The sequence below is a fragment of the Staphylococcus caseorum genome (assembly GCF_049943195.1).
Classification (GTDB): domain Bacteria; phylum Bacillota; class Bacilli; order Staphylococcales; family Staphylococcaceae; genus Staphylococcus; species Staphylococcus equorum_A.
Genome location: NZ_JBNFUA010000001.1, coordinates 1 through 57,671, shown reverse-complemented (window position 1 = coordinate 57,671; position 57,671 = coordinate 1). Strand labels below are relative to the sequence as shown.

At 32.6% G+C, this 57,671-nt stretch carries 60 protein-coding genes and 1 pseudogene (1 of these 61 running past the window's edge); 22 read left to right on the top strand and 39 right to left on the bottom strand.

Annotation, left to right across the window (positions count from 1 at the left end; translation table 11 throughout):
• A protein-coding gene (locus ACP3TL_RS00305; protein WP_285326418.1) for a magnesium transporter CorA family protein crosses the window boundary here: on the top strand, positions 1-420 show its 3' end. 519 nt of this gene lie to the left of the window's left edge; only the last 420 of its 939 coding nucleotides appear in the window; the start codon falls outside the window, past its left edge; the stop codon is at positions 418-420.
• A 135-nt stretch (positions 421-555) separates the two neighbouring features.
• Positions 556-1,697, top strand: a protein-coding gene (locus ACP3TL_RS00300; protein WP_141714439.1) for an IS3 family transposase whose coding sequence is annotated in 2 segments (ribosomal slippage) — positions 556-826 and positions 826-1,697 — 1,143 coding nt in all. Because the reading frame shifts where the segments join, the coding sequence is not laid out codon by codon here.
• Positions 1,698-1,807: 110 nt separating this feature from the next.
• Here the strand turns inward: ACP3TL_RS00300 and ACP3TL_RS00295 are convergent.
• Positions 1,808-3,250, bottom strand: coding sequence for a sucrose-specific PTS transporter subunit IIBC (locus ACP3TL_RS00295; RefSeq protein ID WP_069832943.1), 1,443 nt, complete (start codon positions 3,248-3,250; stop codon positions 1,808-1,810).
• A 141-nt stretch (positions 3,251-3,391) separates the two neighbouring features.
• Positions 3,392-3,967 (bottom strand): peptidoglycan recognition protein family protein, encoded by a 576-nt coding sequence (locus ACP3TL_RS00290; RefSeq protein ID WP_069832942.1) that lies wholly within the window; start codon positions 3,965-3,967, stop codon positions 3,392-3,394.
• A gap of 225 nt (positions 3,968-4,192) precedes the next feature.
• Here ACP3TL_RS00290 and rsp point away from each other — a divergent pair, with 225 nt between their 5' ends.
• Both rsp and ACP3TL_RS00280 read left to right on the top strand, forming a co-directional pair.
• Entirely contained in the window at positions 4,193-6,295 is a 2,103-nt protein-coding gene (rsp, locus tag ACP3TL_RS00285) for an AraC family transcriptional regulator Rsp (protein ID WP_069832941.1), read from the top strand.
• Positions 6,296-6,451: 156 nt separating this feature from the next.
• Entirely contained in the window at positions 6,452-6,799 is a 348-nt protein-coding gene (locus ACP3TL_RS00280; RefSeq protein ID WP_285326421.1) for a DUF4889 domain-containing protein, read from the top strand.
• Between the two features lie 223 nt (positions 6,800-7,022).
• Here ACP3TL_RS00280 and ACP3TL_RS00275 read toward each other — a convergent pair whose 3' ends face one another.
• A complete protein-coding gene (locus tag ACP3TL_RS00275; RefSeq protein ID WP_069817516.1) occupies positions 7,023-7,379 on the bottom strand; it encodes a DUF3139 domain-containing protein in 357 nt (118 codons plus the stop codon).
• Between the two features lie 457 nt (positions 7,380-7,836).
• Here ACP3TL_RS00275 and ACP3TL_RS00270 point away from each other — a divergent pair, with 457 nt between their 5' ends.
• Entirely contained in the window at positions 7,837-8,277 is a 441-nt protein-coding gene (locus tag ACP3TL_RS00270; protein ID WP_065338657.1) for a MarR family winged helix-turn-helix transcriptional regulator, read from the top strand.
• A gap of 379 nt (positions 8,278-8,656) precedes the next feature.
• Positions 8,657-9,091 carry an Hsp20/alpha crystallin family protein gene (locus tag ACP3TL_RS00265; protein ID WP_069817514.1) on the top strand — a complete coding sequence of 145 codons (435 nt, stop codon included), beginning with the start codon at positions 8,657-8,659 and terminating at the stop codon, positions 9,089-9,091.
• Positions 9,092-9,177: 86 nt separating this feature from the next.
• On the opposite strand, the gene ACP3TL_RS00260 is transcribed toward ACP3TL_RS00265, so the two are convergent.
• The 16 genes from ACP3TL_RS00260 to ACP3TL_RS00185 form a co-directional block, all read right to left on the bottom strand.
• Positions 9,178-10,344 carry a nitrate/nitrite transporter gene (locus ACP3TL_RS00260; RefSeq protein WP_069832939.1) on the bottom strand — a complete coding sequence of 389 codons (1,167 nt, stop codon included), beginning with the start codon at positions 10,342-10,344 and terminating at the stop codon, positions 9,178-9,180.
• A 386-nt stretch (positions 10,345-10,730) separates the two neighbouring features.
• Positions 10,731-11,384 (bottom strand): nitrate respiration regulation response regulator NreC, encoded by a 654-nt coding sequence (gene nreC, locus ACP3TL_RS00255; protein ID WP_069817654.1) that lies wholly within the window; start codon positions 11,382-11,384, stop codon positions 10,731-10,733.
• A gap of 21 nt (positions 11,385-11,405) precedes the next feature.
• Positions 11,406-12,440, bottom strand: coding sequence for a sensor histidine kinase (locus ACP3TL_RS00250; protein WP_069832938.1), 1,035 nt, complete (start codon positions 12,438-12,440; stop codon positions 11,406-11,408).
• Between the two features lie 9 nt (positions 12,441-12,449).
• Positions 12,450-12,902 (bottom strand): nitrate respiration regulation accessory nitrate sensor NreA, encoded by a 453-nt coding sequence (gene nreA, locus ACP3TL_RS00245; RefSeq protein WP_069817505.1) that lies wholly within the window; start codon positions 12,900-12,902, stop codon positions 12,450-12,452.
• 14 nt (positions 12,903-12,916) lie between these two features.
• Complete coding sequence (gene narI / locus ACP3TL_RS00240) at positions 12,917-13,594, bottom strand: respiratory nitrate reductase subunit gamma (protein ID WP_069817503.1); 678 nt, start codon at positions 13,592-13,594, stop codon at positions 12,917-12,919.
• On the bottom strand, positions 13,587-14,162 hold the full coding sequence (gene narJ, locus ACP3TL_RS00235) for a nitrate reductase molybdenum cofactor assembly chaperone (protein ID WP_069817500.1): 576 nt from the start codon (positions 14,160-14,162) through the stop codon (positions 13,587-13,589). The genes narI and narJ overlap by 8 nt, the downstream gene beginning before the upstream one ends.
• On the bottom strand, positions 14,155-15,723 hold the full coding sequence (gene narH, locus ACP3TL_RS00230) for a nitrate reductase subunit beta (protein ID WP_069817498.1): 1,569 nt from the start codon (positions 15,721-15,723) through the stop codon (positions 14,155-14,157). Before narH ends, narJ begins: the two co-directional genes overlap by 8 nt.
• Positions 15,713-19,396 (bottom strand): nitrate reductase subunit alpha, encoded by a 3,684-nt coding sequence (locus tag ACP3TL_RS00225; RefSeq protein ID WP_069832937.1) that lies wholly within the window; start codon positions 19,394-19,396, stop codon positions 15,713-15,715. Before ACP3TL_RS00225 ends, narH begins: the two co-directional genes overlap by 11 nt.
• A gap of 280 nt (positions 19,397-19,676) precedes the next feature.
• Positions 19,677-20,624 (bottom strand): uroporphyrinogen-III C-methyltransferase, encoded by a 948-nt coding sequence (gene cobA / locus ACP3TL_RS00220; protein WP_277575630.1) that lies wholly within the window; start codon positions 20,622-20,624, stop codon positions 19,677-19,679.
• Complete coding sequence (locus tag ACP3TL_RS00215; RefSeq protein WP_069832935.1) at positions 20,615-20,929, bottom strand: nitrite reductase (NAD(P)H) small subunit; 315 nt, start codon at positions 20,927-20,929, stop codon at positions 20,615-20,617. Before ACP3TL_RS00215 ends, cobA begins: the two co-directional genes overlap by 10 nt.
• 2 nt (positions 20,930-20,931) lie before the next feature.
• On the bottom strand, positions 20,932-23,337 hold the full coding sequence (gene nirB, locus ACP3TL_RS00210; RefSeq protein WP_069832934.1) for a nitrite reductase large subunit NirB: 2,406 nt from the start codon (positions 23,335-23,337) through the stop codon (positions 20,932-20,934).
• Entirely contained in the window at positions 23,330-23,794 is a 465-nt protein-coding gene (locus ACP3TL_RS00205) for a precorrin-2 dehydrogenase/sirohydrochlorin ferrochelatase family protein (protein WP_069817488.1), read from the bottom strand. The genes nirB and ACP3TL_RS00205 overlap by 8 nt, the downstream gene beginning before the upstream one ends.
• On the bottom strand, positions 23,763-24,197 hold the full coding sequence (locus tag ACP3TL_RS00200; RefSeq protein ID WP_285326431.1) for a hypothetical protein: 435 nt from the start codon (positions 24,195-24,197) through the stop codon (positions 23,763-23,765). Before ACP3TL_RS00200 ends, ACP3TL_RS00205 begins: the two co-directional genes overlap by 32 nt.
• Positions 24,198-24,255: 58 nt before the next feature.
• The gene (locus ACP3TL_RS00195; RefSeq protein ID WP_256092669.1) at positions 24,256-24,516 is read right to left on the bottom strand and encodes a CbiX/SirB N-terminal domain-containing protein; all 261 of its coding nucleotides are present in this window, start codon (positions 24,514-24,516) and stop codon (positions 24,256-24,258) included.
• Positions 24,517-24,654: 138 nt separating this feature from the next.
• Positions 24,655-25,191 carry a GNAT family N-acetyltransferase gene (locus tag ACP3TL_RS00190; RefSeq protein WP_069817484.1) on the bottom strand — a complete coding sequence of 179 codons (537 nt, stop codon included), beginning with the start codon at positions 25,189-25,191 and terminating at the stop codon, positions 24,655-24,657.
• Between the two features lie 189 nt (positions 25,192-25,380).
• Positions 25,381-26,199: a formate/nitrite transporter family protein gene (locus tag ACP3TL_RS00185; RefSeq protein ID WP_069832933.1), complete on the bottom strand. Its 819-nt coding sequence runs from the start codon at positions 26,197-26,199 to the stop codon at positions 25,381-25,383.
• A 201-nt stretch (positions 26,200-26,400) separates the two neighbouring features.
• Between ACP3TL_RS00185 and ACP3TL_RS00180 the strand changes: the two genes are divergently transcribed.
• Positions 26,401-26,802 carry an Rrf2 family transcriptional regulator gene (locus ACP3TL_RS00180; RefSeq protein WP_069817479.1) on the top strand — a complete coding sequence of 134 codons (402 nt, stop codon included), beginning with the start codon at positions 26,401-26,403 and terminating at the stop codon, positions 26,800-26,802.
• 68 nt (positions 26,803-26,870) lie between these two features.
• Here ACP3TL_RS00180 and ACP3TL_RS00175 read toward each other — a convergent pair whose 3' ends face one another.
• Positions 26,871-27,572 (bottom strand): GntR family transcriptional regulator, encoded by a 702-nt coding sequence (locus tag ACP3TL_RS00175; protein WP_069817477.1) that lies wholly within the window; start codon positions 27,570-27,572, stop codon positions 26,871-26,873.
• Positions 27,573-27,740: 168 nt separating this feature from the next.
• Between ACP3TL_RS00175 and ACP3TL_RS00170 the strand changes: the two genes are divergently transcribed.
• Complete coding sequence (locus tag ACP3TL_RS00170; protein WP_069832932.1) at positions 27,741-29,636, top strand: beta-glucoside-specific PTS transporter subunit IIABC; 1,896 nt, start codon at positions 27,741-27,743, stop codon at positions 29,634-29,636.
• Between the two features lie 23 nt (positions 29,637-29,659).
• Positions 29,660-31,102: a 6-phospho-beta-glucosidase gene (locus tag ACP3TL_RS00165; RefSeq protein ID WP_277575633.1), complete on the top strand. Its 1,443-nt coding sequence runs from the start codon at positions 29,660-29,662 to the stop codon at positions 31,100-31,102.
• A 227-nt stretch (positions 31,103-31,329) separates the two neighbouring features.
• On the opposite strand, the gene ACP3TL_RS00160 is transcribed toward ACP3TL_RS00165, so the two are convergent.
• From ACP3TL_RS00160 to ACP3TL_RS00150, 3 genes are all read right to left on the bottom strand, one after another.
• Complete coding sequence (locus ACP3TL_RS00160) at positions 31,330-31,506, bottom strand: hypothetical protein (RefSeq protein WP_285326440.1); 177 nt, start codon at positions 31,504-31,506, stop codon at positions 31,330-31,332.
• Between the two features lie 83 nt (positions 31,507-31,589).
• Positions 31,590-32,063, bottom strand: coding sequence for an SRPBCC family protein (locus ACP3TL_RS00155; RefSeq protein WP_069817463.1), 474 nt, complete (start codon positions 32,061-32,063; stop codon positions 31,590-31,592).
• Positions 32,064-32,657, bottom strand: coding sequence for a helix-hairpin-helix domain-containing protein (locus ACP3TL_RS00150; protein ID WP_069832930.1), 594 nt, complete (start codon positions 32,655-32,657; stop codon positions 32,064-32,066).
• Positions 32,658-32,816: 159 nt separating this feature from the next.
• Between ACP3TL_RS00150 and ACP3TL_RS00145 the strand changes: the two genes are divergently transcribed.
• A complete protein-coding gene (locus ACP3TL_RS00145; RefSeq protein WP_002506789.1) occupies positions 32,817-33,155 on the top strand; it encodes a PadR family transcriptional regulator in 339 nt (112 codons plus the stop codon).
• Complete coding sequence (locus ACP3TL_RS00140; protein WP_081325321.1) at positions 33,136-33,915, top strand: hypothetical protein; 780 nt, start codon at positions 33,136-33,138, stop codon at positions 33,913-33,915. The genes ACP3TL_RS00145 and ACP3TL_RS00140 overlap by 20 nt, the downstream gene beginning before the upstream one ends.
• Positions 33,916-34,007: 92 nt before the next feature.
• Here the strand turns inward: ACP3TL_RS00140 and ACP3TL_RS00135 are convergent, their stop codons facing one another.
• The 6 genes from ACP3TL_RS00135 to ACP3TL_RS00110 form a co-directional block, all read right to left on the bottom strand.
• Positions 34,008-34,523 (bottom strand): YceI family protein, encoded by a 516-nt coding sequence (locus ACP3TL_RS00135; protein ID WP_069817455.1) that lies wholly within the window; start codon positions 34,521-34,523, stop codon positions 34,008-34,010.
• A 177-nt stretch (positions 34,524-34,700) separates the two neighbouring features.
• Complete coding sequence (gene adcA, locus ACP3TL_RS00130) at positions 34,701-36,239, bottom strand: zinc ABC transporter substrate-binding lipoprotein AdcA (protein WP_069832928.1); 1,539 nt, start codon at positions 36,237-36,239, stop codon at positions 34,701-34,703.
• Between the two features lie 171 nt (positions 36,240-36,410).
• A complete protein-coding gene (locus ACP3TL_RS00125; RefSeq protein ID WP_069832927.1) occupies positions 36,411-37,022 on the bottom strand; it encodes a DsbA family protein in 612 nt (203 codons plus the stop codon).
• Between the two features lie 43 nt (positions 37,023-37,065).
• Positions 37,066-37,434 (bottom strand): cystatin-like fold lipoprotein, encoded by a 369-nt coding sequence (locus ACP3TL_RS00120; protein ID WP_002511500.1) that lies wholly within the window; start codon positions 37,432-37,434, stop codon positions 37,066-37,068.
• 189 nt (positions 37,435-37,623) lie between these two features.
• On the bottom strand, positions 37,624-37,956 hold the full coding sequence (locus ACP3TL_RS00115; RefSeq protein ID WP_081325320.1) for an ASCH domain-containing protein: 333 nt from the start codon (positions 37,954-37,956) through the stop codon (positions 37,624-37,626).
• A gap of 119 nt (positions 37,957-38,075) precedes the next feature.
• Positions 38,076-39,521: an MDR family MFS transporter gene (locus ACP3TL_RS00110; RefSeq protein WP_069817448.1), complete on the bottom strand. Its 1,446-nt coding sequence runs from the start codon at positions 39,519-39,521 to the stop codon at positions 38,076-38,078.
• Between the two features lie 210 nt (positions 39,522-39,731).
• Here ACP3TL_RS00110 and ACP3TL_RS00105 point away from each other — a divergent pair, with 210 nt between their 5' ends.
• From ACP3TL_RS00105 to ACP3TL_RS00095, 3 genes are all read left to right on the top strand, one after another.
• Entirely contained in the window at positions 39,732-39,836 is a 105-nt protein-coding gene (locus ACP3TL_RS00105; protein ID WP_002511503.1) for a putative metal homeostasis protein, read from the top strand.
• Between the two features lie 490 nt (positions 39,837-40,326).
• Positions 40,327-41,022 carry an ABC transporter ATP-binding protein gene (locus tag ACP3TL_RS00100; RefSeq protein ID WP_285326447.1) on the top strand — a complete coding sequence of 232 codons (696 nt, stop codon included), beginning with the start codon at positions 40,327-40,329 and terminating at the stop codon, positions 41,020-41,022.
• Positions 41,022-41,795, top strand: a complete 774-nt coding sequence (locus ACP3TL_RS00095) for a DUF2705 family protein (protein WP_069832925.1) — start codon at positions 41,022-41,024, stop codon at positions 41,793-41,795. Before ACP3TL_RS00100 ends, ACP3TL_RS00095 begins: the two co-directional genes overlap by 1 nt.
• Before the next feature lie 232 nt (positions 41,796-42,027).
• Here the strand turns inward: ACP3TL_RS00095 and ACP3TL_RS00090 are convergent, their stop codons facing one another.
• A complete protein-coding gene (locus ACP3TL_RS00090) occupies positions 42,028-42,714 on the bottom strand; it encodes a 2,3-diphosphoglycerate-dependent phosphoglycerate mutase (RefSeq protein ID WP_069832924.1) in 687 nt (228 codons plus the stop codon).
• Positions 42,715-43,092: 378 nt separating this feature from the next.
• On the opposite strand from ACP3TL_RS00090, the gene ACP3TL_RS00085 reads away from it, so the two are divergent.
• The gene (locus ACP3TL_RS00085; RefSeq protein ID WP_069817445.1) at positions 43,093-43,470 is read left to right on the top strand and encodes an aggregation-promoting factor C-terminal-like domain-containing protein; all 378 of its coding nucleotides are present in this window, start codon (positions 43,093-43,095) and stop codon (positions 43,468-43,470) included.
• 300 nt (positions 43,471-43,770) lie between these two features.
• Here the strand turns inward: ACP3TL_RS00085 and ACP3TL_RS00080 are convergent, their stop codons facing one another.
• On the bottom strand, positions 43,771-44,640 hold the full coding sequence (locus ACP3TL_RS00080; RefSeq protein WP_069817443.1) for a cation diffusion facilitator family transporter: 870 nt from the start codon (positions 44,638-44,640) through the stop codon (positions 43,771-43,773).
• Between the two features lie 194 nt (positions 44,641-44,834).
• A complete protein-coding gene (locus tag ACP3TL_RS00075) occupies positions 44,835-45,215 on the bottom strand; it encodes a GtrA family protein (protein WP_069832923.1) in 381 nt (126 codons plus the stop codon).
• Between the two features lie 170 nt (positions 45,216-45,385).
• On the opposite strand from ACP3TL_RS00075, the gene tcaB reads away from it, so the two are divergent.
• Complete coding sequence (tcaB, locus tag ACP3TL_RS00070; RefSeq protein WP_069832922.1) at positions 45,386-46,594, top strand: putative multidrug effflux MFS transporter TcaB; 1,209 nt, start codon at positions 45,386-45,388, stop codon at positions 46,592-46,594.
• A 94-nt stretch (positions 46,595-46,688) separates the two neighbouring features.
• On the opposite strand, the gene ACP3TL_RS00065 is transcribed toward tcaB, so the two are convergent.
• Positions 46,689-47,153, bottom strand: a complete 465-nt coding sequence (locus tag ACP3TL_RS00065; RefSeq protein ID WP_069832921.1) for a GyrI-like domain-containing protein — start codon at positions 47,151-47,153, stop codon at positions 46,689-46,691.
• A gap of 168 nt (positions 47,154-47,321) precedes the next feature.
• On the opposite strand from ACP3TL_RS00065, the gene ACP3TL_RS00060 reads away from it, so the two are divergent.
• A complete protein-coding gene (locus ACP3TL_RS00060) occupies positions 47,322-47,936 on the top strand; it encodes a C39 family peptidase (protein ID WP_069817435.1) in 615 nt (204 codons plus the stop codon).
• 70 nt (positions 47,937-48,006) lie between these two features.
• Here ACP3TL_RS00060 and ACP3TL_RS00055 read toward each other — a convergent pair whose 3' ends face one another.
• Positions 48,007-48,819 carry a metallophosphoesterase gene (locus ACP3TL_RS00055; RefSeq protein WP_277575636.1) on the bottom strand — a complete coding sequence of 271 codons (813 nt, stop codon included), beginning with the start codon at positions 48,817-48,819 and terminating at the stop codon, positions 48,007-48,009.
• 235 nt (positions 48,820-49,054) lie between these two features.
• Here ACP3TL_RS00055 and ACP3TL_RS00050 point away from each other — a divergent pair, with 235 nt between their 5' ends.
• On the top strand, positions 49,055-49,555 hold the full coding sequence (locus tag ACP3TL_RS00050) for a GNAT family N-acetyltransferase (RefSeq protein ID WP_069832919.1): 501 nt from the start codon (positions 49,055-49,057) through the stop codon (positions 49,553-49,555).
• 271 nt (positions 49,556-49,826) lie between these two features.
• On the opposite strand, the gene pcp is transcribed toward ACP3TL_RS00050, so the two are convergent.
• The 5 genes from pcp to ACP3TL_RS00025 form a co-directional block, all read right to left on the bottom strand.
• Entirely contained in the window at positions 49,827-50,468 is a 642-nt protein-coding gene (pcp, locus tag ACP3TL_RS00045) for a pyroglutamyl-peptidase I (RefSeq protein WP_069832687.1), read from the bottom strand.
• A gap of 51 nt (positions 50,469-50,519) precedes the next feature.
• Positions 50,520-51,446, bottom strand: a complete 927-nt coding sequence (locus ACP3TL_RS00040; protein WP_069832688.1) for a DUF979 domain-containing protein — start codon at positions 51,444-51,446, stop codon at positions 50,520-50,522.
• Positions 51,439-52,143, bottom strand: a complete 705-nt coding sequence (locus ACP3TL_RS00035; protein WP_285326454.1) for a DUF969 domain-containing protein — start codon at positions 52,141-52,143, stop codon at positions 51,439-51,441. The genes ACP3TL_RS00040 and ACP3TL_RS00035 overlap by 8 nt, the downstream gene beginning before the upstream one ends.
• 223 nt (positions 52,144-52,366) lie before the next feature.
• Complete coding sequence (locus ACP3TL_RS00030) at positions 52,367-52,807, bottom strand: DUF805 domain-containing protein (RefSeq protein ID WP_069832690.1); 441 nt, start codon at positions 52,805-52,807, stop codon at positions 52,367-52,369.
• Between the two features lie 133 nt (positions 52,808-52,940).
• The gene (locus ACP3TL_RS00025; RefSeq protein ID WP_069832691.1) at positions 52,941-54,554 is read right to left on the bottom strand and encodes a M20/M25/M40 family metallo-hydrolase; all 1,614 of its coding nucleotides are present in this window, start codon (positions 54,552-54,554) and stop codon (positions 52,941-52,943) included.
• Positions 54,555-54,815: 261 nt separating this feature from the next.
• On the opposite strand from ACP3TL_RS00025, the gene ACP3TL_RS00020 reads away from it, so the two are divergent.
• The 4 genes and pseudogenes from ACP3TL_RS00020 to ACP3TL_RS00005 form a co-directional block, all read left to right on the top strand.
• Positions 54,816-55,328, top strand: a complete 513-nt coding sequence (locus tag ACP3TL_RS00020) for a DUF4242 domain-containing protein (protein WP_057513328.1) — start codon at positions 54,816-54,818, stop codon at positions 55,326-55,328.
• Positions 55,329-55,679: 351 nt separating this feature from the next.
• Complete coding sequence (locus tag ACP3TL_RS00015) at positions 55,680-56,420, top strand: ABC transporter ATP-binding protein (protein ID WP_069816996.1); 741 nt, start codon at positions 55,680-55,682, stop codon at positions 56,418-56,420.
• Positions 56,421-56,433: 13 nt separating this feature from the next.
• Positions 56,434-57,393: an ABC transporter substrate-binding protein gene (locus ACP3TL_RS00010; protein ID WP_069832692.1), complete on the top strand. Its 960-nt coding sequence runs from the start codon at positions 56,434-56,436 to the stop codon at positions 57,391-57,393.
• 5 nt (positions 57,394-57,398) lie between these two features.
• Positions 57,399-57,671 (top strand): annotated as a pseudogene (locus tag ACP3TL_RS00005) (ABC transporter permease); the annotation flags it as partial.

Sequence of the window (57,671 nt, the reverse complement as noted above, 5' to 3'; positions counted from 1 at the left end):
GAAGTCGAGAAAAGTTTAGTATATTTTCTTGCTGCACTTAAAGGCAATGAAGCTATTATCAAAAAATTATTCCGACTACCTGCGATTAAGCGTTTTAATGAAGATGAAGATTTGTTGGAAGACTTGGTTATCGAGAATAACCAAGCCTTAGAAACCACAAAATTATATACGGACATTTTAGAGAGTATTACAACTTCTTACGCTTCGTTGCTTTCTAATGAAATGAACAATACGATGAAGACATTAACGTTGTTTACTGTTTTCTTAACCTTGCCTACATTGGTCTTTAGTTTTTTTGGTATGAATGTACCCTTACCTATAGATGATCACAGCTATGTATCATGGCTGATTGTCATTGCCATTTCATTAGTCATCGTGACGATTGTCAGCGCATTTTTGTGGCGTAAACAAAAGCTTTGAAGGCATCCTAAAAATTGATATTTAACATAAAAATAAACCCACATTGTAATTGAACTGACCCCAAATTGTGGGAATAAAATAAAAACACTTTCGTTGAATTCATACTAAAATGAATTTATACGGAGGTGTTTTTCTATGAAAAGAGTTACTTATTCACTAGAAACCAAAAATAAAGCTATTGAAATGAAAATTGAGGGATATAGTGCAAAAGAAATTATGAATACATTAAATATTAGAAATAGATCACAAGTGAAAACTTGGTGGAAATGGTACCAAAATGGTGAACATTATAGATTTCATCAACAAGTTGGAAAACAATATTCCTACGGAAAGGGATTAGAAGAACTTTCAGAAATTGAACAATTAAAAATAGAAAATAAAAGAAAAAACGCAGAATTAGAAATTTTAAAAAAGTACAAGGAATTGGAAAGGGAATGTCGCCCAAAATAATAATACAAGTGGTTGAAGCATTAGAATCAAAATATACAGTTAAAATGATATTAGAGGTATTTAACATACCCAAATCTACCTATTATCGCTGGAAATGTAAAAAACATGAAACAAATTCGGAATTAGAAGCAATTAAATCGATTTGTCATAAGCACAAATATACCTATGGTTATAGGAAAGTGACTGCTGAATTAAATAAATTTAGTAAGGAAAAAATTAATCACAAGAAAGTGCAAAGGCTTATGCAAGAAAACGAATTGAATTGTAGGGTTAAACCTAAAAAATCTAAAAAACCAGGTAATCCATTTTATAAAACAGGCAATTTGTTACAGAGGAATTTTAATGCAAATCGTCCATTAGAAGTACTTGTAACAGATATTACTTATTTACCTTTCGGTAATACAATGTTGTATCTATCGTCAATTATGGATGTCTATAACGGGGAAATAGTTGCTTATACTATAGATAATCATCAGAATCAAAATTTAGTAAACGAGACTTTGAACCAATTAGAAATTCCAGATAGTTGTATACTTCATAGCGATCAAGGAAGTGTTTACACATCGTATGAATATTATAAATTATGCGAAGAAAAAAGCATTACCAGAAGCATGTCCCGTAAGGGAACGCCAGCTGATAATGCCCCAATTGAATGTTTCCATTCCTCGCTAAAGTGTGAAACATTCTACTTAAACAAAGAGCTCAAGAGCTCTAATAACATTGTAATAGATATTGTCGAAAATTACATTGAAAACTATAATAAAGTTAGAATTCAACAAAAACTAGGCTACTTATCTCCTATAGAGTTCAGGAAATTAGCATCCTAGAAAATAGTGTTTTTATTAAGTTCCCATTTTAAGGGTTCAGTGCCTAATTAACGTTGGGTTTATTTTTATGCGTTATAGCAAAAGTCTAAATCTCACTAGAATTTATATAATTATCCTACTTCATTTTTATAGTTTTTTCTAAAAGATAGACCATATGTAACCGCAAAGGCTACGATAAAGGTAATGAGCATGGCGATACCATAATGTAACCAACCGTTATTCTGGCCGCTAATAGATATAAAACCTGGAAGTCCTGCAGTACCTAAAGCAATTGCTTTAACTTTAAAGAATGAGATGTAAGCTGAACCAATACCTGAACCTACAATCGCTCCAATGAATGGATACCTTAATTTTAGATTCACCCCAAACATTGCAGGTTCCGTAATACCTAAAAGTGCTGAGATGCCCGCAGCAGATGCTACACCTTTTAATTTCTTGTTCTCTTTTATAATAAAGAACGCGGCTAAAGCTGCTGCACCTTGAGCTATGTTGGACATCGTTGCTATTGGGAAAATAAATGAACCACCTGTGGAAGCACTATCTGCAATGAGTTGTGTTTCAATTGCAATAAAACTGTGATGCATACCTGTAATTACAATTGGCGCATATAACAATCCAAAAATAAGTCCTCCAATTGCGCCACCAAATTCATATAACCATGTTAGTCCATCAGACAACCAATAACCTAATGTGCGTGTAATGGGTCCAACAAATAAAAATGTTAAAAATGCAGTTACTAAAATTGAAAGTAACGGTGTTAATAAATTATCTAATACAGCTGGTACTACTTTACGTAAACCTTTTTCTAAATTAGCTAAAATGTAAGCAGCTACTAACATTGGTAATACTTGCCCTTGATAACCTACCTGATTTATTTCTAAACCAAGTACATTCCAAGAAGGTATTTCTTTCCCCTCTTCTAAAGCTTTGGGATAATCATAGGCACTCATTAACTCTGGATGTACAAGAATCATCCCTAAGGCTGCACCAAGAAAGGCGTTTCCTCCAAAGCGTTTAGCAGCGCTAAATCCAATTAAAATTGGCAGTAGCGTAAACGGCGCATTCGCAAAAATGTTAATCATTTCTGCCAGACCTTTGAATTGATTATGTACTTCTATTAACGACTGTTTATCATAGAAAATACCTGGTGCTGTTAGAATATTATTAATCCCCATTAATAAACCACCTGCTACGATTGCAGGAATAATTGGCACAAATATATCAGATAACATTTTCACAAACCTCTGGAATGGATTCATGTTTTTATTACCTTCTGCTTTTACTTCTGATGTCGTAGCAGCTTCTTTACCTGTTATGCTTTCTAACTCTGCAAACACCTTATTCACAGTACCCGAACCTATAATAATTTGATATTGGCCCCCGGTAGAAAATGTTCCCTTCACAACATCCATTTCGGATAATTCTTTTTCATCTACTAAGCTTTCCTCCTTAAGAACAAGACGTAATCGTGTAGCACAATGTGCCATCGCATCTATATTTTCTTCTCCACCGATTGCTTGTAGTATTTCTGCAGCAGATTTTTTATAGTTCATCTCTATACCTCCCATTTAAATAGAACCGGTTCCATAAATATGAATATTTTTATTGTAACCGGTTCCAATGAATTACGCAATAGCTGAATGAACTTTTACACTACTTATTCCACGAGATATGTGCCACTTACTAAATGATGATCAGCCTATATTTTCGAGTTCAGAATCAACAACTTTATTATAATATCCTTTAATTTTACTTATAAAATAATCTTTTAGTTTTATTATAGATTCTGGATTTGTCTGTGCATCTTCAAGATGAATCTTCCATGCCCTGTCTGGACATTCAGTTTCAAAAAATTCTTTGTGTATTCTAACGGTATTTCTGTTAACTGGTAAATTGTATTTTTTTAATAATAGCGCAGCAACCCAAAAACTAACTTCTTCATTTTTCATAAATTCTTGATCTGTAAGCACACCATTTCTTTTAGATTGGCATCGTTCTATACCTATAAAATGTGTATTGGCATAGGCGCTACCACAATGCCATTCAACATATTCAGTTGGGTGAAACCAATAGCAAGTATCCGTATCCACATAAACACTTGCCCATCCTTTTTCAAGTTCATTTTTTTCGATTCTATTATTTAGCCAATCTATATAATCTTTGGCAGTATAATTCTCAGCATCATCATGAAGTACAATGCCTAATATATAAGATTTTAAATCAGTTATTTTATTGTATGTGGTATAAAAGTTGGAATAAATATGATTCATAAATGAATAACCTCCTCTAAATAATACGTATATGAATTAAAAATGCGTTATTGTATAGTGAAAATTTATACGTGCTTCATTTTAAGTTGTTCTATATTTAATTTTTACATCGTTATAACAACATTATATTCAAAAACATTTATATTTAAAGTATTACTGTTCACAACATTTTATTATATAATGGAATTTGTTCAACAAATCATTTTTCTATTAGGAGTTGCTTTTATGATGGAAAGTACAACACTATGTATTCATGAATATTTAAGTACATACACACGACGTTGTATCGACCGAGTAATCTTGTTATTTTCTTTAAATAACCAACTTGACGTCGTAATCAATGGGAAACATGAGTCTGTTGGCAGCAATCTTATCGTTATCAATCATAGCGATTTATATCAAATAACGAACGCTGAACAACTTGTTGAATTAACAATACCTGTACAGCAATTTGCGGAAATAGATCAATCATTCTTTCATTGTTATTATAATTTCAAATTGATAAATTCTAGTGAATATATCAAATATTTAACATTAACTATGATTGAGCAATTAAGTCGCTTAAACGATACGAAATCTTCAAATATCATTGAACTTATTACCATTTTAAATAAAGAAGCTAAAATTAAACAAGATTTTATTTATGTACCTTCTATTCAATCTGAAAGTAATTTATTAAATAAAATCACTGTATTTATTAAAGCTCATATCACTCAGCCTATTTTTTCAAAAGATATTTCTAATTCTTTTTATATATCAGCACCCTATATCTCTATTTTATTCAAGAAATACTTAGGCATAAGTTTCAAACATTATATTGCTAGCTTAAAGGTAGCCACCTCCTTAGCAGAATTAGTACATAGTAAGGAGACAATCCATGTCATCTCAGAAAATATGGGATTTAATCATTATCCAAATTATACACATCAATTTAAAAACCACTTGAATATGACACCTAATGAATACAGGAAAAAGTTCATGGTATTACAACGTATCCCCGTTAAGCTAATTAACGAAGACGTTAGTAATTATATCCCCTATTTCGAATCTATTTCAGTAGAAAAGCCATTGCCATCTAATCAAATGAATATCGAATTGGATCAATTAACCTACAAAGATATTGCAAAAACACCGACGCTTTTTATTCACATCGATGACTTAATGGACATAGTTCAATCAACTTTAAACACCAATCTCAATTTTACTGATTTATCCAAATCCTATTTAATGATTAACAATATTAGTAAGCTTGCTTTAGAAAAGTTGAATTTCACTGGTTTGATTGATTTCATTGATTCATTGTTTTCAAATAATGTAGGTATCGCAATTAAGATTAAATCTAGTCATCAATTTAAATTTATTCAAGATATCATCTTACAATTTTTAAAATATAAAAATGATTATCCTCAACAACAATCTAACTATAATTTTATAATGCTTTTCGATGCTGAACATTTGTCATTAAAAGAAATTAACCGTTTATATATTAAAGTACAAGATTTAAATATACATGTAAAATTAGCTATAACAGTTGAAGGCGTAATCAAACAAACGCATGCCTTAAAAAGTGCATTTGATATATTACGCAGATTTAACTTTGATTTTTACTTTATTGATATTGAACAAAAAGATGTCCAATCATTGCTTAATAAAAAAAGTAATATGTTTAATCATTCAATGAGCTATTTTGATTACTATAACCAACTCATTGACGCATCACACATTCACACTTCTAAATTTGTATATACCAAACTCACCAAAAAGTGTTTTAAATTATATAAAGAAAATACACCTTTAGAAACTGCTGACTTAATGTGTCATATATTAATTATGCTCAATCGCGGGTGTGGCGTAGGTTACGAATTAATGACTAAAGATAGCATGGATATTGCATTAATGAATCGTCACGGAATATATGAGCCCTTAATGTATCTATATCAAATTGTAAAACCTTTTATTGGCAAACCTTTATCAATTCATGAAAATTATATCGTTTTTAAAGATTTTCAAAATATACACATATTATTATTTAATTCATTGAAACATCGCTTTTCACCACAAGAAGTACATAAATTTGTCCTAAGACCTCATGTATTACCTACTAAGGCAATGCTATTTATACAAACACTTAACAGAGAACATGGTTTTATTGATTACGCCTTACCACCTTTATTAAATGAAACCTATATCGAACGCACACTCTTGCATTATATAGAACAAGCAAATACGCCAAAAGCTGAGATAAAACAATTTATACGAACAGCGAATCCTCTAGAGTTTGAACTTCATTATGACGAGCTAAAGTATATACGTATCTCACCATCCTAAATAGCAATCAATGTTATACTTAAATTAGCTTATCTTATAAATAAGTCTAAAATCGTACTATTTATTATAAAACGAATATAATTATCCACTTTATAATTGCATTATTTTAGCATTTCAGATATAAAAGAAGAAACGGATATAAAGGAGATTTCAACTTTGAAAAACAAAAAAATGTTTGCAATTTTTATTAGTTCAGTGATGTTAATTGTTGCTATTGTTTTAATCGTTATGATGATGTCTAGTGGTCCAAAAGAGACTTATTATGGTTATATGGAAAACAGTACAACAGCTGAAAAAGTAATCAGCGAAAAAGATAAAAAGATAGAAGAAGATGTGAAGTTACCTTCTGAATCTGGATTTTCACCTAAGAGCGGAGATTTTGTTAAATTAGTAAAAGCTGAAGGTGACGATACTTATAGCGAAATGGAAGTTATCGATCATGACGATATGCCACATGGCTTAATGATGAAAATTCATGACATGGGTGACATGAAAGGCATGTAATCCAAGCGATTATGCAAATGCTAAAGTACTTTACGTCATAAAAATAAAAGCAGTTAAATTTTCTTAAGTGGAAATTTAACTGCTTTTTTTAAATCGATATAATCTACGTAAAGACCAAGTAATAATAAAATTAACGAACAAATATTATGTCAAAAAAAACACTTAAAAAGAAAAACCAAATGCTTTTATAGCACTTGGTTTATCCACGTTTTTATTTTCTTAGTTAGTCTTTAATTTTATAATCTTTTTTAAATGCATTATGCTTAGCGCCTTTGATATCTTTATTTGTCTCTGGATCAAAACCTTGAACTACAATTCCTGTAGTCATACTGATGGGTTGAACTACATAAGTATGTTTTGGATCATCTTTAAATTTGACTTCTTTATAAAACAAACCTTTTTTAGCACTGTACAGCGTTTCTTCAGATTTAATTTTCTCTGTCAAATTTTGATCTTTCATATAATGATCAACTAATTCTAAATGTTTATGCCCTTGGTATGTTCTCATGGCAAAGAAAAATACAATTGAAATTATAAGCGCTACAATTAATACACCCATAACTTTAAAAAATGTCTTCATTTATAATCTCCTCTAGTTAACGCGATATCTTTCTATAGTAAAGTAAGTCATTAACCTAATATGTAAGTTATATCTTACTCAAATCATTAATACTCGCTCATTTAAATTCATAATATTAATAGTATGACTGATTATAATACAATTATAAAGCGTTATAACTGTTTTGTAACAAAATCTCCTTATATTTCAGATTAATACAAACATCAAGTTAACATTTCTTAATATCATTTAATACATCAATCTCATTTCAAAGTTAGTCGTATTGATTTAAAGCCTATAATCTTTATATGAATTCAAGGTAATTAAGACGTGCGGCATGTTATAGCATTAAATTTTTACTTATTTAATAAGATAATAGTTAAAAAATAGTATAAAAAGCTATATATAGAGGTGCGCAACCGTTCCTTGACAATGAATGGTGTTCATAATATGGTTAAATTTCAAAAGGGGTGATTAAATGGAGGAAAAGGACAGCTACCTGGAACAGCAACTATGCTTTCTATTTTATGTTTCTTCTAAAGAAATAATTAAGAAGTATACTTCTCATTTAAAAGAGTATGATTTAACATATACAGGTTATATCGTTTTACTCGCAATTAAGGTGGACGAAAAAATTAATATTAAGACGCTTGGTGAGCGTGTCTTTTTAGATTCTGGAACACTTACACCTTTGTTAAAAAAACTTGAGAAAAAAGGTTACGTAACAAGAACTCGTGAGATTGATGACGAACGTAATTTACAAATTGCACTTACTGATAAAGGGACAAACGTGCAAGAACCACTTTCAAAAGTTTCAAAAAAAGTTTTTAGTGAATTCGACATGGACATAGATGAAGCTATAGATTTAAAAGATACATTGCAAAAATTTGTTAATAAACATTTCGCAAAAGATATTTAATTCATATGGGGTTTGTTGAGGTTAAATGGGACAATGTAATACATACATAACATTTTTATCTTCGGCTCTCCTCTTTTTAATCCTACTTACTACAATACCCACTTATTTTACTTTACTTCTAAAACGACACTATCTAAATACTTACTTATAAAACAGGCTCTAAATCCTAACGTTTCATTTTAAAATGTTTCAACTTTCATGCTAAAATAATATGAATACAATGATTAATAGTTTGACTTTGATTTTCTTTGACCATTTTATTATAATGTATTTGTAAGGTAAACTAGGTGTTCACCTTAATTTTATAATTTTTATAACTTAAACTTCAATTCCATTCGATTAAATATAACAATTAAACTACGCTGAGGAGAGATGTAGCATGACTTTTGAAAATAAAAATTTTAACAATCCGTTTATCGATGTAAATCCAGGTGATTTATTCAGAGATTTTGGGAAACAAATTTTCGAACAATTTCCTGGCACTGAGAGTATTAAATCAGATATTAAAGAATTAGACAACGCCTATATCGTTGAAGCTGAACTTCCAGGTATTAAAAAAGAAAATATTAGTTTAGAATTTGAAAATAATTTACTAACGATTGAAGGTAAACAAACTGTCGAAGTTCAAGATGAAAACGACACTAAACGTGCATTACACCAAGAACGTAACCACAGTGATTTGAGCCGTCAATTCCCATTTGAAAATGTTGATGATAGTAGTATCAAAGCTTCTTATGAAAATGGTTTACTCACTGTAACATTGCCTAAAAAAGAGCAAAAAGAACAACCGAAATCAAACATCGAAATAGACTAAACATTCATAGATAACAAATAGCGCTACATTTCCATAAGTTGGTAATGTAGCGCTATTTGTTATCTTAATTTTAATTTCTACCTATTTTAAGAAATCAGTCTCAAATTTTCTTTTTTTACGATATGTAGCATGGTAATGATGCCAATAACACCAAAGAATGCTAAAAATATAAATGCTAAATGGCTCGTACCGGTCATCATCGTAACATATGATATGACAATTGGAGGGAAGAAACCACCAAGCCCGCCCATCATTGAAACAATACCATTCGCCGCTCCTGATTCTTTTGCAAAATAGAATGGAACGAGTTTGAATACAAGACCATTACCAGTACCTGCACAGATACTAATAAGTAAGCAACCGATTGTAAACAATAATATATGACTTGAAAATCCTAAAATAATTGCGCCTATAATCATAAATACAAAATCTATCATTAATAAAATAACTGCGTTAAATTTGTCGCCCAAAATCCCACCCATTGGTCTTAAAAAAGTGGCTAACGCGATAAAGATACCAGATCTAATACCAGCATCTACTTCACTAATGTTAAAGTTTTGAACTAAAAAATTCGGTAAAAATAATCCAAACGCTACAAAAGCACCAAATGTAATAAAATACCATAATGATAAATAATAAAGCTTAAGATCTTTCATTAATTTTTTAGACTGCTTAACTAGTGGCACCTTTATTTTTTTCTCATTCGCATCACCTAGTAGAAACATTAAAATTGCAAATAATACAATAACAATCAAATAGCTTCTAACTGTCGTTTGCCATCCAATCATACCTGCAATAGGTGGAGCTAAAAATGAAGAAATTGCAGTACCAATGTTCCCCATACCATATATGCCATTAGCAAGTCCTACTCTTTCTTTAGGGAAATATTTAGGTATTGAAGTGACACCGACTGAGAAAATTGCGCCCCCTACACCTAAGAAGAAACCAGAAGCCATTAACATGCCCGGCGTTTGAGCTTGGCTTAAAAAGTAAATAGGAAATAATAAAATAATAAAGCTACAGAAAAACACCCATTTAGCACCAATAATATTAGTTAAATATCCAAATGGCACTCTTAAAATAGAACCCAATATAACAGGTATTGCTAAAATAATTGAAAGTTGATTCCCCGTGATATTAACATCTTGGGAGATAAAAGGCATTAATGGAGATATAATACTCCAAGCCATAAATCCAACTACAAGACTTAGCGTTTGTAAGCTAAGTTGGAAACCACCACTTGCTTTGTTCATTCATTTCACCTTCATTTTCATCTATTTAATTTCAATGATTAAATAGCCAGTATTTCGCAATTACTCTATAATTCAAAAAATGTGGGCATTATTTAATATTTATGAAAGTTAAAACTGGTGTAATATAAGCGAATTAAAAAATGCTTTTTGTTTACAAAATACTGGCTACACTTTTATTTTATGATTATTGTGAAAAAATTAACATAAGGATTATCCCTTAAGTTAATGAGTGGTTTCCCCTATATTCATTAGCCATTATTATTACTTTATATTTCAGTTTCACAGCACAGTAAACAAATCTTTTATAAAAAAAAGTTAGCGCGAAAAAATGACTGAATAGGATAATCATTTTTCGCGCTAACACTATATTGATGAATCTATGTGATTTAAAAGTCGACTAGTTTTTTCTTCATTGCATATTCAACTAATTCAGGTTTCGTTTTTAAGTCTAGTTTTTGCATGATATGTGTTTTATGTGCTTCCACCGTTTTAACAGATACAAATAACTTTTGAGCGATATCTTTATTGCCATAGCCTTTTGCAATTAAAGGCAAAATCTCGATTTCTCTTTTAGATAAAATTTTAAAGGGATCATTACTCGCTTGAGTATCTTGAGACGAATTGTTAACAAATTCGTTCACTAGCGATGTTGTGAGTTTCATATCTACGTATGTTTCACCTTGATAAACGGTTCTTATAGCCAATAAAAGCTGTTCATCTGGCGCATTTTTTAAAATGTAACCTTTTGCACCATTTCTTAATACATGAAATAAATATTCTTCATCGTCAAACATCGTTAATATTAATATCTTAGTTTCTGGAAAACTCTCAGAAATTTTACTTGTTGCAATAAGCCCTGATTCACCCGGTGGCATGCTTAAGTCCATAATTAAAACATCTGGCTTGTATTCCATTACTTTCTGGTACGCTTCTACACCATCAGCTGCTGTCCCAACGACTTCCATATCTTCTTGATAGTTTAAAATCATAGAAAATCCTGTGCGCACAACAGCATGATCATCTGCTATCACTATTCTCAACATTAATTTCTCCTTATTCCCTTATATTGGAACTTCTAATGTAACGATTGTACCTCTATCAATTTGTGTATCAACACTTACTTCTGCATTGACGAGTTCTGCGCGTTCATTCATACCATAAAGTCCTAGTCCGGTACCTTGTGGTTGATCTGTTTTTATAAAGCCTTTACCTCTATCTATAATTTCTGCAATTAATTTATGATCGTTTACATGCAAATCAATATCGACAGTATCTACACCGGCATATTTTATTGCGTTAAACAGCGCCTCTTGAACAACACGATATACGACTGTTTCAATCTCACTATCAAAGCGATGTGAAGCTAGGTTGGAATGATATTCTATGCGTATGCCATAATTGGCTTCAACTTGTTTGAAATAGGTTTTAAATGCTGCGTCTAAACCTAAATCATCCAAAGATGACGGTCGCAATTCAACAGATAAATTACGAATATCATCTATCAATTTGGACATTAATCCTTCTATACGCTTAGAATTATCTACCAAAGTTTGCATTTCTCTATGGTATTTTAGCAATCGTAATTCCACATCGATATTTAACATTTCTTGTACGAGACTGTCATGTAATTCACGTGAGATTCTTTTTCTTTCATTTTCTTGTGCAGATATCGTTTTTTGCATCATTTTTCGCTGATACATCTTATCATGACGCTCTATTTGAGGTGAAACATTTTGTAATGTAAATGCTTTAATATCTTTTGTTTCATCAATAGTTTGATATGTCGCTGTAAAAGGCTCAACTGTACCACGCGTCGTTTTCATAAATACTTGAAAACTTGTATTTCCTACTGACTCAGCTTCTAAAAAGCAATTTGTACATGATTGTAAATCATACTCATTTGTATACCCATCACAGCGACTACATATCGTATTAGTCATTTCTTGGTAGTCATTATCCGGTGAAATAATATCATGAGCAGCTTTATTCATCGCTATCACTTGACCATGTTTATCAACAAATACTATTTTTTCACTCGTATTATTAAAATATTGAACTAACAATTGGTCTATATTTTCCATTTGATTCATTTTCATAAAAATCACCTAGTCTTCTTCATTAAAAACACCCAATTTATTTGCGATTGAAATAGAGTGACATGTTTGAGGTAGTGGTCTATTATTTCTTTGACCTAATAATAGCACACCATAAACGTGATTTTCATACCATAATGGTATTGCTATCACTGCTGTTAGCCGTTCACATAATACGATTGGATATTTATGTTTTTCGCTCGGTAAGAGAAATTGATTGATATCTTCTATCACCATTCGCTTACCTGTTTTCATCACATTTCCTGCAATCCCTTTACCTATTCTAAGCACAATGAGTTTATAGCGAGCATTGGTACTTCCAGATACATAATTCCATTTTATAGGTGAAAATTGGTTTTCATCTTTGTAAAATGCCAATCCTGCAAAATCAAAACCTTCTTCAATACGTAGCGTGTCTAAAACGGCTTGATAATTCACTTGTTCATTAAAAGATAATAGGCTCAATCTTTCACCTCCGTTCACACTTTATGCTTTCGATAAATAATGTAACTACGACTCGCATAGGTTAGTGGCACGCTCCATACATGGACTAATCTAGTAAACGGCCAAAAAGCCATAATCACAAATCCTAGAAGTATATGCATCTTAAACGCGAGTGGTACTTGCGTCATTAAAGTAGCATCAGGAGAAAACATAAATAGTTGTCTAAACCATATTGATATTGTCTCTCTATAATCAAATGTTGGTATCGTTGCATTTGTCACTAAAGTAGCATAACAGCCCATAAAAACAATGAATAAAAGTAAAAAATTCACAATAATATCTGAGGCAGAACTCAATTTTCTAATGTTCTTTTTAGTTACACGGCGTGCGGTTAGCAACAACATACCTATCATAGTTATTATACCAAATATACTCCCAATATACACTGCTCCTATATGATACAAATGATCATTAACACCGACTGCTGATAACCAAGATGCAGGTATAACTAAGCCTACAAAATGCCCCATAGCTACGGGAATTATGCCTAAATGGAACATGAGACTGCCCCATTTCAATTGTTTCTTTTCAATAAATTCACTAGATTTAGCAGTCCATGAAAATTGATCAAATTTAAATCGTGCAATGTGCCCAATTAAAAAAATAGCTACGCAAAGATAAGGTACAATCACCCATAAAAATTGATTAAACATTTGTCTTCACCTCTGATACAGGCTCGATGCACGCTTTTAAAGTAGCTCTTAAGCCTTTTATCAAGTAATAATATGGGCTATCTTTTTCTTTTAATTGCTGTGCCATCGCATAGGTACCATCTTCAATAATCATGATGATAAATTCAATATTTCCTTGTGCGCGTGGATCATTTTGCCATTGTGCAATATATAAAAATTCTAGCATTAAGGGTAAAAAATCCGGTAATTCGTTGGCTGCCATTTCCAATCCAAACATCTCGTATAGTACTTTTAATTTAGCGAGTAATTGCCCACGTTCCTTTTGTGTATCAAATTTATTGTAAGTCATATAAAGTGGTGCCTTTTTATTAAAATCAAATGTGTCTGAATACAATTGTTTAATTTCCAACAGACTGCGTTCATGTATTTTTTCACGATACATTAATAAATCATCATACGCTGGATGGCTCAAATCAATCACTTCTTCAAATGTTTTCGGATGAAATGTCAATTTTTCAGGAAATTCCAACTGTTGAGCTAAGTAGCCAAAAGTTTCTTGATAATAATAATACTGCGTTAAATTAATCACGGAAAATCCCTCCATAGAAATTTTCATTGTATATCTCTTGTCCTGATTTTTCAGATGCTGTACCCACAGGTACGCCACATCCTTCACAATTAGAACCGAAGTATTCTCCGCCATAACCTTGGCTACCTTGAGCACGATACGTATCTATATAGTCTTCTTTATGAGATGTTGGAATTACAAAGCGGTCCTCATATTTCGCTATAGCTAACAAGCGATACATATCTTTTGTTTGGCGTTCAGTTAATCCAAGTCTTGATAATTTATCTGTATCAAATGGTTTGTTTGTCACTTCTGCACGCATATAACTTCTCATAATTGCCATACGTTGCAACGCTATTTTAATTGATTCTGTATCTCCAGCAGTAAATAAATTCGCTAAATATTGAATTGGTAATCTCATTTCTTCAATTGCCGGGAATATCATATCAGGATTTCTATTTGCATCTGTTGCCGTTTGCCCTTCAAAATAACTCATGATTGGACTCAATGGTGGACAATACCAAACCATTGGCATAGTGCGATATTCAGGATGCAATGGAAACGCAAGTTTATATTCAATAGCGAGTTTGTAAACTGGTGAATTTTGAGCTGCTTCAATCCATTCCATTGAAACGCCATCTTTTTGCGCTTGTTCAATCACTGATTCATCATATGGATTTAAGAATAAATCGAGTTGTTTTTCATATAAATCTTGCTCATTTTCTGTACTAGCCGCTTCTTCAACTCTATCGGCATCATATAATAAAACACCTAAATATCTCATACGTCCAGTACAAGTTTCAGAACATACTGTAGGCGTGCCTGCTTCAATACGTGGGAAACAAAATGTACACTTCTCTGCTTTATTTGTTTTCCAGTTAAAATAAACTTTTTTATATGGGCAACCTGTCATACAATATCTCCAACCACGACAAGCCTCTTGATCGACTAGCACAATCCCATCTTCGTCCCGTTTATACATTGCACCGGAAGGACATGAGGCAACACAACTCGGGTTCAAACAATGCTCGCATAATCTTGGTAAGTACATCATAAAGGTTTCATCGAATTTAAATTTGATATCTTCTTCAATACGTTGAATATTAGGATCTTCTGGTCCAGTAATGTGTCCACCTGCTAAATCATCCTCCCAGTTAGGCCCCCAATTCAAATCTAATTTCTCACCTGATATTAGAGAATGTGCTTTAGCGACTGGTGAATGATTACCTGCTTTAGCTGTCGTAAGGTGTTCATAATTATACGTCCACGGCTCATAATAGTCTTTAATCACTGGCATATCTGGATTATAAAATATTTTACCTAATGCTATTTTTGACCATTTACTACCAGATTTAAGTTCTAGTTTTCCTTTTTTATTTAAATACCATCCACCTTTATACTGTTCTTGGTCTTCCCATCGTTTTGGGTAACCAATACCTGGCTTAGTTTCTACGTTGTTAAACCACATATATTCTGCTCCGGGGCGGTTTGTCCATGTACTCTTACAAGTTACACTACAAGTATGACAACCTATACATTTATCTAAGTTTAATACCATTGCGATCTGTGCTTTAATCTTCAAGCCAGTCAACCTCCTTCAGTTTTCTAACAGCTACATAAACATCTCTTTGGTTTCCAATAGGACCATAATAATTAAAGTGATAACTGATTTGCGCATAACCACCTACAAGTTGTGTTGGTTTTAAATGTATTCGTGTTGGTGCATTATGAGAGCCACCTCTTGTTTCAGTAATTTCAGATCCTGGCGTCTCAATATGCTTATCTTGAGCGTGATACATAAACATCGTACCTCTTGGCATACGGTGTGACACAACTGCTCGAGCCGTTACTACTCCGTTTCTGTTGTAGACTTCTAGCCATTGATTATCTGCAATGTCATGTGCTTTTGCATCCTCTTTTGAAATCCAAACCGTTGGGCCACCTCTAAATAGTGTCAACATATGTTGATTGTCTTGATAAGTAGAATGAATATTCCATTTACCATGTGGCGTCAAGTAACGTAATACGAGCGTTTGATCATCCATCGTGACATGCTTATCCCTTGTCCCAAATACCATTGGTGGCAAAGTTGGTTTATAGACAGGTAAGTTTTCTCCAAATTGTTGGAATATTTCATGATCAATATAATAACTTTGACGTCCTGTTAATGTTCTAAATGGAACTAAACGTTCGATATTCGTTGTAAAAGGTGAATAACGCTGTCCATTTTTATTTGAACCAGGAAACACTGCAGTTGGAATAACTTCTCTTGGTTGGGCCGTCATATTTAAAAACGTTATTTTTTCTGATGCACGTTCACTAGAAATATCTTTTAATGGCATGCCTGTTTGTTGTTCTAGATCTTCATAAGATTTTTGTGATAATTCGCCATTTGTAGCTGAAGACAGATTCAATACAGCATCTGCTGCACGTCTTGCAGTATCTATTCTAGGTCTACCATTTCTCACTGAATCTTCTTTTTCATCATTCCAAGTACCGACCATATGTTTCAGCTCTTCATATTGTTCTGACACTGTAAAACTCACACCATGCGCACCCACTTTAGCTTTTTCTAATAAAGGACCGAGTGTGACATATTTATCAAATATTTTTGTATAATCTCGATCAACAACTGTAAAGCTTGGCATTGTCTTACCAGGAATGGCTTCTACTTCACCTTTAGTCCAGTCTTTTACAATACCGTTCACATTTGATATTTCTTGTTGCGTATCATGAGCTAAAGGTGTAGTTACGACATCTTTGTATACGCCTGTCAGATGTTTTTCCGCAGTTTCTGATACTTCTTTACTTAACAATTTGAAAATATCCCAATCTGAACGTGATTCCCATAAAGGGTCTATCGCTGGATTAAATGGATGTACAAAAGGATGCATGTCCGTAGATGATAAATCATGCTTCTCATACCATGTCGCAGCAGGCAAGACAATGTCTGAGTAGAGCGGTGTCGAAGTCATTCTAAAGTCTAGTGATACAAGTAAATCTAACTTACCTTCAGTATCCTCTCTCCATTGAATTTCTTCTGGTTTTACTTCTTCATTCGGTTCTGCCAATAATCCCGACTTCGCACCGAGTAAATGTTTCATAAAATATTCTTGCCCTTTCGCAGAACTAGATATTAAATTAGAACGCCAAAGGAATAACGTTTTTGGATGATTCTTTTTCAAATCAGGATCTTCAATTGCAAATTGTGTTTCCTTTGATTTCACTGAATCTACTGCGCGTTTTAAAATCGCTTCATCATTAAATTCATTCGCATCTCTTGCTGCTTCACCAAATGACAAGCTATTTTTATTAAATTGTGGGTACGAAGGCAACCAACCTAATCTAGCCGCTAGCACATTATAATCTGCTGGATGTTGATGCTTAATATTCTCCGCTAATGGGGATTTTATACTATCCACATTAGATTCTTCATATTTCCACTGATCTGTTGCAAAGTAGAACCAACTTGTACCATTTTGTAATCTCGGTGGTCCTTGCCAATCTTTGGCGAATGCAAGTGTATTCCATCCTTCAATTGGTCTACATTTTTCTTGGCCAACATAATGCGCCCATCCGCCGCCATTCACACCTTGACAACCACATAGTAATACTAAATTTAAGATAGAACGGTAAATCGTATCTGAGTTAAACCAATGGTTAATACCTGCGCCCATAATAATCATCGATTTACCCTTTGTATCAATTGCATTTTGCGCAAATTCACGTGCCACTTGTGTAACTACATCTTGTTTCACACCAGTCACCGTTTCTTGCCATGCAGGTGTATAATATGAATTTGCATCTTTGTAGTCCTTGGCTTCTAATTCATGATTAAATCTTTTCACACCATATTGACTTGTCATTAAATCATAAACTGTAGTTATATAGCGTTCTTCTCCATTTGCTAGGGTGATTTTTTTAACCGCAATTGGTCGTTCAAAAATGCCATTACCCTCATTATTGAAATATGGAAATTGTATTTTTTCTAATTCAAAATGATCTTCTACAAGACTCAGTGCTGGATCAATTTTACTACCGTCTTCATTTTCTAGTTTTAAATTCCATTGTTTTTCTTTTTCCCAACGTTGTCCCATTGTGCCATTTGGAACCGTTAAGTCCTGAGTGATTTTATCAAAAATAACAGGCTTCCATTCACTATGCTCTGTTGTTTCGCCTAAGTCATTTGCTCTTAAGAAACGACCTGCTTTAAAACCATTTTCATCTTTATCTAGCATGATAATAAATGGCATATCTGTATATTGTTTTGAATAATTTATAAAATGCGCATTAGGTTGATTAACGTAATGTTCTTGTAGTATGACATGCGTCATCGCTTGCGCAAGTGCTGCATCAGAACCAGGGTGTGGCGCTAACCAATTGTCTGCAAATTTCACATTCTCTGCATAATCAGGTGCAATTGATACCACTTTCGTTCCTTTATATCGAACTTCAGTCATAAAATGTGCGTCTGGGGTACGGGTCATCGGTACATTAGAACCCCACATCATAATGTAAGAAGCGTTATACCAATCACTGGATTCAGGTACGTCTGTTTGTTCACCCCAAATTTGAGGTGAAGCAGGTGGCAAATCTGCATACCAATCATAAAAACTCAACATTTCTCCACCAAGTAAACTCACAAATCGTGCACCAGAAGCATAACTCAACATAGACATGGCAGGTATCGGTGTAAAACCAGCTATTCTATCTGGACCAAATTTTTTAATGGTATAAATAATTTGTGCAGATATGAGTTTACCTACGTCTTTCCAATTCGTTCTCACTAATCCACCTTTGCCTCGTGCTTGTTTATATATTTTTGCTTTTTCCTCATCTTCTACGATGGACGCCCAAGCTTCTATCGTATTATTATCATGAGTTTCTAGGGCTTCTACCCAAAGTTCCCACAACTTTTTACGGATATATGGATAACGAATTCTTAAAGGACTATATTCATACCAAGAAAATGAAGCACCACGTGGGCAGCCTCTAGGTTCAAATTCAGGCATATCAGGTCCACAACTTGGATAGTCTGTTTGTTGATTTTCCCATGTAATCACACCATTTTTCACAAATACTTTCCACGAGCAAGAACCTGTGCAATTCACGCCATGAGTCGTTCTAACTACTTTGTCATGACTCCATCTTTCTCTATACATTTTTTCCCATTCCCGACTCTTGCTTTCTAAGACTGACCAGTTACCATTAAATTTTTCAGTCGGCTTAAAAAAGCTTAATCCAAATTTTTTCATTGAAAACACCCTCTCAGATCATTGCCAGTAAAATTTTTAAAGTAGGATTCTATGGTTCACTTCATTCACTGCTTAACTAAATTGTACATTTTTTCACAAATTTCAAATATTAGGGAATCACCTAATAAGAGATGGAAATACCCTTAGTTTTTAAGCATCTACTCGTGTGCAAAAGCAATTTAATAAGACATAAATATAAAAATGGAGGCTGAGACATGTGATATGTCCCAGCCTCATCATTTTTTTATTTTGGTGTTATCAGTTATCCTCTGAAATCACCTTATTTTATATCCTTAGTGTGAATTTCTTCATCAAAATGCTGCATTAATTGTTGTTCTATAAACAACTGTTGGCTGTGATGAAGTTCATGCTTTTCATCAGGATTAATTATGCACCATCCATCTTTTTCATAGATATCGAATGCTTGTTTAATTGCTTCTAAACGCGGTCCAGTAATTAAATATTTCTTAGGCATACATTGGTTTAAAGCACTTTTAATATTTTCACAGGCTGCTATATCTCCAACAATCACCATGCCAGGTAATATATGTTCTAAATCATCAGAAACCTGCTCCGCAATTGTAGTTACCCTACCTATGATGTGTTTTTCATTATAAGTAGAAACATTGAATATAAGCAAGACTGGATAATCAACTTGTGTAGTCTGATATATATCCTTCATAATTTCACTCAATCGCTTCACACCCATATAAATAGCTAACGTACCTCCGTTTATAAGTGTTGTAACATCAACTTGTTGCTGATTACTTTTATTCAGATATCCTGTAGCAAAAGTGACACTATGAGCGATATTTCGAATTGTTAATCCTAAACCTACTGAGGCTACAGCAGCACTCGCTGTTGTAATACCTGGTACAACTTCAAAATCAATGCCAGCTTGTGATAATGTAACTACCTCTTCATGGACTCTACCAAAAATTGCCGGGTCTCCACCCTTCAATCTAACAACACATCTATGTTGCTTTGCAGCTGAAATTAATTTTTCATTTATGACTTGTTGTTGTATATGCTTACGGTATGCTTCCTTACCCACATTTATAATTTCAATTTCTGGTCTTACTAATTGTAAAATGAATGGATTGACTAATCTGTCATACAATATGATATCTGCACTTCGAATGAGACGTTCGGCCTTTCTTGTTAATAATTCCGGATGCCCAGGTCCAGCACCTATGAGATATACCTTGCCATAAGTATTTAGAGGCATATATACACAGCTCCATTATGAATTTCTACAGCGTAAACATCCACGCACCCTGTATCTGGTGACTGTACGAGACCCGTTTTCAAATCTATTTTTTGATCATGCAAAGGACAATATACAAATTCACTACTCACTGTACCTTCTGAAAGTGGTCCTTGCTTATGAGGGCATCTATTATGAACTGCGTGTATTTCACCTGATTCTGTTAAAAATAGGCCAATTTCGATATCATTTATGATTGCCTTTTTGCCAACTAAAGGAACAAGCTCATCGACCATTGCTACTTTTATTTTTTCTAATGCTTTCATAATTAAACTTTCTCCACTTCAAATATTTTTTGTGCTGCTTCATTATTTAAAATGTGTGTCCATGGTTCAGCTTCTATAGCTTTTTTCGCTTCCATAATACGATTAAACAAATCGTCTTGTCTTTCTTGATTTAATAAAACTGCTTGAACATTTTCAAAACCTAACCGTTTTATCCACGGTGCAGTACGTTCTGCATAAATACCAGTTTCTCTATAATATTGCATCATCGCACCACATAATTTAATGACCTCATCTTCTGTTTCGACGGTAGTTAAATGCATTCCCTCTGTTACATCCGTACCGCCATTGCCCCCAATATAAATTTGAAATCCATTTTCAACGCTGATGACACCAAAGTCTTTAACACCAGATTCTACACAGCTTCTTGGACAACCAGAGATACCCATTTTAAATTTATGTGGCGTATCGATGTATTCGAATGTTTTTTCTAAACGAATACCTAATTGTGTAGTATATTGCGTACCAAATCTGCAAAATTCCTTACCGACACAACTTTTAACTGAGCGCGTCTTTTTCGCATAGGCTGAAGCAGAACGCATACCTAAATCAGCCCATATTTGTGGTAGTAATTCTTTTTTAACACCATACAAGCCTATACGTTGAGAACCTGTCACTTTCACTAATGGCACATCATATTTTTTAGCAACTTCTCCTAAACGTATTAATTGATCTGCATTCGTAACACCGCCCCGCATTTGGGGAATTACTGAAAATGTGCCATCATTTTGAATATTGGCATGATAGCGTTCATTTGCAAAGCGTGATTCAATCTCGTCATTGTGCTCAAATGGATAAACCATATTCAAATAATAATTAATAGCTGGCCTACACTTTGGACAACCTGCCTTATCATTAAAATTGAGCGCATGGCGTACTTCCTTAGACGTTTTCAATCCTTTTGCTCTTATCTGCGTAACAATTTGATCACGTGTGAGCTCAGTACATGCACATATACCAGATGGTTTAGAATCAACAAAATCATCACCTAATGTATACTCTAAAATATGACCAATTTGCCCTTTACACTTACCACAAGAATTGCCAGCTTTTGTTTCTTTTGTGACTGCTTCTACACTTGTAAGACCATGTTCATTAATCGCACTCACAATTTTACCTTTGCTTACTCCATTACACCCACACACTGTCTCATCATCTGCCATGTCAGCAATACTTATTTCACGCGTTTCTCCGCCTTTATGCATAAGTGAAACCATTGTATAATCCTCTAATGGTTCTTGTTTTTTCATCATATTAAAAAATCTCGGACCATCATCAATATCTCCGTATAAAACTGCTCCGACAATGCTGTCATCTTTCAAAAACACTTTCTTATAGTGGTTATTAACACTGTCAAAAACCTCTACACCTTGGATATCTATACCTTCTGTAATTTGACCTGCGCTATATAAATCACAGCCCGAAACTTTTAAAGAAGTAAATGTTGTGGAACCTCGATAACCTTCTGTTTCTCGACCGGTTAAATGGTCTGCTAACACTTTACCTTGTTCATATAATGGTGCAACTAATCCATATACTTTACCATTGTGTTCTGCACATTCACCTACTGCAAAAATAGTTTCATCACTCGTTTGCATATAATCATTAACGACAATACCTCTATTCACTTTTAAGCCACTTTCCTGTGCAACTTGTGTATACGGTCGAATACCAACTGCCATGACCACTAAATCTGCTTCTAATGTTGTTCCATCTGCTAATAAAACGCCTGTAACATCTTCTTGTCCAAGTATTTCTTGTGTACTTGCCTGCAATTTAAAGTTCATTCCCTGTGCTTCTAAATCTGTTTTCAACAAATCTGCAGCCTTTCTATCTAATTGCATTTCCATAAGCCATTCAGCAAGATGTACCACAGTGACTTCCATACCTTGGTCCATTAATCCACGGGCACATTCTAATCCCAGCAAACCACCGCCAATTACCATAGCATGTTGCTTTGTTTTAGCAATTCCAATCATACGCTCAGTGTCTTCGATTGTTCTCCAACCTATTACACTCGGTAAAGTCGCCCCTGGTATAGGTAATACAAAAGCGCTTGAACCCGTAGCAAATATACAAATATCGTAATGACATCTTAGGCCATTAGCCGTAATCACTTGTTTTAGTTCTCGATTAATCTCTACTACTGGATCATTCGTAATCAGCTGAATATCATTGTCTTTATACCACTCAAAAGGATTCATAATGGTTTCATCCACTGTCATCTTTTTCTGCAATATATTTGATAGCATGATTCGATTATAATTTGGATAGGGTTCCTTACCGATAATCGTTATGTTATATTGTTGTGCATCGCGTTCTAATATTTCTTCAATCGTGCGTATGCCCGCCATACCATTACCAATCATTACTAACTGCTTTTTAGACATCGTCTTCCTCCTCATACACTTCATTTAAAAATGTTTGTACTGCCTTTGATAGTTGTTTCACTCCGCTACAATTTGTGCCATTTGATCTAAAATGAATGTTTATGTCTTTGTATTTTATTTCTGACATATTATAAAAATCAGATTGCGCTTTATCACTGATATGGTTAACAAGTTGATAAGGCTTTGCCTCTTGCTTAATTAGATTATTAATATCTTCGTCATCTGTTGCAGCAAAAATAATATCCGCATGTTTAATATCTTCGCTGTCATAACACTTTGTAAACAACTTCATTTTAGGATATTCCATTTCAAAAAATTCTGGTAAAAATTTTTTACTTATAATAACTAGCGACTGTATATCTTCCTTAATAAGTTGTCGTACTTTTCTATACGCAACTTTACCTGCGCCAACCACTACAACACGTTTATCTGACAAGTTGAGTTGAATTGGATACACTTTCTAACACCTCTAATTGTTTAATTCTTTCTGTGATTATCATTGAGAGCAAAGGGTCGAAATTAATAGCTGATGCATAATGAATATTACAATCATCATTCATATGTGCTATATGGTATTTTGCTTTGTTCACCAAAAAGCTGTCATAGAAAAATATGGGGACAATCAATATGTCTATATTATTTTTTAAATAGTACTGTAACTTAAAGCGATAACTGTAGTCACCATATAATGTCATCATAGAAATAGGTGTTTCAAAAACATCACACGCTTGAGTTAACTGCCATAAAGCAATATCAGGATGACGATAACGTTCGCTGCCATGAGCCATTAAAATAATATGCTGTATTTTAGGATGCTTTTTAACTTTAGCTAAAATTTTCTGTTTAACTAGCGTTGTCATTAATTTATGTGTGCCAAGTGGCTCAGCAAATTTATATTTAATATGTGGATATCTATACTCATAAAGTTTTTAAAATCATAGGGATATCTTCTAAATAATGCTTTGCTGGAAAAAGCAAAAGTGGAATGATATTAAAACTTTTAGTACCCTGTTGAATAAGTTTGTCTAGTACTTGTTCAAGACTTTGATTTTTACTTTCTAAAAAAGCAATATGATAATCATGTACGTTACGACTTAACAATTGCTCCAAAAAATCATGAAGTGCTTTATTTTGTTTCCCTTTATTCATGCCATGAATAACAAGTATATGCTCTGTCATGTGATGCCCCCTTTCTTTACACTTGCATTGTAATATAAATCCAGTTGCTTTTGTGAATAAAATCACATAATAAATCAAAAATAGGGAATCCCCTTATTCAATTACTAATGGGATTCCCTATGGATTTTATTCAATTTATTAAAATGGTGGTGTACCTAACACTTCTTCATCAAAACTTTCTGGTATAAGCACTTTTCTCATAATAACTCCTAAATCTCCATCGTTACTCTCATGCTCACCGTATATTTCATAGCCACGTTTTTTATAAATATCTAGTAGCCAAGGGTGTAAACGTGCTGATGTACCAAGCGTCACTGCTGGTGCTTTAAGTGTGTCTCTTAAATAAGTCTCCTCAACATATTTTAACAACTGACTTCCAATACCTTTACCATCATATGACGGCTTCGTAGCGAACCACCAAACAAATGGATATATTGAGATACGACGTTTTCCTTCCCAAGGATAACGTACAGTAAGTGTTGAAATTATTTCATGCTCATCTTCTAGTACAAACATCGTACTTGTTTTAATATTCTTTTTAACTAATTCAACATTCGCATTAACTGATGGCCAATCTATACCTAATTCTCTTAACGGGGTAAAAGATTCATACATCAATTTTTGTAATGCCTCCGCGTCTGATTCCACAGCAACTCTTATATTATATTCAGACATTTTGTCACTCCTTCTCATTTATAGCTTATTCATTCATAGATAACATCCCTAAAAAAATCATAAACCATTTACAATCATATCAATACAATATGGCTTCTTAATTATTGAGTCAATTATTATGTTTTAAAAACGAAAAAAGCACCATCACAAAATAGATTATGATCGTGCTTGTTACTATTATGAATACTATTAATTATGTAAGCTATTTCGTTTACCATTTAAATATGCATAAACTAGACCAACGAAAATACCTCCACCAATATAGTTACCTATAAAGGCGAACACAATATTTTTCAATACGTGTAACCATGCGACTACATCAAAATCATAAAACACCATACCTGCGTATAGCCCTGCATTAAATACAACGTGCTCATAACCCATAAATACAAAGACAATGACGCCACTAGCAATGAAAAATGCTTTAGTTAGACCGTCTTTAAATTGAATTGATAAATAAATACCAATATTAATAAAGAAATTACAAAATATGGCTTTACCTAAAATGCCATACCATGTGGCATCTATCGTCTTACCATTAACAAGTTTCGTTAAGCTTGCAACCATGTCTGAAGTCATAATCGGAGTGAATTTCATTAAACCAAACAGGATAAATCCACCTATTATATTAAATAGAAAACATACCATCATAATACCCAATGCTTTATTCATGCCAATAACTTTATAATACCAACCAACTGTTAAAAACATAAAGTTACTCGTTAATAATTCTGAATGTGACAGTACAATTAAAACCAAGGCTAAACTGAATGAAATAGCTCCCATTAAATTAATTAAACCTTCATTTGTACCTGCAAATTGTGTTTTTATAGCTAGCATAAATACCGTTACAATTGCTAGTAAGAATCCTGACATAATTGATTTAAGCGCATAACGACCAGGTGTCTTATCAAACAAAACTTCCTTCATTTGTACTTGATTATTAATATTATCAATCGTTTCTCTCGACATGTAAGTGTCCTTAATGGATTTATTATTATCTACCAAGAAATATGCCCCCTTTTTGATTTAAAAAAATGATAATTTATCTATACCAATAATGTTATTATATTAGTTTCATTTGATATTTAATAGTCAAAAAATAAGTTTTTCAATTTTAAAATTTAATATATTGCGCGTTAGTTTAAAATAACGTAAACTTTACTTGTACTAGAAATACACACAAGTAAACCTAAAGGAGGCATATACTTGAATACACAATTCTCTGTTTCAATCCATATTCTCTCTCTGTTAGCTATAAAAAATGAACCTGTTTCAAGTCAATATATCGCTGACAGTATTAATAGTAACGCCACTTTAGTGAGAAAATTATGCCGTTATTTAAGAGACGGTAATTTTATACAGAGTAGCCAAGGCATCGCGGGTTATAGTTTATCTAGCGCATCCCATGATATTAGGTTAGGTGATTTATATAAGCTGATTTTTTCTAACACTACCCATTTCGCAAAAATTCATGGTCATACGAACACAGATTGTCCTGTAGGGAAAAATATTACCCACGCACTTGATGAAATATATAGTGATGTAGACGAAACGATTGTAAATAAACTTAATACCTATACGATTAAAAGTGTCATTGATCGCTTTTAAATAAATAACGCTTGATTATCTTGCTATATGCTTAATTTTCATTAAGTAAAACAAGATAACCAAGCGTTTTATTTTTGTGAAGGAATATAGAAATGAGCGTTCTGATAATGGTATATCAGATGCGAACAATCAAATGGTATGCCGGTTGTTGTATAAAATACTTGTTCATAATTTAAGCAAGGATCGCCCTCATCCAATTCTAATAATTCAGCTTCTTCTTCTTCCAATTTATCTACATTAAAATAAACATCTGAGAACCCAATCTTCACTTTTAAGTTTTGTTCTAAATATTTAAAAATAGACTTTTCTGCTATAGATTCATTTAAAAATAGCACGATATCTTTATTAAAATACGACTGCTCGAAACAAAATATTTCACCATCTACATAAACAATACGCTCTAAAACATAGACTAATGTATCTTTGTCTAACTTTAATTTTTGCCGAACGCTTTCTGGTGCAATGACTTCCTCAACGCGCAATACCTTATTTGTTACATTTAGTCCTGTAAATTCATCACTAAAACCGCCAGTTGAAAAGAGATTAAGATATCCATCTCTTTTTTTATTACGCACATAGATGCCACTACCGCGTGCTTGATAAATATTCCCTTGTTTTTCTAATATTTCCAAAGCTTTAATAATCGTGCTTTTACTCACATCATATTTTATTTTTAATGCCTCAACACTTGGTAATTTATCCCCTGCTTGAAATTGACCACTTTCTATATATTCATTCATTTGTTGAGCAATTTGTTCATACTTGAGCATATACTTACCCCTTTTATATTAAAATTCACCCAATTATAACATGAATGCCAATTTAAACTACCGAACTTTTTATTTGTAAGGGTCTTTACAAATTGTACCGGTACAATTAGAATGTAATAAACGATTACACAAATCGTGTGGATTAACTTATTAAAGGGGTTGGGAAATGTGGCAGACAAAAATAAAATACTCGCACAAAGTATATTAGAGGCAGTTGGAGGCGAAGCAAACCTTGTCAATAGCACGCACTGTGCAACCAGATTACGATTAGTATTAAAAAGATCTATTCCAAATGCTAAGAAAAAAGTATCGGAAATAGATGGTGTCGTGACTGTTGTGGAAAATAATGGTCAATTTCAAGTTGTCATAGGAAATAACGTCGGTGAAGTATTTAAATTTTTTGAAGCTTTAACAAGTGAACAACCATCCGATGATAATGAACAATCTGAAAATAAAGGGTCAATACTTAACCGTGTCATCGCGACGATGTCTGCAGTGTTCGCACCATTTATTTACATTTTAGCTGCTGCTGGTATATTACAAGGTTTATTAATAATCATAAAACTGATTATTCCATCCTTTGAAAACACAGGCACTTATGAAGTTTTTAATTTCATGTCCTGGGCTCCTTTCACATTCTTACCAATATTCATCGCAATTACTGCTTCACGCCATTTTAATGTAAATACTTATATTGCAATTGCTTGTACTGCAGCATTGGTGAGTCCTGATTTAACAGGAATGGTAGAAAGAATACAAAGTGGAGAAACAATTAAATTATTTGGCATGCCGCTTACAGAGACAAGTTACACTTCATCTGTATTGCCGCCTCTTTTCTTAGTTTGGATATTATCCTATGTTGAAAAATACTTAAACAAATGGATACACGATGTAGTAAAACCTTTATTCACACCATTTTTAAGTATCGTCATTATGGTTCCTGTTACATTACTCGTTATTGGACCAATCACTACACTTGGCGCACATGGTATTGCCGCTGGTTTCAACTTTCTCGTTGAAGTTGCGCCATGGTTAGCTGGCGCACTTATTGGTGGTTTGTGGCAAATCTTTGTAATATTCGGTGTGCATTGGGGCATCACGCCTATGGTTTTAGCAAACTTTGAGCAACATCAAAGTGATTCATTCCAAGCTTTCCAAACAATTGCCGTTATTTCTCAAATCGGTGCTGTTATAGGTGTGTTAATTAAATCTAAGCGTACAGAGATTAAACGTGTCGCTTCTTCAGCAGGTGTTACAGGCATTTTTGGAATTACTGAACCTTCAATATATGGTATCAATTTACGCTTTAAAAAACCCTTTATTATTGCATGTATCAGCGGCGCCTTAGGTGCATTTGTTGCAAGTTTCTTTAATCCTAAATATTATGCATACGCAGGGCTGCCTGGCCCTATAACAATTATTAATGGATATAGTCCTGATAACCCTTCATCTATTTGGGGCATTTTATTAGGATCAGTAATTGCTATCATCTTACCTATCATATTAATTCAATTCTTAGGTTATGGTCATGATACGACAGAGGAAGTAGAAGACACAGAAGTTAACTCAAGTACTATTCCACAAGCAGTTTCAACAAATAGCAATCTTGAAACACTTATTCATAGTCCTTTAGATGGGCAAATCCTTCCTTTAACTGAAGTCGATGACCCTATTTTCTCAGAAGGTATGATGGGTCAAGGTATTGCTATAAAACCTGCAAATAATACAGTTCACGCACCACTTGAAGGCACTGTAAGTATGATTGCTGTAAGTGAACATGCAATTGGCATTACATCTCCTGACGGTGTAGAACTATTGATTCATGTTGGTTTAGAAACTGTGGAGTTAAAAGGAGAAGATTTTGAATTACTAGTTAATGAAAATGATGAAGTCAAACTAGGACAACCTTTATTGCATTTCAATCAAAAGTGGCTTGAATCAAGTGGATACGATACTGTAATTCCAATCATTGTCACTAATTCAGCTGAATTTAGTGAAGTAATTACTACGGATGCAGTACAAGTTTCGCAAAATGATGCATTACTAACAATTATAAATAAATAATAAGAATAAAGGAGTATATAATAATGACTAAATTACCAAAAGACTTTTTATGGGGTGGCGCTCTGGCTGCCAATCAATTTGAAGGTGGTTACGATAAAGACGGAAAAGGCTTAAGTGTTATTGATGTAATGACTAATGGAGAACATGGCAAGCCTCGTGAAATCACGCAAGATGTAGACCCAAATAAATATTATCCAAATCATGTAGGTATAGATTTTTATAATCGTTATAAAGAAGACATCGCATTATTTAATGAAATGGGATTAAATTGTTTACGTACGTCAATCGCTTGGTCTCGTATCTTCCCTAATGGAGATGAAACAGAACCTAATGAAGCAGGACTACAATTTTACGATAATATTTTTGATGAATTATTAAAATATGGTATTGAGCCAGTGATTACTTTGTCTCATTTTGAAATGCCTTTACATTTAGCACGCGAATATGGTGGTTTTAGAAATAGAAAAGTAGCCGATTTCTTTGCTCAATTTGCAGAAACTGTATTCAAGCGTTATAAGGATAAAGTTAAATATTGGATGACTTTTAATGAAATTAATAACCAAATGGATATAGATAATCCGATTTTCTTATGGACAAACTCAGGCGTCCTTATCGAAGAAGATGAAAACCCAGAAGAAGTACTGTATCAAGTCGCTCATAATGAATTAATCGCGAGTGCAAAAGCTGTAAAAATAGGTAGAGCAATTAACCCTGATTTTGAAATAGGATTAATGATTTCTCATGTAGCAATATATCCTTATTCTTGTAATCCAGAAGATATGATGGAATCTGTAAAAGCAAATCGTTTACGTTTCTTCTTCCCAGATGTCCAAGTTCGAGGCTACTACCCTAGCTATGCAAATAAAATGTTAGAACAAAAGAATTATGATATTGGTTGGCAAGAAGGAGATGACAAAATTTTATCAGAAGGTAAAGTTGATTATATTGGTTTTAGCTACTATATGTCTACTGCTGTTAAACACGATGCAAAATCATATACTGGAGAAAATGTTACCAATGGTGGGTTAGCGAATTCTGTCGATAATCCTCATATTCAGCAAAGTGATTGGGGTTGGGCCATTGATCCTACAGGGCTACGCTATACTTTGAACATATTATATGACCGTTACCAAATACCACTTTTCATCGTTGAAAATGGCTTTGGTGCTGTAGATGAAATTGATGAAAACGGTGAAATTCATGATACGTATCGTATCGATTATTTAAAAGCACATATTAATGCAGCAATCACAGCAGTTGACGAAGATGGTGTTGATCTAATGGGTTATACACCCTGGGGTATTATAGACATTATTTCTTTCACTACAGGAGAGATGAAAAAACGTTATGGTCTAATTTATGTCGATAGAGATAACGAAGGCAATGGTACTTTAGAACGCAGAAAGAAAGATTCTTTTGATTGGTATCGCAATGTTATTGAAACAAATGGAGAATCATTAAATTAATAATAACGACAGTAATTTTCACTGACACCTGTGGTAATAGTACTAGTCATAGACTAATGCTTTTGACTACTACCTAAGTTAAGCATTATGAAGGATATTGATTTACTTAAGTATGCGCAAACAGAACTGACGACAAAGCCTGAGACTTTGTCGTCAGCATGAAGAGTAGTACGGAACTCTAATTAGAAAAATTAGAGTTCCGTACTACTCTCTTTTTATATAAAATATTAGTTTTTATACCTACGTAACACATGTAAACCATAGGCAAAAATACCATATCCTGTTAATGTACGTATAAACCATTTAAATGTAGTATGACTCAAACTTTTTTCATTTAAAAATAATGCGGGTACTAGCGTACTCACTGAATATAGTCCAAGTACTTTAACATAACGTTTATTCAATACACTCACCTCTTTTCATATACTATTATATCGAAAAGAGAGTTGGAATAAACAGGTAATTTCCAACATCTTATTGACTATTCTTATAATTTTGTTAAAAGTGTCTCTAAATTATCAAAAGTACTATTCATACCCTCTTCTACACCCATATCCAACAATTGTTGAGCTGCTTTAGGATCTGGCAATTCTGCTATAGATTTTATCGTAGTCAAACCTTTACTGTTTTCTTCTATATGAATGATGTTATGCATACCTGCCATTTTTTCATCAATATTACCATCTTTGTCTGCAAAGTAATCATAATAATCAATTAGCGTCGGTTCTTTCACTTCATTATAATTAGTCACAGTATAGCTTGTACCTTGAGGCGCACGTATAGCGAAAAATGCATGTCCACCAGTCTGAACATTAAATTTAAATACTTCAGTCTTTGCACCTTGTGGGTGAAACCATTGTTCAAATAAAGCACGGTCAGTATACGCTTTAAATATATTTTGTGCCGTTGTATTAAAATCTCTCGTAAAAATTATTTTGTTTTCCTCAACTTGAACTGTCATTTACGATTCTCCTTTATCCATAATTACATATGATATTATCTTTTTTACTTTAGCATTTTTACTATGGCTTTCAAATTCAAAGAAGTCCGCAAAATAAATTGTATCTCCATTTTGAGCAATTTGAGTGCCATGTATCGCGCCTAATTTACCATGAGAAATATTATGGGTCACTTCCAATGAATCAATATCGACTTTATGTGCGTTTAATTCATCATAAAACACTTCAAAACCATGCAATTCAAAAGCGCCAGGAACCTCCCATATAAAATCTGCTGTAACAGCTTCCAATAATTGCACTTTATCTACTAATATTGAGCCTATTAAAAAATCTAACATTATCTTTCTTTTGGGTGCATTATCACAATTTAAATACCCCGTTAATTTAAATGGTAAATCTGACTCCGTTTCATTTTTAAAATTTAAGTCGATATCTGTTAATGCTACATGAAGTATTTCAATCGCTTTAGGACCAATACCATGTATGCCTAATAATGTTGTTCGCTCATATTGTACAACTTCTTCTAACGTTACGACACCTATATCATTAAGTGCTTGGGTTGCAGGCCGTCCTATTTTTGGTAAATCTGTCGCCATGTGATCTCCCCCTATCTTATGTATCACTATACCCATTTCATCGCTTAATTATTTATCAACAAATATTAATTATGACTTACTATCTTTTATCTTAAGGTAGTTGACAAAGCGTACAATTCCAACTATCTTATATTATAAGATAGTGAAAAGAGGGATTACATGTCAATTTCAAATCAAATGATGAAAGGATTGTTAGATGGCGCCATATTGGGACTGATTTCTCAAGGTGAAACATATGGTTATGAAATTCTAGATAAATTAAAATCTCAACAATTCCCTGAAATTAGTGATGGCAGTATATATCCAGTATTATTACGACTAAATAAAAATGGATATGTCACTACGATAACTAAAAAATCAGATACTGGCGGACCAAAACGTAAGTATTATTTATTAACTGAAGACGGTAAAAAAGAATTAGCAAATTTCAAAAGTAAGTGGAACTATTTAAACAATGGTATGAATAATTTAATGAGGAGTGTTGACGTTGTTGACTAAAAAAGCTGAAGATTTTTTACTAAAATTAAGAATCGAATTGCTATTTCGTGGCAAGGACGAAGATGAAATTAATGCGATTGAGGAAGAATTACGTGATCATATTACAATCGCTGAAGAAAACAATGATAATATTGATAATTTACTAAACACGCCTATCAAAAATTATGCTGATAACTTTTCTAAAGAATTGAGTTTAACTAAAGGTATTCATAAATATGTACTCTATATCATTTCATTTATGATTGTAATGACAATTGTTCCAAGAATGCTGGATAATTCATTTCAGTTAAGTTTATCTTTAATACTCTATATTTTGTTCATCTTTATTGGTTCTTTTGTGTTGGTATTATTTGTAGTAAAAAAAGTGATTATGCGATGGGGCGATAGTAAGAAAACATATGTTGCTGCTTTTGTTATTGCACCTTTGATTTTCGGAATTTACTTACTGTGTGAATTCGTGTTACGTAACCATCCATTATTTGTTTTTTGGTCGCCCAATCAAACTACTAACTTTATAATTGGACTAATACTTTTATTAATAACGATGATTACTTGTTTTGCAATAAAACAAAAATATTTTGCTTTTTTAATATTAATCTTATGTCTCCCAGACCTTATTGGAAAAATATTTACTGGTGGAGATCATACAAGCTATAACTTCGTATTAATTGCTAGTATCGGTACTATAATTATTCTCTGGAGTGTTAGTATTTATATATTCTTTAAATATTGGCGTGAGAAAAAAGAAGAAAGTCATTAATCTATATAAAAATAGCTACTAGATACCTATATTAGGTTATCTAGTAGCTATTTCTTTTAATAAGCGTTAAATCTTAAACATTTATTTTTATATTAGTCTTCTAAAGCGAATTCTAAACTTGTTTGGAATTTCACATCTTTACCAACCATTACGCCACCTGTTTCAAGTTTTTGGTTAAATGTCATTCCATATTTTTCACGATTGATTGTACCATTTACAATAAATCCTGCAGTTTGTGCACCATTTAATGGGTTTTTGCTTGTACCTTCATAAGAAGCATCAAATGTTTCTTCTTGAGTTACATCTTTAATTGTTAAATTACCAGTTACAGATTTTTCGTCTACTGAAGTAATTTCAAATTTAATATCTGGATAGTTTTCAGTATCAAAGAAATCTCCAGTACGTAAGTGACCATCACGGTCTGCTACGTTTGTATCAACCGATTCTGCTTTAATTACGGCTGTACCTTTAAGTGAACTTAAATCATTGATGTCACCTTCTAAGTTTACATCGAAATCTTTAAATTTACCTTTAACGTTAGAAATCATTAAGTGCTTAATTGAAAATTCTACTACTGAATGTGCTGGGTCAAAATTAAATGTTGTCATAAAAAACATACCTCCAAAGTATTATTAGTTTTAGTTGATACATTTAGTATACCAGATATATTTATTATATCAAGTGAAAAGTCTGAACTTTTCATCTCCTTTAATTTCATTCCCTTAATTCACTTTTTTATTCATTTTAAATTTAAAAAGTAAATTAATTTACAGTAACTAGAATAGTTAATGCGCTAACATCTCTGCTTTAATTTCTTTACTATTTAATGCTTTAGGATAATATGTCGGCCAATTATCTAATTCTTTCATCACTTTTTCTTTATCATTACCTATAAAGATATGATAGTGATGTGCTTTCTTAGGTGCAATATTATGGTCACTAAATTGAACATACTTAGGTAACTCTTTATCTTCATTACCTACTAATTTAAATGTATATCTTACGCCTCTGTTGCCTTTTTCATATTTCAAAATATCTTTGCCATCATACTTATATTTACCTGTCGCTTTTTTACCGTTCTTTTCAAACGTAATTGAGTCGCTTGTGATATTGATATTATCTATATCTGTTTTATAACCCTTTTCGTAATATGCTTTATATTCTTTTGCTGTCATTGCATCATCTTCTTCAGCTTTATGCTTCATCACATCATCTAATGATCCATCTTTCAAATATGGATAAACTGATTGCCAATCACCTTTATAATCAGCTAATGGTCTATCTTTAACTTGATCATCTTTAAAGTAACCCTCTGAAATAGCTTTTTCATGTTTGCCTTGCTGTTTGTCATCGTTTACTTTGATATCGTTATTTAAAGCTTTATCAATATTTTCTATATTTTTATTCATAAGGGATTGATAGGTTAAATCCTCATCCTGCTGTTGTTCTTTATTAAGTGATTCCATATTATAAAATTTTAATGGTTCAGCCTTTGTTTCTTTACGAATTGTATCTGTAACTTTATTTGAGACATTATCTTCATATAAAATATATTTTGCACCTGAATCATTAATTTCGTTAACTACTTCTGTTAAAGCTTTTTGAGATGGGTCTTCTGCATTCATGTTTTGAACACCTTTTTGTACAAAACCATATCTTTCAGATAAATAACCTATTGATTCATGAGAAATAAACACAGCATTACCTTGTTTATCTTTCGTAACATCTTTCATTTTGTTATCTATTTTTTTTAGTTCTTTGTCTAGTTTTTTATAATTTTCTTCATAATCATTTTTGTGTTTTGGATCTTTTTTAATTAATTCATCTTTGATTTCTTTGGCGAAAGTTTGATTAAATTTAGGATCTAACCAAACATGCGGGTCATATCCTCCATGATGATGTCCCTCGTGCTCATGTTCGTGCTCATGTGTATCTTCTTCGTCGTGGCTATGTTGATCTGTAAGTAACTGGGACTTGTCTAATTTATCTTCTAGCGATAATTTTTTATCGTCCTCTTTTATCGTTGAAGCCACTTTTTTAGCAACAGGGTCTAGGTTGTCCCCTGTGTATAAAAACAAATCTGATTTACTCGCATTAATTATGTCTTTTTGAGTTGGTTCATAGCTATGTAAGTCTGTGCCTGCTGGATAAATTGATTCTACTGAAACATGTTCTCCTCCAATCTCTTTAGCAAATGATTTTAATGGAAAAACTGTTGTATTAATTTTTATTTTATCTTTGTCACCTTCACTTCCTGTTTCATTCGTATCAGCTTTGCCACATCCTGCTATGACAATTGCAAATGTAATGACCAAAGATATTATGTATAGTGTTTTTTCATTCTACATCCTCCTTCAAATAGTAACGCTTACGATTTAAAATTATAAACTCCCTCCGAATAAAGCGCAACACTAAATAATAATGATTACGATTTATTTTTGGATAAAAGAAAAGCCTAAAGCACATTGTTATTACAATTTTGTACTTTAGACCATTTACTTACTTATTTTTTCTATTAATTTTTTATAATTATCGTAATCATAAGGATCTTCTACTTTTTCTCCACCAATATAAACTGTAGGCGCTGTATCAATATTTTTGTCTTCAGCTTGTTTTTGATCTTTCTTAGCTGCTTTCCATGATTTACTATCTTCAGTTTTATAATCTTTTTTAATTTTTTCTTTTTGGTTATTGTCGATACTTAATTTATCAATTTGTTTATCTACCAGTGACTCAGTTATCCATTCTTTTTCAGCATCGCCTTGCTGTTCAAACATTAATTTTTGAAAATCTAAATATTGTTTTGGTGCAATTTGTTGTACTGCATGACCGGCTCTCGATCCAATAATTGAATCATCACCAAGAAAAGCCATATTCACAAATTGGTAATCTACTTTATCTTTGTCTATATAATCTTTTTTAAGTTTAGGCATAATATTACTTTCTACTTTTTTACAATAAGAACATTTAAAATCACCGTATTCTATAATTTTAATTTTCCCATTGGCACTTTGCTTGTCATCTTTATGTGCATCCTCATCACTTGAACAAGCAGTTATTAATAACATAGTAGCTATCAAACCTAAACATAGCCATAATTTTTTCATATGCTTTCCAAAACACCTCAATTTTAGATATCAGTAAATAAAATTATTCTTTAATATCCATATTTTCTTCTTTATAATCAGGTTCATGTTTGTGTGTATATGCTTTCGAATTAAAATCTTTTAAATGTTTTGCTTTGTCGTCTTCAAATTTATAAGTATAATAATGTACCTCTTCGTCTTCTTTAAAAGGCTTATAAGCAAGCATGACATATTTACCTTTTTCATAAACGTATATATTCGCATTTTTTTTGTCGAATTTTTCTTCAAGATCACCTTTTTGTTTTTCAGATAAGTTTTCTTGATATGTTTGTTGTTTATTTACTGCTTTATCTATTTTATCAGCATACTTTCCACTACTACAGCCTGCTACAATAATCGTCGATATAGCGATCATGATCAATAATTTTTTCATTATTTGGCACACTCCTAAATCCAGTTTAACTACTCATGAATCACCTTTAAAATATACTTCTTCCATAAATATTATCATACAATGAATAACTTAAATGTTCTAGAGTGATTTTAAATTCATTCTTTTTAAATTTTTGATTTTTTACGAATAAAAATTCGGCTCGACAATTTATGTCAGCCGAATTTATTGTTAATCTGTTAAGCGTATTTTAATTGCTAATGCACCATAATTTAATTCGTCAGTTTGCGAATATATTTGATATATGGCTGCTAATTTTTGAGAAAGCTGTTCTTCCTCTTTAGCACCAATTTCTTGATTTGTATATTGATTAATCAACGCTTGAAATGAAGGAAAATCCACTGTTTCTGTGACGACTACGTTGATTTGTTCATCCGTCTCGAGATTTGTGAAAATAATGGTATCTCCATTTTGTACTTCTTGCCTTTTTTCATCATTTAATCTTACTTCAATTGTTTTCGTCCCATTTTTAACTAAATGAAATGGTTCATTATTTAATTTCATCGAATGTTCTATGATACATACACTCCATTCTTGTATTTATGAGGTTATTTATGTTTAAAAATATCACAATTACAAATCTAATTACAGTGTTGTCTATAGTGCTTCGTATGATTAATCTATTATAATTCTTTTTGTTCTGCGCGTATTTTACGCTGACTTTTCAGCATAAACACACTGAGTAAACTGATAATAGAAATAATAACAGCAAACCAAAATGCTCCATGATAGCCACTTAATAAAGCTTCATGTTGTATTTGAGCTGCCATCTCTTGTTTTCCAATACCCTTATAATTACTCATATCAGGTGTGAAGTTTTTAGAAACTTGAGTCATCACAGTAATTAAACCAGCTGTACCAATAGAAGCTGAAATTTGTTGTACTGTATTCGTCATTGATGAACCATGTGCATTCATCTCATGTGATAATTGATTCATTGTATGTGTCATTAATGGCATCAATCCTAGTGCAATACCTATCATACGAATTGCATATACCGTTGCAAGAATTGCTGATGAAGTATGTTCATCCATGATTACAAAGTAAGAAGTCGTTACTACCACAATGGACATACCAATTAATGCTAATATTTTAGCACCATACTTCTCATATAAAAATCCTGAAGCTACTGACATTATCCCCATTACAATAGCGCCAGGTAATAATATAAGCCCAGATTGAAGTGCTGAGTCTTTCATTATATTTTGAACGAACATTGGTAATATTGTTTCAGATCCAATCATTGATATCATTGTAAATGCCATAATTATAATACCTATAGCAAATTGACTGTTTTTGAACACTGAAAAGTCTAGTAATGGCGTTTTTAATTTTGTTTGGCGAACAATGAAAGTTATTACTAAGATCAATCCGCCTATTACAGTTGTTAAAACTACTGGGTCACTCCAACCATCACGTGAAATCGAACTTGTACCATAGAGTAAACCACCAAATCCTAGTATGGATAATATGATGGAGAATACGTCAACTGGCACTTTTTTATTCGTGCCCACGTTTTTCACAAACTTAAGTGCCCCGATGAATGTTAATGCTGCGATTGGTGCAACAACAAAGAAAAGTGAACGCCAATCGAAGTATTCAACAAGTACACCCGATAACGTTGGCCCTATGGCTGGTGCTAAACCAATAACCAAACCAAAGGTCCCCATATACTTACCACGTTCATGAGGTTCAAAGATGTCTAATATTGTAGTCATCATAAGTGGTAACATAATTCCAGATCCTAATGCTTGAACAATTCTTCCACCTAAAAGAATTGAAAAGTTAGGGCTAAATCCTGCAATAATTGTACCTATAAAGAATATAAATATTGCTGTTAAAAATACTTTCCTAGTTGAAAATCGTTGAATCACCATTGCTGATAATGGGACAACTACCCCATTAGTCAATAGAAAGGCTGTTGTGAGCCATTGCACTTGTGTGTAATCTATTTGAAAATCTTTCATTATACTTGGTAATGCTGTTGTTAATAACGTTTCATTTAAAAGTCCGAAGAAACCGCCAAGCAACATCATTAATATCATTAATATTTTGGTTTTTTGATTCATATTTGTCTCCTGTATTCTCTTTAATTTATCTACCTTAAAATAGCTACATTTAAGCATTATACATATATCTCATTAACATAGCATTAAAAAGAGGTCAAATCATCATAATTATTTTTTTATGATGGAAACACTTTTCAAATCGTAACAATTACTATTTACAAAGTGTTTATGATACTTCATAATACACATAGATAAAGGAGGTCATATTTTATGAAATTAGATGTACAAACAGCACGTCGTAACCTAAATAGCCCCAACATAAAAACACGAAAACGTGCGCGTAAAATCATTCAGCAACATAAGCGCAATAAATAATATATCTACTTAAATACTATAATTCAAAATTATAATGACAGCTTAATTCCCTCCAGAATGAGGTTTGTCAATTTCTATTAAAATATGCAGATTATCTACATATTTTAAATACCATATGACTAAGTGATAAAGATGCATAGGAGTGGGACAGAAATCTAATTTTTCTAATGACATTTCGTCGTATGAGCCCAGGCTCTACATAGCTGACTAGAAAATGGAATACAAGCGCTGAAGCTCTTACATAAGAACTACTTGTCTTTATAAATGAAGTAGTAATTCTTTAAAATCTAGATATGACTGTATTTTCAATTCAGTTAGCCACTGCTAATATAAAAATTGAGGCTGAGACATGTGACATGTCTCAGCCTTTTACTTTTTCTTCAAGATAGTTTGTATTCATAAAAATAATATAATTAAAGTATATTATTGCCCTTCTTTTTTTGGTAAAATAGTGTTGTACACCAATAATTTTATTTGGAAGGAGAATTTTATGCAGCTTTTAACTTTAGCAAATATTAATAAAAGAATTAAGAAGCAACAAATTTTAAAAGACATATCATTCACTCTTAAGCAGGGAGAAGTCGTAGGTTTAGTCGGTGCTAATGGAGCTGGGAAAACAACGTTAATGAAAGTTATTTTAGGGCTTTCTAATTATCAATCCGGTTCGCTTAAACTACATGGATCTATGAATAATAAGCATATCGGCGCTTTAATTGAAAACCCTGGAGTGTACCCTTTCCTTACCGGTTACGAAAACATGAACTTAATTAATGAAGATAAAGACAAAGAAAATATGGAACAAATTATAAAAAATTTAGAAATGACTCCGTTTATAAATAAAAAAGCAAAAGCATATTCTTTAGGAATGAAACAGAAATTAGGTATCGTACTTTCGCTTTTAAACCAACCTCAACTCGTTATTTTAGATGAGCCTATGAACGGATTAGATCCAAAAGCAGTGAGAAATGTGAGAGAAACTATTTTAAGACTCAAAGCACAAGGTGTTTCATTCCTCATATCAAGTCATATGTTAAGTGAACTCGTTAAAGTTACTGACTCGATTTTAATTATTGATAATGGGGCTATCGTTAAAGAAACAACAATGGAAGAACTCAATAATTCGAATGAAAGTGATTTGGAAAATGTATTGCTTAATATCATCGATCATAAGGAGGAGAGAAAATAATGGGAACATTGGTAAACCAAGAATTATATAAAATTTTCAAAAAGAAATCATCAATTATTATACCAATAATTATTTTTATTATCATGATTGGCTTAGCTATTTTAAGCAAAAACTATTCGAATGTAATTGAGTCGAAGTTGCTACTGGAACAAGGTTATAGTGGCTTTTCTTGGATTATCTTTTTAATGATAATTCAAGCGAGTACAATTATTACTATGGAATTCCATTACGGTACAATTAAAAATTTACTTTATAGAAATTACACAAGAACAAGTATTATTTTAAGTAAGTTTATTGCCTTGTTCATCTACTCTCTAATTGTATTTGTACTTTGTATTCTAATTAGTTTACTACTTAACCTTATATTTTTCTCTGACATCGATATTTTAAAACACTCAGGAGAACAATTATCTCCATTACAAAGTTTATTATTAACATCATTAGCAACTTATGTAGGTATGTGGCTCATTTTGAGTTTAACGTTGTTACTTTCTTGTATACTTAAAAGTCCGGGCGTCTCAATTGCTGTCGGTATTGTTTTCTATTTTGCTACTTCGATACTCGCTGGTATTTTATTTATGGCTATTGAGCAATGGGAATGGCTTAAATGGAACCCTATTAATATGTTGAATCTAAGTGTCCAAATTCTCGATAATGATATATACAAAAAAATGACAAAATTAGAATTACACGAATTATTTATTGGAAATATTGCATATATCGTAGTTTTCTTAATATTAGTAGTTTTAGTCTTTAGAAAAAAGAACGTTTAATTTTTAATCCTAAGATAAGTTATTAGAATCAGATACGCATGCATAAGACGTGTTCTAGATAAATAAGCAATCATAAAATTAAAATGTATCTTATATTTGAAATCATAATTTTTAAAAGTTTATAGAAATTTACCAAACAAGGTCAAAAACTTTATCGACAATATATAACAGCCCTGAATTCATAAAACTCAGGGCTGTTATATATTTTATCCAGTTTATTACTTATCTTTCATTATAAATAATATTTATCCGTCACTTTTAAATCATCTGTTAATTCATAAATAAGAGGTGCGCCTGTTTTTATTTCATAATTAACAATAGCTTCGTCAGGTACATCCTCTAAATACTTAATTAGTGCGCGTAATGAATTACCATGAGCAGAAACTAACACTGTTTTATCATCTAATAACTGTTGAGAAATTTGATCATTCCAATATGGTATAACTCTGACCAAGGTATCTTTTAAACTTTCAGATTCTGGCATAACTCTTCTATCTATAAGTTCATATTTTCTATCATTTAAGTAACTATTTCGTTGTTCTTCATTTTGTTTTGGTGGTGGCGTATCATATGATCGTCTCCAAATATGAACCTGGTCTTCACCAAATTCTTCTCGGGCATCATTTTTATTTAAACCTTGCAATCCGCCATAATGACGTTCATTTAATCTCCAAGATTTTATAATTGGTATAAATAACTGATCAGATTCATTTAACAAATGATATGTTGTTTTAATAGCTCTTTTTAACAGAGACGTATAAACAATATCAATTTCTAAACCTTTATCTTTTATTTTTTTACCCGAGGTGATTGCTTCATTTTTCCCCTGTTCAGATAAGTCTACATCTGCCCATCCTGTAAATAAGTTTTCAGCATTCCACAAGCTTTGCCCATGTCTACATAAAATTAATTTTGGCATAATATTTCCTTCTTTCCATTAAGTAAAATATGATTTTATACGATATTTACAGGAATGTTACAGCAATAATACTGATTGTTTATAGTTGCAAAGCTGGCCATTCACCTATTCCTGCACTAACTATCGCATTTCTATATTAAAATTATAACAATTTACACTTTATTTTGAAATGATTGTATTCATTTATTCATAAAAGATACTTTCTTTTTATTTTTCTGTAACCTACTCACCATTTTTTGATGTTACAGTTATAAACGTTGAATTAAGAAAACAGTAAATAACTATTATTCATTAAATTTTTAAGTATTTAAATGTAAAAACATAACCTGTGATATTTAACATTGTATACAGGTAAATCAATTAGGAGGATTTTAAAAAATGAAAAAATTATTATTAGCATCTTTCGCATCGATTACTATTGCAGCAACTGGTTTAGGAGTGAGTTCAAGCGTATCAACAGCAGACGCAGCTGAGACGTCAACACAACAAACTACGCAAGCTAACAATGATGTATACAGTGAATTTATAGAAGCAGGCGGTACTAAAGCACTATGGGATAATATTGTAATGCCTGAATCAAGTGGGGACCCTGAAGCAGTAAACGAATTGGGCTATAAAGGTTTAGGACAAACTAAAGAAGCTTGGGGCACTGGCACAGTTGAAGAACAAACTAAAGGTATGATTAACTATGCTGAGGACCGTTACGGTTCAATAGAAGCAGCAATCGATTTCCGTCTAGCTAATGGCTGGTGGTAATTAATGCTAGCTATTTAAGTACTACGTGTAAGAATAGCTTGTTGTAAAATAACGTAAAAAGGGACCTGGAATTACTTTCAGGTCCCTTTTTTATGTTATTAACTCATTTATTTATCAAACAACTACAACGTTCACTAACTTTTTACTCGCAACTATACCACAAGCCGAAGACTACTATATTAGGTTGTACCCTAAGCAAGCGTGTATGGAATTTATATATACGAAAAAATTGGAACAAAAAACTGTCAACAATTGAACTGCACCCAGTCAAGTAGACAACTAAATATGATTTAGTTTCAATTATTGTATAGATGCTGGTTCGGGATGTACATAAACTGAAGAAATACCCTTTTCATGCATATGTTGTTCTACTTTATCACAGATATGGTGTGCATCTTCTAAAGATAAATCCGATTCAACGACAATAGTTACATCTACAAAGATACTACTGCCATGGTATCGACCTTTAATATTTTGCACATCAATCACATCTTCTATTTCTAAAACGTAATTTTTGTAAGCTTCTAATTCTTGTTCATTAAACCCATCACTTAGTGTAAAGATTGATTCTTTAAATATTCTAAAACCAGTGTATATAATAAGTAAACCTAAAATCGTTGCGAGTACTGTATCAAGGATTGGCAAACCAAATTGTGTAAAAATTAAGCCTACAGCTGTTCCGATACTAACTAACGCATCTGACAAATTATCCTTTGCCGCTGAATTTAGCGAACTACTATTCGTACGTTTAGCTAACTTTTGATTAATGTAAAATACTATCAACATTATGATGCCACTTATCACACTGACATATATTGTAATTACATTAGGTGCATGGTGATCCTTAGAAAAAATCTCAGGAACACTTTCTATCACAACTTGTATACCTACAAACATTATAATAAACGAAACGAGTAACGTTGAAATATTCTCTGATTTTAAGTGTCCATAAGGATGGTTTTTATCTGCAGGTTTAATAGAAATTTTCAGTCCTATAATAACCGCTAACGAGACTACAATATCAGTCATATTGTTTAAACTATCTGCTCTAACTGCTGCTGAATCATACATAGAGCCAACAATAAATTTGGCAATTGAAAGAACGATATATACAATTAAACTTAAATAAGCGCCTTTTTGCGCTGTTTTCAAATTTTCATTTTGTGTCATGTCTGATGTCCACCTTAATTAATATAGAACATTTATTATGACCTATCCCAAGCATATTTACAACAATTTTTATTCAAAAATTATTTAATATAAATAGTAAAATTATTTTTTTAGCCTTTCCTAAATAAAGTTGTTAAATTGTACAAAAAGTAAAGTTATCACTGTTCTAACTTTATTTTTAAGTCCTTAAAAAATCAGTCTTTAAGTATATATTTTGATAAAACGAAAGTAATAGGTATCGTTATAATTAGCCCTGCAAACGGTGCTATTACTGAAGAAATATGAAGCCACTGTACGAATATATACAATAACAATGTCTGCATGCCCATATTCACAACCTGTGTTAATGGAAATTGAATAAATTTACGCCATGTGGGTTTTACTTTATATACAAAATGGCAGTTTAAATAATATGAAATTATAAAACTAACCATAAACCCACTTACATGACTGACTAAGTAATTTAAATCTATTAATTTTAATAAGATAAGGTAGACGATGTAGTAATTTAATGTATTAATGCCACCAACAATGATGAACTTTATAATTTCATAGTGGGTTTTATTTAAATTCATGAACTTACTCCTTTGATTCATATTTATAATTATTTCGCACGTTCTGTTTGTTTTTTAGTATGTAAATTATCATTGCATTTCTAAATTCATATGGGATAATTACTTAGTTACAGAATAATTAAACTTGTATGTAATAATGCATTAGAGAGAAATTTAAAGGAGCACTTAACATGGACAAAACTTCAAATCGCCAACTACCGCTAATTGTTATTATTGTGTTGGGTATTATGACTACTTTTGGTCCTTTAACAATAGATATGTACGTTCCATCATTACCAAGTGTACAAAGTGATTTTAATACAACCGCTTCTCAAGCGCAACTTACACTGTCTTTCGCTATGATAGGACTTGCAATAGGACAATTTATCTTTGGACCTTTGTCAGATGCATATGGACGTAAAAAGATTGCATTAATCATTATCATATTATATGCAATTGCTTCATTTATTGCAGTATTCGCAAACGCTATGTCTACCTTATTAACAATTCGTTTGATACAAGGTTTGACTGGTGGCGGAGCCATCGTCATAGCTAAGGCCTCTATAGGGGATTTACATAAAGGAAAAGCCTTAGCCAAAGGTCTAGCTTCACTTCTTGTCGTGAATGGGATTATTACTATTATCGCTCCACTGATCGGTGGTTATGCCTTAAGTGTCTCAAACTGGCAAGCTATTTTCTTTATTTTAACAATTGTTAGTATGATCATATTCTTTTTCGCCCTTTTCAAAATGGAAGAAACAAGAACAGCTAATCTTTCAAAACTTAACTTCGGCACCATTTTTAAAGACTTTGGTTATTTGTTGAAAAAACCAGCTTTTGTTATTCCTATGTTGCTGCAAGGACTGACATATGTGATGTTATTCAGTTTTTCATCTGCAGCCCCTTTTATTACACAAAAAATTTATGATATGACCCCCCAACAATTTAGTGTGCTATTTGCAATTAATGGTATCGGGTTAATTATCATGAGTCAGCTCACTGCTATTTTAGTTAGCTATATAAATCGCTATGTATTACTGATTGCACTAACAATGATACAAATTGCAGGCGTCGTATTAATTTGTATCACACTCATATTACACTTACCGACCTGGGTTTTAGTCATCGCATTCTTCTTAAATGTTTGCCCAGTAACAGGGATTGGCCCGCTAAGCTTTACATTAGCGATGGAATCACGTACAGGCGGTAGTGGCAACGCCTCTAGTTTACTCGGTCTTTTCCAATTTATTCTAGGTGGTGTGATATCACCCTTAGTTGGTTTACAAGGCGGATATAGTGTCATGCCATATTTAACGATTTTAGTTATTACTACGGTGCTAATTATTTCATTAGAACTTGGCTTAAAATTCACTACCAGAAGAAGCGTATTGAACAAATAGTCTATATAAAACAGGTGGGGCACCAGTCCTATTATTAAAGGGAGCTTCCAAATTTTTTGGAGGCTCCCTTTAATTTTGTGTTACTATGATTTATCTAAACGATAGGAAGCCATATTTCTGTAATATATTCTTCTGATCTTATGGGTCCTTCTTTATACAACTCAAAAAATGGAGCATCGCGAAATTCATAATCTAATGTAGGTAAAATATGTCTATTTATCTTTTCCATACCCTTTTTAATAGACTCAGGTACTGGCCCTTTAGCATCAAAGACAATATATCTACCCTCAGATAATTCTGTTCGCTGCCATTGCGCTTCATCCATATCATTGGTAACACCAATGAGGCAATGGACTTCACCATTAGCATGAGGTTTATAAACAGCCAATAGCCCTTGCAATTGATTATTACCTAGTGGCATTAATTCCTGTTTCTTCCCTTTATCATCAAAATCCATCCAGAAATTAAATATATCTTCTTGCGCTTTTTGGCCAGTCGTATACTCCTTTTTGACACCTAAAACTGAAGTCCGTGATAGCGTCTCTAATCTGTATTCCATACACATCCACCCCTTTTTGTTATTATAACCAAAATGCATATGCGATTTCTATCGTGAACTATTATATAGATATTCAGGCATCTTAATATGCATCTTCAAATAATGGTTATATAATAAAATAAATTTCAAAACAAGTCCCTTTTTACAAATTAAGTAAGGAGCCGTAGCATGAGTCGAAAAATTTTATCTGTAAAACCAATTAGTCAGCTTTTTCCTATTCCAATGATTATGGGATGTGAAGGCGTATCCGCTGCCATGATACTACAATTTAATGAACACGCTATTCCAGCTACTCAAATTATGAAACATTGGCCTAGACATGCAAATAATCCTCATAAAGGTTATGTGGGTAATTATCTATGGATTAAATGGGGTCATCATCAAACAATATTCCCGACTGCTTTAGTTCCGTATTTAAAACAATACGATGCACATATCAATGACAGTACTGGGCAATCTTTAAATGCGCTATGTAGCATAATCGATCAAGGCCAACCAGTGGTGATTTATCACACTGTGCTAGGACAGCGTCCTGCGAAACGTACATTTAAATTAGATAACCATCCAACTCAGTTAGTGTCCAACATTCATGTAACTGTACTTATTGGTTATGACGAACATCATTATTATTATATTGATCCACTATGGTCACATTTAGGTAAAATAATACTTGTTCCTGCAATCATACCGAATAAATTTCAAATTATTAAAATTAAAAAAGCTAAATTAGAACAAAGTTATAATGCGCCTGGCCGCATGAGTTTTTATATTCACCCATCATAATGTTGTCGAAATAAAAATGGGGCGAGGTAGAAATATAATTTAATTTCTTGTTCTCGCCCCTACAAGGTTACTAAAAAATTGAAATACTATATAATGCATGATTGATTTCTTGTTCTATATCAGGTGAACGCCATTCTCTTTGATAACCTAGACATGGACAAATGTATGTGACACCGCGTTCTTCAAATGCATTTCTAAAATGGACATGCCCCATGATGCTATAGCGAATATCATATTGTTGGTATAAAGTATCAAAATCTGATGTTCCTATAAACGCATTAAAATAATCAAATATACGATGTGGCATTGGAACTGCAAATTTCGGGTGCGTTACGATATGTGTCATAAGTATCACTTTTTTGTGTTTAACTTTTTCAATATCCTTTGCCGTTTGTTTGGCTGCAATGCGAGATAGTTTTCTATCTTCCATAGGCCAATCAATTTTCACTTTATCTTGCCATGTTGCACCGTAATATTTTCTACGAGCAATTCGCTCTATTGAAAATTTAGGATCCGCGTACGTATAATCATACCAACCTGTGTTACCGACAATGGCCCACTCATCATTGATGTCATAAGGTTTACCAATTAAGCACGTCTCCATCGACATATAAAAATCTAAAATCTCGGATGATGTAGCACCTGTATCTGTTGCCCAAAAATCATGGTTGCCCGGAATAAATAACACTTTTATTTGCGTCGTACTTTCAATGTGCTCAATAAATTGTTGCGTTAAGTTATAATTATTAGAGATGTCCCCTGCAATAAGCAACAATTCTATGTCACGCTGATTTATCACTTTAATTAATACTTGTTGGTAGTCTTCGGGTGTCAGTGTCTTATGTCTATCTACATGCAAATCTGAAATCATACCTATTTTCATTTTTATCACATTCCTCTATTTCATAACACTATCATTATTACATATTCTCTTATAGTTCATTAAGTAATCCGCACATTTTTGAGTTGTGCTAACTAATAAAATGAATATTAACCGATAATACAACACCATCCCGTAATATATTTATTTTACATTACTATTAAAAGTGTAAACATTTCTTTTTAAAAATAAATGATGCTATAATAATATCAATTTAGTATATAAAGGAGGACATTCTATGGAGTTTACGATTAGAGCCTTGTCCGAAAAAGATAAGCACGGTAAAGCGATGGTACATTATGAAAGCTGGCTAGAAACATACAATGACATAGCTAAGAATGATTACTTAGAAAAGCTTGATAAAGAACAATTTATCAAGCAGTCCTCCTTGCATGATGTACCCACATTAGTTGCTATTGTAAATAATGAAATTGTAGGTTTTATTTCCTATGGCAAAACACAAACATCTACGTATTCAGATGATTGGAGCGAAATCTTCGCATTATATTTATTAGAAGAATATCAACGTCATATGATTGGCTTTGCATTAACTCAACGTGCATTAGAATTATCTTATCCAGATAATGTAATGCTATGGGTCGTAGAAGAAAATGACAATGCCATCCATTTCTATGAACAGATCGGTTTCAAACGAACACCTGAAAAAAAACCTACCTATTTTGGAAAAACGTATAACGAAATAAGAATGAATTTCACAAGAACTGAACACGATCATTAATACCAACATAAAAAATAAGAGGCTGGGACATATCACATGTCTTAGCCTCAGTTTTTTATATTGGCAGTGGCTGACTGAATTGAAAATGCGCTTATACCAAGCTTTTAAAGAACTACTACTTCATTTATGAAGACAAGTAGTTCTTATGCAAGCGCTGAAGCGCTTGTATTCCATTTTACAGTAGCTGTGCCGGGCTGGGTTCATACGACGAAATTTTATTAGAAAAATTAGATTTCTGTCCCACTCCCTTATTTTTTATAGTGTACATCTTTTAATGTGTTTCTCCTAATACCACTTTGATATCTTTGTCTGATTCAACGACCGCTTCAAGCGCGGCTTTTAAACCTTTAGCAATCGTTTGAATAGACATCGATGGCTTTTCTGGCTTATCTGTAACTTGTTCAGGTATAAATGGCACATGGATAAAACCAAATTTAATATTTGGAAACTGCGTTGCCTGTAAGTAACCAAGTTGATATAAAATATGATTACATACAAATGTGCCAGCAGTATTTGATAAGCGTGCAGGTACACCTTGTGATTTTATTGCCTCTGTCATACGTTTAACCGGTAAATTAGAAAAATAAGCAGATGCTCCAGTTGTTTGAATCGCTTCATCAATTGGTTGATTCCCTTCATTATCTGGAATACGCGCATCATCTATATTAATTCCAACTCGTTCTGGAGTTAATTCAAACCTGCCCCCTGCCTGTCCAATAGCTAAAACAATATCATATTCCTTCTGTTTTAATTGTTCTACAACGACCTCTTTACTTTTATGAAAAACAGTAGGTATTTCTAATTTATCTATCTTATGACCTTCAATTTCATCTGGCAATAGTTTGACAGCTTCTAGAGCAGGATTAATTGTTTCTCCACCAAAAGGGTCAAATCCCGTCACTAATATATTCATCGTCTAATAGCCTCCTTTATTTTAATTGATTAACTCTACAGTAATCATGATTTAAAAAGCCCAAAAATACATTAAACCAATGTGTACAAAAATTAATATAAACGCGATAGGTGCTTGTGCTTTAATAACACCAAATTCATCTTTCATTTCTAATAATGCTACTGGCAATGTATTAAAGTTTGCTGCCATAGGTGTTAACAACGTTCCACAAAATCCACCTGTCATTGCTAAAGCACCAGCTATAACAGGATCTCCACCTTGCGCTATAACAAATGGAATACCAATACTTGCTGTGATAACAGTAAATGCTGCAAAAGCGTTGCCCATTAGCATCGTAAATAATACCATGCCTAATATATATGCTGTAGCTCCTAATAAATGATTGCCTTCTGGTAAGAATGAAGATATCCCTTTAGAAATAACATCTCCAACACCACTCACAGTAAATAGCACACCTAAAGCTGCTAAAAACTGAGGTAATATACCTACAGTGCCAATCTGTTGTGTTAATCTGTCGCTATCATAGAGCACATATTTGCCATTAGGTTTAATTACAACATAAGCTGCTATTAAACCTAAAACAGAGGATATACCTAAACCAATTGCCCCACCTAAGGGCGTCCAATTTGATACTGCAATGGCAGCCACAGCTAGTATAATAGCTGGAATAAATAATTTATTACCATATTTTTTTGCACCTTTATCCCCTGTTGCTTCATCGACATCAATGATATTTTTGATTATTACTTGTTTAAATAATGTTAATCCACCCATTACTAAAATAAATATACCGTTTATTACATTTGGTATATAAGGCCCTATGATAAAAGTCGCTGCTAGCAAAATCCAAAATAGTGCTGTTCCATACTTTTTCTGATGTGACGAAGCTTTTAATACACGATACGCTGTATAAAGTAATTGTAAACCTATCAATATGTAAAAAAGCTCTAAAATATTATTCAATGTGTTTTCAGTCATTTTTATTCACCTGCTTCGTGCCATACTTTTTATCTAAATACTTATCAAACCTTATATTATTAACCCATACGATAATGAAAACGATAATTGCAATTGGTAATGATGCTAACACAAGATCTACTGCATCTACTTTAATGTCTAATGACTGAAACGTGCCAACCATAAGTAACACACCTGCCGCACCAACAAATAAATTTTGTCCAAAGAAATTACCATAATTTTCCATTGCAGACGCTTGTGCTTTTATCTTCTCGATATCCGTTGCATCGACCTCTTCATCTTTTAAGTTATAACGTGTTTTTAATGCACCTTGTACCATAGGATTAATAAGTGGTCTGACAAATTGTGGATGTCCCCCTATACGAATCGACGCCACACCCGCTAGTTCTCTAATCACTAAATAAATTGTCAGCAATCGTCCACTCGTTACACGCTTTACCCTTCCTATTAAATTAGATGCTTGTTTTTTCAATCCAAATCTTTCAATTAATCCAACCATCGGTAAAGTTAAAATGAACAACGTCACCAGCCTATTATCAACAAATGCCTTCCCTAATGTATCTAGAATTGCATATAAATCTAATCCTGATACAATTCCAGTAACCACTGCGGCAATTAAAATTTCTGCAATCGTGTCGATTTTAAAGACAAATCCTAATATGATAATTAAAATACCAATTAATTTTAACCATTCCATAAAATCCCTCCTTTTTACTATAGTATAAATTTATTATTCCTAAATACAATGAATTTTCAGAAAAATTATATTGATAACTCACTTTTACTAAAATCTACAAAAAAAGAGTGGAACAAGAAATCAAATTGTGATTTCTTATTTCCACCCTTACAAGGCTAACTAGAAAAAGTTTTACTTCATAAATAAATGTTATTCACTTTAATATTGACTATCAAAAACAATTTTATAACCATTTCAATTCTGACTCAGGAACGTCACGTGAAGGCAATAGTGTCTCAACAATCAATATAATCGTACAAATTATTGATACAACATTTAAGATCATTGCAACGCTATTGATTTGTATAATATCAAATAAGATATTAACGACTATCGATAAAATAATTAAAATGAGTGCAGTAATCCTTTTTCTACCTGCATCATAAAATCTTCTTAATGTTACTGAAACCATAGGTACCATGATTGCTAAAGCAAATATACCAATAAGTGCAGATAAAATTGCTGCGACAATAAAAACGCCCGCTAAAAAGCTAATTGCGCCGATTAACGCTACGATAAAGATGCCAATGATATGAACCAATACTGGTGTCCAGAACTCTAGTCTATCTGATTTCCCTTTAAAGTCAGCATACCTCTTCCAAAAACTTTTATACGCCTCTATCATATTGTTACCACTCCATTTTCTTCTTATGGAAATACCTGTGCAATGAATATATTCACTAATATATCGCACTAACCTATACACTAACAAGCCATAGAATATAAAAATTTATTTAAGAAAATATTACAAGTTATTCTTATTCTTTTGCTGACTCAATATAAGAATTAATAATTTGTTCTAAAACAACAGGTAATTCTTCAAATGCACTTTTTTTATGCAAACGTTCACTGACTTTATGCGCGTCTTTACCTATGGGTCCACATAATAATATCGGCGCGCTAATAGTTTTTATTGCTTCAAACGGTAGTTGATATGTTTTATTAAAATTAGGCGTATTTTTTTCATAAGCAACAATTTGTTCCATATCTCCATCAAAGTTCAAATAACTACTATCACTAATACCATTAAAATAGTGAATACGTTCACTTTGACGTTGAAATTGATCGCGCAACGTTCGATGCACTAATTCGACCGTTGATTCAACACGCTTATCGTAAGACGAATTAACTGCAGGATAATATGGTGTTGCAAAAAATGTCACTACTGCTGGTGCAATATCTTTACAGGTTTGCATTAATGTATCAACGACATTGACGCTTTGTAAATGTAACTCAGCTGTTTCTTGAATTGCCTTATCAATTTTCTTAGTTATATACGCGACTCCATGTTGTTTAATGGCATATTGCTTTAATTGATCATATGTTAGCACATTAATTTTTGTATCAAATTGTCTCTCTTGCTCTTCTAATATGGAGAGCCAATCACTTTCACAGCGTTCTGTAGCGTGTACCACTGAATCGATAAATTGTCTAAACACATCATCAGGCTTATTTTTAAAAAGAAAAACATTAAATAATCCTATTGTTCTGAATGGTGTTTGGACATCGTATGCCAATTTATTATCTCTTGTATGCAGTGATACTGGAACTGGCGTTGCTTCATTTTCAAAAACTTCTTTAAATACATTGTTGTATTCAATCGCTTGAGTAATATAACTCATCATGAAGTTAGAACTCAGACCATCTAATGGGTTACCTACATGCGTTTCTTTGCCATAACATAATACGCCAGGCATAATTTTTCCAATTGACCCTGAATATATATAATGCTTTTCATCCGCACCAGCTTGTTGAAAAGTAGGTTCACTGTTTAAATGAAGTTGTATATCCAATTGATATTGTTGCTTTAACTGAGCAATTGCTTCTACTGCTTTACGCATCCCTGAAGAATTGACCTCTTCATCTGGTACTGTAACTAAAATTAAATTAATGTCCCATGCTTCAACACTGGCTAATTCAATTAATGAAAGATGCAACATTAGCCCTGCTTTCATATCCATTGTTCCTCGCCCAAATAAATAGGAGTCATTCTTTAAGTCTTCAATTGCTTCTGTATTTAAATAATGATGGTTTTGAGAAAATAATGACTTTAATTCATCTGGATTAAACGCGTTGGACTGAAAATTTCCATAATCCTCTACACCTACAGTGTCATAATGACTTATTAACACAATTGTTTTTGCTGATGTGTCCGCTTGATAAAATGCAACGACAGCTTCCTTATCATCTTCAGTTTGTGTCATTTGAATATGTTTTTTATGTTCTTGAAAATATGTAAGTTGTAACAATTGCTGCTTGACGAAGTTTGGAAATGTTAGCTCACCTTCAGAATTCGTCACCGTTTGATGATTCACTAATCTCTTCAATAAATTTAATCGATTTTCGTATGATTGCCATAGCAATTTTGTCACTTTATCCCCTCCGTTTGTAAGCGTTTCCTCAAGTATAATATGTATTGAAATTCAATAGCAATATATTTAATTAGAAAATCAATATTTTAACACTTTAACTTTTTCTCAATCGCTACGCAGTTAGTGATACTTCTTAACTCTAATATTCTATAAATTAATTAACAGTTTTCTGAAAATTAAAATTACATCTTATTATATCCTTGTAATCTGATAGGGATTGTTGTATTATTCACTTATTATCAATCTTGGAGGTTAATATTTATGACATTATATTTACTAGAAGCAAATGATTTAGCATTTGCATCAAATAAAAGCGAATTAGAAAAGAAAGCAGCTGATTTAACAACGGGCGAAGTGCCAACACTTATCGAAGTACAGGCGACAGAAGACCTTACACACGGATACTTTATCGTTGAAGCTAATGATGATACTGAAGCGAAACAATTTTTAGAAGATGCTTCAATTAATATCAACCTTGTTAAAGAAGTACGTTTAGTTGGTAAAGAATTAGAAGACGTTAAAAAAGGTGATGCTCATGTAGATTACCTAGTAACTTGGAATATTCCAGAAGGCGTTTCTATGGATCAATATTTAGCACGTAAAAAGAAAAACTCAGTACATTATGAAGAAGTACCTGAAGTACAATTCCAACGTACTTACGTATGTGAAGATATGTCAAAATGTATCTGTTTATACGATGCACCAGACGAAGATGCTGTTCGCCGTGCACGTAAAGCTGTAGATACACCTATCGATGATATCGAGAAAATATAGAAAAACTTATGACTAAAGTCATTAGTTTTTCTTAATGCAATAGCTAAAGCTATTGTAATCCTTAATTTTGCTTCTCAATGAAATTGAGATTAGTAGTTCTTATGCAATTGCTTTAGCAATTGTAATCCTTAATTCTAAAAGTGATTTTTAGTCATTAGTTTTTCTTAATGCAATAGCTTAGCTATTGTAATCCTTAATTCTGCTTCTCAATGAAATTGAGATGAGTAGTTCTTATGCACTTTTTTCAAAATAAAACATTAAAATCAATCACTTCACGGGCTATGTGTATGCATAGCCCTTTAGTGTCAGGATAAACCATACTAAAACGATAAGATTAATCGAGGTGTTGTAATGATTCACATTGACCACGTTCAACATCAATTTGGCGATAACCAAGTCATTAATGATTTTGAATTAAATATAGAAAAAAGTAACATCGTAACTTTTATAGGTAAAAGTGGTTGTGGTAAATCGACGTTATTAAATATTATTGGTGGTTTTTTAACACCAACTTCAGGTGCAGTAAATATTGATGGAAAAATTAAACAAACACCATCACCTGATTGTTTAATGATATTTCAACACCACAACTTACTTCCTTGGAAAAATATTAACGACAACATACGTATTGGTTTGTCTCAATACATAAGCAATGAAGACATCAATAAACAGTTAAAAACCGTAGATTTAAATCATAAAGGGAAATTATTTCCAGAAGAATTATCCGGTGGTATGAAGCAACGTGTTGCGCTTTGTAGAGCACAAGTACATCAACCGAATGTCATACTCATGGATGAACCCTTAGGTGCTTTAGATGCCTTTACACGTTATAAATTACAAGATCAACTTGTACGTTTAAAAGAGCGCACAAAAGCAACAATCATTTTAGTTACGCATGATATTGATGAAGCAATTTATCTTTCAGATAATATTGTGCTACTCGGTGATGGTTGTGAAATTATCAGCCAATATAATATCAAACAATCTCATCCTCGTAACCGCAATGATAGTCATTTATTAAAAGTAAGAAATGATATTATGGAAAAATTTGCTTTAAATCACCATATGGCAGAGCCAGAATATTATTTATAAGGAGTGTTAGAAATTGAAAAAATATATTGCTTTTACTTTAATACTCCTTCTTATTCTTTCAGGTTGTAGCACGAATAAAAATCAAGATAGTCAAAATGGCGACAATAAAAAGCAAACTATAAAAATAGGCTATCTTCCAATAACACATTCAGCAAATTTGATGATGACAGAAGACATTCAACAAAAATCTAAAAAATCTGGTTACAAACTCGAACTCATACGTTTTAATAATTGGCCAGACCTTATGGATGCCTTGAACAGCGGTAAAATCGATGGCGCATCTACACTGATTGAACTTGCGATGAAATCAAAACAAAAAGGTTCTAATATTAAAGCAGTCGCCTTAGGTCATCATGAGGGCAATGTGATTATGGGACAAAAAGGTAAAGAAGCTTCTGATTTTCACAATCACGGAGAATACAGTTTTGCTATCCCACATCGTTATTCAACACATTATTTATTACTAGAAGAAATGCGAAAACAAATGAACTTAAAATCTGATACCTTTAGTTATCATGAAATGGCCCCAGCAGAAATGCCTGCAGCGTTAAGCGAAGAACGAATCTCGGGTTATTCTGTCGCGGAACCATTCGGTGCACTGGGAGAAAAATTAGGTAAAGGCGATACTATAAAGCATGGTAGTGATATCGTTCCAGATGCTTATTGTTGCGCACTTGTACTTAGAAGCGATCTTATTGATCAACATCATACAGTTGCCAAAGAGTTTATGTCAGATTATAAACAAGCTGGTTATAAAATGAACAATAAAGATAAAAGTGTAGATGTCATGGCAAAAAACTTTAAGCAAGATAGAAAAGTTCTTGAACAATCAGCCGAATGGACATCATACGGCGATTTAACGATTAAAAAAGACGGTTACAGTAAAATTACAGATTTAGTAAATGATCATAAACTTTTTAAAGCACCTGCTTATAAAGATTTTGTTGATCCTACGCTATATAAGGAGGGGTAAATGAAATGACAGCTAATATAGTCAAAAAATGGACATTACCAATCATTACTTTTATTATTTTCCTATTTATATGGCAATGCGTAATTTGGATTGGAGATTACCAGCCTATTCTTTTACCGGGACCCTTACTAGTAGCAGAAAGTATATGGCAGTTCATTATTACCGGGGAAATATTTTCACACTTAGGTATTAGTTTATTTCGCTTTATTGTAGGATTTGGATTTGCAGTTATCATAGGGGTTCCTGTTGGTTTTTTATTAGGCCGTAGTAATGCATTC

Excerpts from the sequence above, each read along its gene's own strand:
- ACP3TL_RS00295 (WP_069832943.1), bottom strand. The coding sequence starts at position 3,250 with ATGAACTATAAAAAATCTGCTGCAGAAATACTACAAGCAATCGGTGGA.
- ACP3TL_RS00290 (WP_069832942.1), bottom strand. The coding sequence starts at position 3,967 with ATGAATCATATTTATTCCAACTTTTATACCACATACAATAAAATAACT.
- rsp (WP_069832941.1), top strand. The coding sequence starts at position 4,193 with ATGATGGAAAGTACAACACTATGTATTCATGAATATTTAAGTACATAC.
- ACP3TL_RS00275 (WP_069817516.1), bottom strand. The coding sequence starts at position 7,379 with ATGAAGACATTTTTTAAAGTTATGGGTGTATTAATTGTAGCGCTTATA.
- ACP3TL_RS00270 (WP_065338657.1), top strand. The coding sequence starts at position 7,837 with ATGGAGGAAAAGGACAGCTACCTGGAACAGCAACTATGCTTTCTATTT.
- ACP3TL_RS00265 (WP_069817514.1), top strand. The coding sequence starts at position 8,657 with ATGACTTTTGAAAATAAAAATTTTAACAATCCGTTTATCGATGTAAAT.
- ACP3TL_RS00260 (WP_069832939.1), bottom strand. The coding sequence starts at position 10,344 with ATGAACAAAGCAAGTGGTGGTTTCCAACTTAGCTTACAAACGCTAAGT.
- ACP3TL_RS00250 (WP_069832938.1), bottom strand. The coding sequence starts at position 12,440 with ATGAAAATGAATCAAATGGAAAATATAGACCAATTGTTAGTTCAATAT.
- narI (WP_069817503.1), bottom strand. The coding sequence starts at position 13,594 with ATGTTTAATCAATTTTTATGGGTGATTGTACCTTATCTTTGCGTAGCT.
- ACP3TL_RS00225 (WP_069832937.1), bottom strand. The coding sequence starts at position 19,396 with ATGAAAAAATTTGGATTAAGCTTTTTTAAGCCGACTGAAAAATTTAAT.
- cobA (WP_277575630.1), bottom strand. The coding sequence starts at position 20,624 with ATGCCTCTAAATACTTATGGCAAGGTATATCTCATAGGTGCTGGACCT.
- ACP3TL_RS00215 (WP_069832935.1), bottom strand. The coding sequence starts at position 20,929 with ATGAAAGCATTAGAAAAAATAAAAGTAGCAATGGTCGATGAGCTTGTT.
- nirB (WP_069832934.1), bottom strand. The coding sequence starts at position 23,337 with ATGTCTAAAAAGCAGTTAGTAATGATTGGTAATGGTATGGCGGGCATA.
- ACP3TL_RS00200 (WP_285326431.1), bottom strand. The coding sequence starts at position 24,197 with ATGACAACGCTAGTTAAACAGAAAATTTTAGCTAAAGTTAAAAAGCAT.
- ACP3TL_RS00195 (WP_256092669.1), bottom strand. The coding sequence starts at position 24,516 with ATGACAGAGCATATACTTGTTATTCATGGCATGAATAAAGGGAAACAA.
- ACP3TL_RS00190 (WP_069817484.1), bottom strand. The coding sequence starts at position 25,191 with ATGTCTGAATATAATATAAGAGTTGCTGTGGAATCAGACGCGGAGGCA.
- ACP3TL_RS00175 (WP_069817477.1), bottom strand. The coding sequence starts at position 27,572 with ATGCTCAAGTATGAACAAATTGCTCAACAAATGAATGAATATATAGAA.
- ACP3TL_RS00165 (WP_277575633.1), top strand. The coding sequence starts at position 29,660 with ATGACTAAATTACCAAAAGACTTTTTATGGGGTGGCGCTCTGGCTGCC.
- ACP3TL_RS00155 (WP_069817463.1), bottom strand. The coding sequence starts at position 32,063 with ATGACAGTTCAAGTTGAGGAAAACAAAATAATTTTTACGAGAGATTTT.
- ACP3TL_RS00150 (WP_069832930.1), bottom strand. The coding sequence starts at position 32,657 with ATGGCGACAGATTTACCAAAAATAGGACGGCCTGCAACCCAAGCACTT.
- ACP3TL_RS00145 (WP_002506789.1), top strand. The coding sequence starts at position 32,817 with ATGTCAATTTCAAATCAAATGATGAAAGGATTGTTAGATGGCGCCATA.
- ACP3TL_RS00135 (WP_069817455.1), bottom strand. The coding sequence starts at position 34,523 with ATGACAACATTTAATTTTGACCCAGCACATTCAGTAGTAGAATTTTCA.
- ACP3TL_RS00125 (WP_069832927.1), bottom strand. The coding sequence starts at position 37,022 with ATGAAAAAATTATGGCTATGTTTAGGTTTGATAGCTACTATGTTATTA.
- ACP3TL_RS00120 (WP_002511500.1), bottom strand. The coding sequence starts at position 37,434 with ATGAAAAAATTATTGATCATGATCGCTATATCGACGATTATTGTAGCA.
- ACP3TL_RS00115 (WP_081325320.1), bottom strand. The coding sequence starts at position 37,956 with ATGAAATTAAATAATGAACCATTTCATTTAGTTAAAAATGGGACGAAA.
- ACP3TL_RS00110 (WP_069817448.1), bottom strand. The coding sequence starts at position 39,521 with ATGAATCAAAAAACCAAAATATTAATGATATTAATGATGTTGCTTGGC.
- ACP3TL_RS00105 (WP_002511503.1), top strand. The coding sequence starts at position 39,732 with ATGAAATTAGATGTACAAACAGCACGTCGTAACCTAAATAGCCCCAAC.
- ACP3TL_RS00100 (WP_285326447.1), top strand. The coding sequence starts at position 40,327 with ATGCAGCTTTTAACTTTAGCAAATATTAATAAAAGAATTAAGAAGCAA.
- ACP3TL_RS00095 (WP_069832925.1), top strand. The coding sequence starts at position 41,022 with ATGGGAACATTGGTAAACCAAGAATTATATAAAATTTTCAAAAAGAAA.
- ACP3TL_RS00090 (WP_069832924.1), bottom strand. The coding sequence starts at position 42,714 with ATGCCAAAATTAATTTTATGTAGACATGGGCAAAGCTTGTGGAATGCT.
- ACP3TL_RS00085 (WP_069817445.1), top strand. The coding sequence starts at position 43,093 with ATGAAAAAATTATTATTAGCATCTTTCGCATCGATTACTATTGCAGCA.
- ACP3TL_RS00080 (WP_069817443.1), bottom strand. The coding sequence starts at position 44,640 with ATGACACAAAATGAAAATTTGAAAACAGCGCAAAAAGGCGCTTATTTA.
- ACP3TL_RS00075 (WP_069832923.1), bottom strand. The coding sequence starts at position 45,215 with ATGAATTTAAATAAAACCCACTATGAAATTATAAAGTTCATCATTGTT.
- tcaB (WP_069832922.1), top strand. The coding sequence starts at position 45,386 with ATGGACAAAACTTCAAATCGCCAACTACCGCTAATTGTTATTATTGTG.
- ACP3TL_RS00065 (WP_069832921.1), bottom strand. The coding sequence starts at position 47,153 with ATGGAATACAGATTAGAGACGCTATCACGGACTTCAGTTTTAGGTGTC.
- ACP3TL_RS00060 (WP_069817435.1), top strand. The coding sequence starts at position 47,322 with ATGAGTCGAAAAATTTTATCTGTAAAACCAATTAGTCAGCTTTTTCCT.
- ACP3TL_RS00055 (WP_277575636.1), bottom strand. The coding sequence starts at position 48,819 with ATGAAAATAGGTATGATTTCAGATTTGCATGTAGATAGACATAAGACA.
- ACP3TL_RS00050 (WP_069832919.1), top strand. The coding sequence starts at position 49,055 with ATGGAGTTTACGATTAGAGCCTTGTCCGAAAAAGATAAGCACGGTAAA.
- pcp (WP_069832687.1), bottom strand. The coding sequence starts at position 50,468 with ATGAATATATTAGTGACGGGATTTGACCCTTTTGGTGGAGAAACAATT.
- ACP3TL_RS00040 (WP_069832688.1), bottom strand. The coding sequence starts at position 51,446 with ATGACTGAAAACACATTGAATAATATTTTAGAGCTTTTTTACATATTG.
- ACP3TL_RS00035 (WP_285326454.1), bottom strand. The coding sequence starts at position 52,143 with ATGGAATGGTTAAAATTAATTGGTATTTTAATTATCATATTAGGATTT.
- ACP3TL_RS00030 (WP_069832690.1), bottom strand. The coding sequence starts at position 52,807 with ATGATAGAGGCGTATAAAAGTTTTTGGAAGAGGTATGCTGACTTTAAA.
- ACP3TL_RS00020 (WP_057513328.1), top strand. The coding sequence starts at position 54,816 with ATGACATTATATTTACTAGAAGCAAATGATTTAGCATTTGCATCAAAT.
- ACP3TL_RS00015 (WP_069816996.1), top strand. The coding sequence starts at position 55,680 with ATGATTCACATTGACCACGTTCAACATCAATTTGGCGATAACCAAGTC.